This is a genomic window from Streptacidiphilus anmyonensis (assembly GCF_000787855.1).
Lineage (GTDB): Bacteria > Actinomycetota > Actinomycetes > Streptomycetales > Streptomycetaceae > Streptacidiphilus > Streptacidiphilus anmyonensis.
This window is the reverse complement of record NZ_BBPQ01000026.1, coordinates 1-56,729: the sequence shown is the minus strand read 5'-3', so window position 1 is coordinate 56,729 and position 56,729 is coordinate 1. Positions and strand designations below refer to the sequence as shown.

Below are 56,729 nucleotides of genomic sequence, written 5' to 3'. Positions count from 1 at the left end.
AGCGTAGTGGGTTCTATCCGCATGTCCGTGTCCGGGGCGGTGGTGCCGGTGCGGTCTCGCAGGCCGGTGGGGTGCTGCTGGTGGAGACCGCCCGTCGGACCGGCCTCGACACCTCGCTGTCGGCGGCTCTGGAACCGTGGCGCAGGCCGCGGGCGGTGCACGATCCCGGGAAGGTCCTGCTCGACCTGGCACTGGCGGTCGCGTTGGGCGGGGACTGCCTGTCCGACGTCGGGATGCTGCGGGCCGAGCCCGCCGTGTTCGGGCTGGCTTCCACAGGGAAACGATCCTGCATGCACGGCCCCGACCTGGCCCTTCACGGAACTCCGGCCAGACCCGTAACCGCACCGTGAGTTCGAGTGGGCCAGATCTTCGGAGGCTCCCCCGGTCTGCCGACTGTCGTGCAACGGTACTCAGGCCGACCGTAGTGGTCGAAAGCACCTTCCTGGTCGTCAAGTGGCCCGACCGCGAATCCGTCGTGCCGTGGCACCACGGACGGCACGGGGCGGAGATCGACCTCGACACGTTCAGGTCGGTGTCAGCATAGTTGGCGATCACCCGAACGGAAGATCAGCAGGGCCAGCGGCACCCTGGAGCGGCTCAACGCGAAGAGGGGCTACGGTTTCATCGCCCAGGACAGCGGCGGGTCCCGGATGCGCCCGTGCGCTCTTGACGGTCCGCCATGTCCGCGAAACCGTGCAATGACGTAGAAGCGATGAGGGACGGAGCACCCCATGGGACTACGGTTCATCGGGATCGACCCGAGCACGGGCGGTGGCGGTTCGCCCACGGTGTGGGCGGACGAGGAGCGACAGGAGGTCGTGATCCAAGGCTGGAAGCCCGCGCCCGGGATGCTGGCGGAGATCGACGCCACCGAGTGGGTACCCGGGCACGCGACCGGCGTGCCGGCCGGTGAGTCCGTGGTGCGCCTGCCCGCACGGATGGAACCCATCGTGCAGCAGGCGTTCGCGACGCTCACCGACTCGACCGGCCCCGTGTGGCACGAACGCCCCGGCGTGCCGGACTTCGCCGCGCTGCTGCGCAGCGCCGAGCACACGGCGGTGCACCTGGAGCTGCGCGACGCCTACGGCGTCGGTGACGAGGCGGAAGAGTTCGAAGAGTTCCGCCGCACCGGGCACGCCATCGTGGACCCCGAGCACTCGTGGTGGCCCGAGTGGCTGGGCCTGGTCCGCGAGACGATCGGCCGCGGCGTGGTGATGCGTCGGGCCCGCGTCGTCTCTGAACCGGTCACGGACTACATCCGGTGGGAGCACGCCGTCACGCCGCTGAACGTCGCCTCGGGTGAGCAGGTGCGCTGGCTGCCCCGCTCGAAGGCGTCCGGGCTGCTGCTTCCCGCGAACGACCTGTGGCTGATCGACGGCCGCCGCCTGCTGGTCCACTACTGGACCGGTGAGGGCGACTGGGCAGGCCACGCGTACACCGACCACCCGCTCACGGTCGCCCAGTCCGCCGCCGCGTTCGAGCAAGTGTGGGACCGCGCCATTCCGCACGACCAGTACGCCGTCTGACCCGTGTCCGCCCGCACCAGGTAGCCGCCATGCCCGTCTCCCCGTCGTCCAGCGCCCAGGCCGCACGCCAAGCGGTCGCGGTACGCCTGCGCGAGCTGATGCGCGACGCCGGACTCAAAGGGCAGGAGCTGGCCACCCGGTGCGGGTGGCACCCGTCGAAGACCTCCCGCATCCTCAACGCCACCACCCCGCCATCCGAGACCGACATCCGTGCCTGGTGCACCGCGTGCGGAGCCGAGGACCAGGCCCGAGACCTGATCGCCACCGCCCGCGCGGTCGACGGCATGTACCGGGAATGGCGGCGCGTCCACCGCGACGGCATGCGCAAGGCACAGCGCGACTGGAACACCTGGCACGAAGAGGCCGGCCTGTGCCGCATCTACGTGTCCAACGTCGTCCCCGGCGTGCTGCAGACCCCCGGGTACGCAGCCGCCCTCTTGGCGTCCATCACGCGCTTCCAGGGCACCCCGGACGACGTGACCGACGCCGTCGCCGCCCGCGTCGCCCGCTCCCGCCTGCTCTACGACGGCCACCGCTTCGCGTTCCTGCTGGAAGAGACCGTGCTGCGGCACCGACTCGGCTCGGCGCAAGCGATGGCCGATCAACTGCGCCACCTACTCGCCGTCATGCCGCTCGCCTCCGTCTCCCTCGGGATCATCCCGTTCGGGGCCGAGCGCACCGTGTGGCCCCTGGAAGCGTTCTACGCGTTCGACGACCACCACGTAGGCGTGGAGAGCCTGACAGCGGAGATCAACGTCATACAGCCCCGCGAGATCGCCGACTACCTGCACGCCTTCGCCGAGCTGAGCCGCAGCGCCGTCTACGGCGAGGCCGCCCGCACCCTGATCACAGACGCCCTGGCAGCCCTCGACGCGTAGTTCCGTGCAATTGCGTAGAAGAAACTCGCGGCCCGGGTGCACACGCTCCTACCTTCGAGTCATCGCCTAGTGACGCACCGTCAACCGGTGGCGGCGCAAGGGTGATCGGCTGACGACCGGAGCCACCACACCACACGCGCGCCGTTCCCCCGGCTCTGGTCCTGGCCCACGAAGCGCCGCTCGCTCCCGTGTCCCCCGTCGCGGGTGCGAGCGGCCACCACGCCAGCACCGGGAGGACCGACCGATGGCGACACCGCTCCTGATCACCACCGCCCCGGACGGCACCCGAACCGTCCACGTCCCCGACGGGGCACGCCGCCAGCGCCGCGCCCTGGTCCTCGCCCAGCACGCACGCGGCCGCGCCCGACGCCTCGCGGCAGGACTGACCCCATGACCGCGCCGGGCTCATTCGGCCACCACCGGCACCCGCTCCTCGGGCGGACCGTGGAGGACACCGCCACGGGCCGCACGGGCACCCTGCGGGCAGTGATGGACACCCAGCTCATCGGTAACCACGGCACCCGCACCGTGAAGCTCGCGTACGTCCTGCCGCCGGGCGGCGGCGTCGAGTGGACCACCGAGCCCGGCAACATCAAGGCCGCGTCCTAAGCGGCCGGCCTCCACGATCTCCGCCCGGGGATGGACTCACCGCCGGGCGGGACGGTGCCGCCCGCTGGCTTGTTCCCGCACACAGGGGGCGGCACCCGCACTACCTCATGCACCATCAGACCGAGCGGAAGGAGCACCCGATGGTCCTCGCCCACGACGGCGGTGACGACGACAAAACCCCCGGCACCCCGTGGACGCCGCCGCCGGACCCGCCATCCCCGGACGGCTCCACCCCTCCCGGTGACGGAGGCCACCGCAAGTGACGCTCACCCCTGCTGAGCGGCAGGAGGACAGCCCCGGCCACGCGCCGGGGCGGTACCTGCCCGACAACACCGCACCCGAATGGGTCGAGGCCTTCACCGCACTGCCGCGCTCGCTGTTCCTGCCTGAGCTGATCTGGGCGTGGGACATGGACAGTGGCACGAGCGTGGCGATCGACCGCCGCACGGACCCGGACGCCTGGCTCGCCGCCGCCGCGTCGGACATCCCGATCGTCACGCAGTGGGACGACGGCGCTCACGACGGCATCGAGGCCGGGCGGGTATCGACAAGCTCGGCGAGCATGCCGTCCGTCGTCGCCCGCATGGTCGCCGCACTCGACGCCCACCGCGGCCACACGGCGCTGAACCTCGGCGTGGGCACCGGCTGGGACACCGCGCTGCTCGTGCACGAGCTCGGCGACGCCGCGGTGACCGCCCTCGACGTCGACGCCTCCGTGACCACCAAGGCCCGTACCCGCCTGGCAGCCGCCGGATACCACCCCAGCGCCGGTAGCGCAACGGAGCGGCCACCGGGGCCTGGCGCAGGAAGCCCATGTTCGTCACCGGTTCCCCCAGGGATTCAGGCCGTCGTGGTGTAGTCGTAGAAGCCGCGCCCCGTCTTTCGGCCGAGCAGGCCGGCCTCGACCATGCGCAGCAGCAGCGCGGGTGGCGTGTAGAGCGGTTCCTTGAACTCTTCGTACATCGCCTCGGCCGCCGCGCGGACGGTGTCGAGGCCGATGAGGTCCGCCAGCTTGAGCGGGCCCATCGGGTGGGCACACCCGAGCACCATGCCGGCGTCGATATCGTCGGCAGTGGCGAAGCCGGACTCGGCCATCCGCACCGCGGAAAGCAGGTAGGGGATGAGCAGGGCGTTGACGACGAACCCGGCGCGGTCGCGGGCGGGCACGGCGTGCTTGCCGAGCCCGTCGACGACGAAGCGTTCCGCGCGGGCCCGGGTCTCCTGCGAGGTCAGCAGTGAGGGGACCAGTTCCACCAGGGGCAGCACCGGCACCGGGTTGAAGAAGTGGATCCCGATGACCTGCGCCGGGCGGGACGTAGCGGTGCCCAGACGCATGATCGGGATGGACGAGGTGTTCGTGGCGAGGATCGCGTCCGGGTCGGCGACAATCGCGTCGAGCTCGGCCAGCAGGTCCGTCTTGACCTCCTCGATCTCGGCGACGGCCTCGACCACCACCTGACGGTCGGCCATATCGCCGAGATCGGCGGTGAAGCGCAGCCGGGCGAGAGTCGCCGCCGAATCCCCCTCGGCGAGCTTACCTGCACGGACGGCGCGAGCCAGCGAGGCCTCAACGCGCTCCCGACCGCGCCCCACGGCGTCAGCATCGGCTTCGGCAACGAGGACGTCGAACCCGGCACGGGCGCACACCTCCGCAATACCCGCGCCCATTTGCCCGCAGCCCACGACACCGATCCGCTCGATGCCGACGACCCCCTTGCGCTCGGTCGTCATGGACCCATCCTTTCTCGTTCTGCGGACGCGCGTGAGCGCTGCCGCGACCCGCCCTGGATCGACTCCGGGAGGGCGCACTCAGTAGGTGACCAAGGGGGAGCTCCTGGGCGCCGGCCCGCCGTAGGACGGCGCGGAGTCCCCGTTCGTGCTCAACGGAAGGCGTCCTGCCCGGTGAGGGCCTTGCCGATGACGAGCTGGTGCATCTCGACGGTGCCCTCGTAGGTCAGCACGGACTCCAGGTTGTTGGCGTGCCGCATGATCGGGTACTCGTAGCTGATGCCGTTCGCGCCGAGGATCGTCCGGGACGTGCGGGCGATCTCGATGGACTCGCGCACGTTGTTGAGCTTGCCGTAGCTGACCTGCTCCGGACGCAGCGTGCCCGCGTCCATGCGGTTGCCCAGGTGCCAGGCCAGCAGCAGGCCCTTGTTGAGCTCCAGGGACATGTCGGCCAGCTTGGCCTGGGTCAGCTGGAAGCCGCCGATCGGCTTGCCGAACTGCTCGCGGGTGATGGAGTACTCGCGCGCCGTCTCCAGGCAGGAGCGGGCCGCGCCCAACGCCCCCCACACGATGCCGTAGCGGGCCTGGTTCAGGCAGGACAGCGGGCCCTTGAGGCCGCGGACCTCGGGGAAGACCGCGTCGGCGGGCAGCCGCACGTTGTCCAGCACCAGCTCAGCGGTCACCGAGGCGCGCAGCGAGCCCTTGTGCTTGATCTCCGGCGCCGAGAACCCAGGGGTGTCGGTGGGGAGGATGAACCCGCGGATGCCGTCCTCGGTCTGGGCCCAGACCACCGCGACGCCGGCCACGGACCCGTTGGTGATCCACATCTTGCGGCCGTTGAGGACCCAGTCGCCGCCGTCGCGCTTGGCGTTGGTGCGCATGGAGGCCGGGTCGGAGCCGTGGTCGGGCTCGGTCAGGCCGAAGCAGCCGATGATCTCGCCCGCGGCCATCCGCGGCAGCCAGGTCTGCTTGTGCTCCTCGGAGCCCCAGCGGTGGATCGCGTACATCGCCAGCGAGCCCTGGACCGAGACCAGCGAGCGCAGCCCGGAGTCGGCCGCCTCCAGCTCCAGACAGGCCAGGCCGTACTGCACGGCGGTCGCGCCGGCGCAGCCGTAGCCCTCCAGGTGCATGCCCAGCGCGCCGATCGAGCCGAGCTCGCGGGCCAGCTCGCGGACGGTCGGCAGCTCGCCGGACTCGTACCAGTCGGCGATGTGCGGCATCACCTTGTCCGCGCACCAGGCGCGGACGGTGTCGCGGACCGCGAGGTCCTCATCGCTCAGCAGGTCGTCGAAGCCGAGCGGGTCGCGGGGGTCGGGGACGGACATGGGGATTTCCTCGTTCTTCCGCTGGTTGGTCAGACGCGGCCGGCGTCGACGACGATGCACTGGCTGTTGATGTAGTCGGCTTCCGGGGTGCACAGCAGGTACACCGCGCCGGCCGCCTCCTTGGGGGTGCCCGCCCGGCCAAAGGGGATGATCTTGGATGCCATGGCGGCCCGGTCGGGGTTCATGCCGACGCGGATCTCGCGGCCGTCGATCTCCAGGGTGGCGTTGTCGGCGGCGGTGACCTCGGTCATGCGGGTCAGGATGAAGCCGAAGGCGACAGCGTTGACGTTGACCTTGTAGCGGCCCCACTCCTTCGCCAGCGTCCTGGTCAGACCGATCACGCCCGCCTTGGCCGCACCGTAGTTGGACTGCCCGGCGGCACCGTAGAAGCCCGAGGTGGAGGAGATGTTGACGACCTTGCGGTGGTACTCGCTCGGGTTGGCCTTGATGAACGGCTGGGCGGCGCGCAGGATCCGGAACGGTGCCTTGAGGTTGACGTCGAGGATGGTGTCCCACTGCTCGTCGGTCATTTTCTGGATGACGGAGTCCCAGGTGTAGCCGGCGTTGTTGACGATGACGTCCAGTCCGCCGAAGGAGTCGACGGCGGTGGCCACGAAGCGCTCGGCGAAGCCTTCCTCGGTCACCGATCCGGCGCAGACCACGGCGTTGCCGCCGGCGGCCTTGATGTCGGTGGCGGTCTGCTCGGCGGGCTCCGGGTCGAGGTCGTTGACCACGACGGCCGCTCCCTCGGAGGCGAGTTTGAGGGCGATCTCGCGTCCGATGCCGCGGCCGGAGCCGGAGACGATGGCGACCTTGCCGTCCAGGGTTCCCATGATGTGGTGCTTTCCTTTCATACGGACGGGTGTGAGCGCCACAGCGCTACAGGCCCATGTCCTTGGCGATGATGGTCTTCATGACCTCGCTGGTACCGCCGTAGATGCGGTTGACCCGGGTGTCGGCGTAGAGGCGGGCGATGGGGTACTCCAGCATGTAGCCGTAACCACCGTGCAGCTGGAGGCACTTGTCGATGACCCGGCCCGCCGTCTCGGTGCAGAACAGCTTGACCCGCGCGGCGTGGGCGGGCGTGAGTTCCCGTGCGTCGTCGAGCTCGATGGCCTGGTCGGCCAGGGCCTGGGCGGCCGCGACCTCCGTCTCGCACTCGGCGAGCACGAACTTGGTGTTCTGGAAGGAGGCCACCGGCTTGCCGAAGACGGTGCGTTCCTGCACATAGTCAGAGGCGAACCGGATCGCGGCGACGGCCGCCGCCACGGCGTTGACCGCGATGGAGAGCCGCTCCCGGGGCAGGTTCTGGCCGAGGTAGGAAAAGCCCTTGCCGACCTCCCCGAGGACGTTCCCGACCGGCACCCTCACGTCGGTGAAGTGCAGCTCGGAGGTGTCGCGGGCGTGGAGGCCGATCTTCTCCAGTTGCTTGCCGTAGCCGAAGCCCTCGCTGTCGGTGGACACGACCAGCAGGGTCAGCCCGGCGCGACGATCCTCCGGGGTCGCCGCGGAGGTGCGGGCGGCAACCACGCACAGCTCGGAGTTGAGCGCACCGGTGATGAAGGTCTTGGAACCGTTGAGGACGTAGTGGCTGCCGTCCTCGGATAGCCTCGCGATGGTGCGGATGCCGGCCAGGTCGCTGCCAGTGCCCGGCTCGGTCATGGCGATGCACAGCACGGTCTCGCCGCTGGCGACGCCGGGCAACCAGCGGCGCTTCTGCTCCTCGGTGGCCAGCTTCAGCAGGTACGGCAGGACGATGCTGGTCGTGACCGAGTAGTGGCCGAAGGACACCCCGGCGGCGGCAGCGGTCTCCTCGGCGATGATCGCCTGGTACCTGAAGCTGGTCTCCCCCGGGCCGCCGTACTCCTCGGGGATGTCGAAGCCCAGCACGCCGAGCGCGCCGAGCTTGTGGAACAGCTCCCTCGGGGTGCGCCGGGCGGCCTCCCACTCGGTGAAGCAGGGGGTCACCTCCTTGGCGACGAAGTCGCGGATCACGCTGCGGAACGCCTCGTGCTCCTCGTTGTAGATGCTGCGCTTCATGGTCGGCCTCGCCGTCGTGTGTCGCTGGTCCGGGGCGAAGGCAGCCCTTCCCTCGGGGCTGCCTCCGCCGTTGCCCGCTTCCCGGGCGCCTCCCTGCCCGCGTGCGTCCCCACAGTGCGGGTAGGGAGGCTGCTCATGCTGGGCGCTACAGGCCCATGTCCTTGGCGATGATGGTCTTCATGACCTCGCTGGTACCGCCGTAGATGCGGTTGACCCGGATGTCCGCGTAGAGGCGGGCGATCGGGTACTCCAGCATGTAGCCGTAACCGCCGTGCAGCTGGAGGCACTTGTCGATGACCCGGCCGGCCGTCTCGGTGCAGAACAGCTTGATCCGGGCGGCGTCGGCGGGCGTGAGTTCGCCGGCCTCCTCCAGGTCCAGGCCCTTGTCGACCAGGGCCTGGGCGGCCGCGACCTCCGTCTCGCACTCGGCGAGCACGAACTTGGTGTTCTGGAAGGACGCGACCGGCTTGCCGAAGACGTTGCGCTCCTGCACATAGGCCTTGGCGAAGCGGATCGCGGCGGTGGCGGCGGAGGTCGCGCTGACGCCGATCTGGAGCCGCTCGCGCGGGAGGTTCTGCCCGAGGTAGGAGAAGCCCTTGCCTTCCTCGCCGAGCAGGTTCGCGGCCGGCACCTTGACGTCCACGAAGGACAGTTCGTTGGTGTCTGAGGACTTGAGCCCGATCTTCTCCAGCTTGCGGCCGAAGGTGAAGCCGTCGGCGTCGGTGGGGACGACGAGCAGGCTGAGCCCGGCGCGGCGGTCCTCGGCGGTGGGGGCGGAAGTGCGGGCGGCTACGACGCACAGTTCGGAGTTGCGCGCGCCGGTGATGAAGGTCTTGGCGCCGTTGAGGACGTAGTGGGTGCCGTCCTCGGAGAGCTTCGCGGTGGTGCGGATGCCCGCGAGGTCGGAGCCTGTTCCCGGCTCGGTCATGGCGACGCAGAGCATGATGTCGCCGGAGGCGATGCCGGGGAACCAGCGGCGCTTCTGCTCCTGTGTGGCCAGGTTGAGCAGGTAGGGCAGCACGATGCCGGAGCTGACGTTGTAGTGGCCGAGGGCGACGCCCGCCAGGGCGGTCTCCTCGCTGATGATGGCCTGGTACTTGTGGCCGGTGTCGCCGGGGCCGCCGTACTCCTCGGGGATGCCGAAGCCCATCACGCCGAGCTCACCGAGCTTGCGGAACAGGTCGCGCGGGGGCATGCCTGCCGCCTCCCAGTCGGCGAAGTGGGGGGTGACCTCCTTGGCGACGAAGTCGCGGACGACGGCCCGGAAGGCCTCGTGGTCCTCGTTGTAGACGCTGCGCTTCATGACGGTTCTCGCTTCTGTTCCTTGGTTCGTGGTGGGCGCGGTGCGGGTGGCGTTCAGCCGTCGGCGCGGGCGTCCCGCAGCTGGCGCTTCAGGGTCTTTCCGGCGGCCGAGGTCGGCAGGGAGTCGACGAACTCGGCGGTGCGCGGGGCCTTGTATCCGGCGATCAGGGTCTTGGCGTGGGCGCGGAGCTCCTCCGCGGTGGTGGCGTGCCCGGGTCGCAGGACGACGATCGCGTGGACGCGCTCACCCCACTGCGGGTCGGGGACGCCGATGACGGCGCAGGAGGCCACCGCCGGGTGGGCGGCGAGGGCGTTCTCGACCTCGGCGGAGTAGACGTTCTCGCCGCCGCTGATGATCATGTCCTTGAGTCGGTCCACGATGTACAGGTAGCCGTCGTCGTCGACGTAGCCGCCGTCGCCCGTGTGCATCCAGCCGTCGCGCAGGGCCTCGGCGGTCAGTTCGGGTCTGCCCCAATAGCCGAGCATCAGGTGGTCGCCGCGGGTGACCACCTCGCCGACCTGTCCCGGCGCCAGCTCGGCGCCGTCCGGTCCGACGACCGCGATCTCCACGCTCGCGGTCGCCCGTCCGGCCGATCGCAACCGGGGACCGCCCTCGTGGTGTTCCTGGCGGCCGAGGATGGTGAGGACCCCGGTCTCGGTCATGCCGTAGCCCTGGGTGAATTCGGCTTGCGGGAAGGCCTTCATCGCCCGGTGCAGCAGGCTTTCGGGGCTGCCTGCGCCGCCGTAGGTGATGGTGCGCAGGCTGCTGAGGTCGTAGCGTTCCAACTCCGGGTGGTCGCTGATGGCCTGGACCATCACCGGTACCAGGATCGAGGTGGTGATCCGGTGCCGCTGGACGGTTTCCATGAAGGCCTGCGCCGAGAAGACGGGCAGGAAGACCTGTGTGCCGCCCACCACGTTCTGGTTGTGCCAGCTGCAGAAGGCGGCGATGTGAAACAGGGGCGCCGTGATCAGGGTGACGCTCCCGGGGTGGACCGCGTGATTGGTCAGCATCGAGCCGTACATCGATGCCATCAGGCCGCGGTGACTGGACATGACGCCCTTGGGCTGACCGGTCGTGCCGCCGGTGTAAAGGAGGAGCGCGAGGTCGTCTCCGCCGCGCCGGACGTCCGGGGCCGGGGCGAATTCGGCCACCAGTTCCTCGTAGCCGAGCATGCCCTCGGGGGTGGGGCCGTCGCCGCAGTGAATCAGGGTGTGCAGGCCTGGGCAGTGCTCGCGCAGTTCGGGGCCGAGGTGGGCGAAGGTGTCGTCGAGGAGCAGCACCTCGGTGCCCGAGTCGGTGAGGGCGTAGCTGATCTCGGCGGCTGACCAGCGGGTGTTGATCGGATGGGCGACGCCGCCCATCCACCAGCTGGCGAAGAAGAACTCGTGGTAGCGGTCGGAGTTGAGGGCGAGGATCCCGATCCGGGCGCCCTCCTGCGCGCCGAGGCCCATGAAGGACGCCGCGAGGCGGGCCACCCGGTCGGCCACCTCGCGGGTGGTGCGGATCCGCTCGCCGCAGACCGTCATGGGCCGGTCCGGGGACTGCTGAAGGCCCCGGTGCAGGGGCTGGGTGAGATACACGACGTCCTCCGAGTACTGGCACGGCACGTGAGCCAGGGGTGAAGCGCTGTTCATGTGGGCGCCAGCCCCGGCCGGCTGAAGCGGTCCGGACCGGCCGGGGCCAGCGCGAAGGGAGGCCAGGCACCGGGCCGGGCCGTGGGAATTCGTCAGACTGCGGCGCTGACGCTCGGCAGGACGAACTCGGCGGTGCCCAACAGGGCGGCGGTTCCGGTCTGGCGCAGCGCCTGCAGTTCGAGCGTGACGCGCTTGCCGCCGCCGGGCTCGTCGGTGATGTCGGCGATCTTCGCGGAGCAGGTGAGCTCGTCGCCGGGCCACATCTGGTCGACGAAGCGGACCTTGAAGCGGCGGATGTCCTCGACGCCGAGCCAGTCGGTGACGTAGGTGGCGAGCATGCCGGCTTGCAGCATGCCGACCGAGAAGACGCTCGGGAAGCCGACCGACTGCGCGTACACCTCGTCGTGGTGCAGCGGGTGGAAGTCGCCCGAGGCACCCTGGTACTTGACGTAGTCGGTGCGGGTCATCGGCGCGAAGGTGCGCGGCTCGGCCTCCTGGCCGACGGCCAGGGTCAGCGCGGTGATGGTGCTCATGCCTGCTCCTCCTCGGCCTTCGGCGGACGTGCGGTCTCGACGATGGTGCTGTTCTGCTCGGCGACCAGGGTGCCGTTCTCGTCACGGAACTCGGTCACCAGCCTGGCGAACTTCATGACGCCACCGCGCTTGCCCGGCTTCTCGAAGCGCTCGGTGATGCGGGTCTCGCAGGTGAGGGTCTGCCCAGCGCGCGGCAGCGGGCCATGGAAGACGTACTCCTCCTCGCCGTGCAGGATGCGGCTGCGGTCGAAGCCGGTCAGCTTGGTGATGGTCCGCTCCGGGTCCTCCCAGATCAGCCGCGCGCTGGTGAGCATGGTGGGCGGGATCACCGGCTTGGCGCCCAGGTGGGCCCCGTGCTCGGACTTCACCGCGCGGGCGAACTCGCGGATCTTGCTGTAGTCGATCGGGAACTCGTACGCGTGGCTCACTGCGCGCCATCCTGCGGGACGATGCGCTGGCGGGTGATCTCGACCGACTTGGGGAAGTCCTCGGCGCCCATGATCTCGGCGAGCTCGGCCGTGGACCACTGGTGGTCGGCGGAGTTGATCGCGTGCCCGAGCGAGTAGCCGCCGTACAAGCCGACATGGCCGCCGTGCACCGAGAAGACCTGGCCGTTGAACGGGCAGTTCGCGGTGGACAGGTAGGCGACCAGCGGAGAGATGTGCTTGGGGTGGTAGCGGTCGAACGCGTTCTCGTCCACCGGCGCGGCGACCGCGGCGCCGATGCCCGGAGTGGCCTTGACCGGCTCGGTGCGCCCGACGGGGGCGATGGAGTTGGCGCGCACCCCGTAGCGGGCCAGCTCGCGGGAGGCGTTGACGACCTGGATCGCCAGCCCGGCCTTGACCGCCGAGTAGTTCCACTGGCCGATGTTGCCGTGCAGGCCCGAGCCGGAGGAGGTGTTGACGAGCGCGCGGTCGGCGACGACGCCGGCCTTGGACTGCTCGCGCCAGTAGCGGGCGGCCGCCCGGCTGACCGAGAAGGCGCCCTTGAGGTGGACGGCGACGACCAGGTCGAACTGCTCCTCGGTCATGTTGCACAGCATCGCGTCGCGGATGACACCCGCGTTGTTCACGACGACGTGCAGGTCGCCGAAGGACTCGACCGCGGCGGTCACCAGCTGCTCGCCGACCGCGAGGTCCGCAACGCTGCCCTCGACCGCCACGGCCTCGCCGCCGGCCGCCAGGATCTCCTCGACCACGGACTTGGCGTTGTTGACGTCGTTGATGACGACCTTGGCGCCCTCGGCGGCGAAGAGCAGCGCGTGCTCACGGCCGAGTCCGCCGCCGGCGCCGGTGATCACCGCGACGCGGCCATCCAGCTGTCCCATGGGGTTGCTCACTTTCTCTGTGTGGAACGGGGAATCGGTGGGACGCGGCGTCAGGAGAGCTTCTCGTAGAGGGTCACGACGCCCACGCCGCCGAGGCCGAGGTTGTGCTGCAGGGCGAGGTTGACGCCCTCGACCTGCCGGTCCTCGGAGAGGCCGCGCAGCTGCCAGACCAGCTCGGTGCACTGGGCCAGACCGGTGGCGCCCAGCGGGTGCCCCTTGGACATCAGGCCGCCGGAGGGGCCGACGACCACGCGGCCGCCGTAGGTGTTGTCGCCGTCAATGATCATCTTCTCGGCGCCGCCCTCCTCGCACAGGCCGAGGGCCTCGTAGGTGAGGGCCTCGTTGACCGTGAAGCAGTCGTGCAGCTCGACGACCCCGATGTCGCGGGGGTCGACGCCTGAGGCCTCGTAGACCTGCTGGGAGGCGCGGCGGGTCAGGCCGGAGCCGACGACCTCGATCATGCTCTTCGGTTCGAAGCTGGACTCGGTGTCCGAGACGAAGGCCTGGGCCTTGATGGCGACCTCGGGGTTCAGCCCGTGCTTGCGGGCGAACTCCTCCGAGCACAGGATCGCGGCACCCGCCCCGCAGGTGGGCGGGCAGGCCTGGAGGCGGGTGACCGGGCCGAAGATGTGCGGCGAGTCCAGCACCTCCTGCTCGGTGATCGGGGTGCGGAAGACCGAGTAGGGGTTGTTGGCCGCGTGCTTGCGCGACTTGACCGCGATCTTGGCGAAGATCGTCGGGTCCGGACTGTACTTCTCCAGGTACTCGATGCCCGCACCGCCGAACAACTGGGCCGCGCGCGGCAGTGACTCGTCGATGCCGTGCAGCTCGTCCAGCACCGCGTCGAAGCGGGCGGTGGGGCTCGGGCGGTCGCCGATCCAGTGCTTGACCAGGGGACCGGGGCGCATCTGCTCGAAGCCGACGGCGATCGCGCACTCGACGATGCCGGCCTCGACAGCCTGCTTGGCCAGCCACAGCGCGGTGGAGCCGGTGGCGCAGTTGTTGTTGACGTTGACGACCGGGATGCCCGTGATGCCGACGCTGTAGAGCGCGGCCTGCCCACTGGTCGAGTCGCCGTAGACGTAACCGGCGTAGGCCTGCTGGACCAGGTTGTAGGAGACCCCGGCGTCCTGGAGTGCGGCGCGGATCGCGCGCTCACCCATGACGTTGTACGTGTCGCTCTTGCCCGGCTTGGCGAACGGGATCATCCCGACGCCGGCCACAAGGACTCGACGGCCCATCGCTGACCTCCAAGAGGGATTCATGTGAATGGAAATTCAGTTTGTTGGACTCTGCACCTAACGTCAAGCCCTTGCTGTCGTCTGATCTGGAGATGCAGGATTGGGTTCTTCCCATCCCCGCCCCCGGAAGGCGACCCATGCCCAACCCGACGACGCCCGATCCCGCTCTGGCCCCGAAGCCGGCCACCGAGGCGACCCTGGCCGCCCAGCGACGCGCGGCGGCCACCCTCCCCTTCGAGGACCGAAGGGATTTCGACGACGCCGCCCGCGGCTTCCTCGGCACCCTGGAGCCGCCTGTCATCCGACGCGCCGACGGCCACGTGATGATCGACCTGGGCCGCTACGACTTCCTCAAGACCGACGAGGCCCCGCCCACCGTCCACCCGGGCCTGTGGCGCCACGCCAGACTCGCCGCCTACCACGGCCTGTTCGAGGTGGTCGAAGGCGTCTACCAGATCCGCGGCTTCGACCAGGCCAACATGACGGTCGTCGAGGGCGACACCGGCGTCATCGTGATCGATCCGCTGATCTACGCCGAGACCGCCCACGCGGCACTGGAGCTGTACTACCGGCACCGCCCCCGACGCCCCGTGGTCGCCGTCATCTACACCCACAGCCACGGCGACCACTTCGGCGGCGTCAAGGGCGTCGTCGACCAAGCCGACGTGGACGCAGGCCGGGTCACCGTGATCGCCCCGGAGGGATTCCTCAAGGAGGCGGTCTCCGAGAACATCTATGCCGGCAACGCGATGACCCGGCGAGCCCTCTACCAGTACGGCCCGGTCCTGGCCCGCGGCCCGCAGGGCCAGGTCAGCGCCGGACTCACCGCCACCCCGGCCCACGGCGGCAGCTTCACCCTCATCGAGCCCACCGACACCGTCCACACCACCGGCGAGAAGCGCACGGTCGACGGCGTCGAGATGGTCTTCCAGATGGCCAACGGCACCGAGGCGCCGTCCGAGTTCATGATCCACTTCCCGGCGCTGCGCCTGTTCTGCGCCGCCGAGGACGCCGTGCACACGATGCACAACATCTACACCCTGCGCGGCGCGGAGATCCGCGACGCCGCCGGCTGGTGGAAGAAGCTCGACGAGTCGATCGAGCTGTTCGGAGCCGAGACCGACGTGGTCATGGCCCAGCACCACTGGCCGCGTTGGGGCAACGCCGACGTCGTCGCGTTCCTGGAGCAGCAGCGCGACGCCTACAAGTACCTGCACGACCAGTCGCTGCGACTGGCCAACCACGGACACACCCTCGCCGAGCTCGGCGACCTGGTCGAACTGCCGCCGTCCCTGGCCCGCGAGTGGCACGTCCGCGGCTTCTACGGCACCGCCAGCCACAACGCCAAAGGCGTCTACCAGCGTTACCTCGGCTGGTACGACAGCCACCCGGCCCGCCTGGACCCGCTCCCGCCGGAGCGCTCCGCACCCCGCTACGTCGCCGCGATGGGCGGGCCCGACTCCGTGCTGACCACCGCCGGTGAGGCGTTCGCCGCCGGCGAGTACCGGTGGGTCTCCGAACTGCTCACCCATCTGGTCTTCGCGGAGCCGGACAACACCACCGCCCGCCGCCTCCAGGCCGACGCCCTGGAGCAGTTGGGCTACCAGGCCGAGTGCGCCACCTGGCGCAACGAGTACCTGATGGGCGCCTTCGAACTGCGCCACGGGGTCCGGGACCTGGGCGCGGTCAAGCTGGCCACCCCCGACGTCCTGGCGGCGATGACCCTCGAGATGCTGCTGGACTACCTGGGCATCCGCCTGAACGGACCGCGCGCCTGGGACCGCACGGCCGCCTTCAACTGGACCTTCCCGCAACCCGACGGAACACGGCGCACCTTCGCCGTGCGGCTCCGCAACGGCGTCCTCGCCTACACCCCCGACCGGACGCTCGACGACGCCGACGCCTCGGTGCTCTGGGACCGCCGCGCCTTCGAACGGGTCCTGTTCGGAGCCGGCGACCTGACCACCGAGACGGCCGACGGAACCGTCCGCGTCACCGGCGACACCTCCGCCATGGCGGGGCTCTTCGACCTGCTCGACGAGTTCCCGTTCTGGTTCCCCATCGTCACCCCCTGAGACTCCTCCGCCGCCGGCCCTGCGGCAGCGTGGGCACCGGGGCGGCGAATGCCGGGGAGGGGTTCGCTAACCTTGGGCTCGACCGCAGGCGAGGAAGGCAGGCAGATGGCGACGCGCAGGCCGCCCAATCGCAAGGCCCTGATCCGACAGGCGGCAGCCGACCTGTTCGTCGAGCGCGGCTACCACAACGTGTCGATGTCCGACGTCGCCGAGGCCCTGGGCATCGGCCCGTCCGCGCTCTACCACCACTACCGCAACAAGCAGGACCTCCTCCTGCACACCGTCCTGGACGGGCTGGACCAGGTCGACGCCCGGATCAAGGCCGCAGGCACCCTCGACGAAGCGCTGCGCAGCCTGGCCGAGTTCATCGCCGGACGCCCTCGCGGCCTGCTCGCCACCTGGGAGCGCGAGGCCCGCCACCTCGACGGCGCCCAGCGCGGCGTCATCGACACCCGCGAGGCCGAGGTCGTCGCCGACCTGGAGCCACTGCTGCGCGTCGGCCGCACCGATCTGGACGACGCCGACACCGGCCTGGTCGCCGCCGCGGTCCTGGGCGCGCTGGGAGCCCAGACGCGCCACCGGATCAGCCTCTCCCGCCGCAAGGACGAGCAGTTGGCCTACCGCCTGGCCACCGTCGTCGCGACGTGCCCGCTCCCAGAACACGGCGGAGCACGGGCCGCGACGGGCACGCCGGAAGGCGTCGGCCTTCCGGTGCCCGGCCTGCAGCGCCCGCGCCGCGACCAGATCCTCACCGAGGCGATCCGCCTCTTCGACGAGCGCGGCTACCAGTCCGTCACGGTGGCGGACATCGGGAAGGCCGCCGGCATCGTCGCCTCCGGGGTCTACCGGCACTTCCCCGGCAAGACCGACCTCCTGGTCGCCGCGGTCAACCGCGGCGTCGAGCGCATGTACAGCAGCACCGAGGAGGCCCTCAGCCAGGCGCGCGACCCGCGCGACGCCCTGGAGCGGCTGCTGCGCGCCCGCATCACCATCGCCCTCGACCAGGTCCATCTCCTGGGCATCCTGACCAACGAGCGCGACCAGCTGCCCGAGAAGGAGCGCACCGCACTGCGCCGCGTGCAGCGCGACCACCGTGACGTGTGGGTGCAGACACTGGACGCGGTGCGACCCGGCCGTGACACCGCCGAGCTGAAGATGATCGTCCTCGCCGTGCAGGGGATGGTCTATTTCGTGGTCCGCTCCGGCGGCACCGACCGGTGGCCGGACCTGCGCGAACGTCTCGTGGACCTGGGCATGGCCCTGCTGCTGGACGACTGACCGCGCCGGGCCTGGCAAGCCGCCCGGCCGGCGGCAGGGGTCGCTGGGCCCAGCCGCCGACCGGGTATCAGCCGTCCTGCGGCCGCAGTGGCCGCAGGACGGTCTCCTGAGCGACGGACGCGACCAGCGTTCCGTCGCGCGACCAGAGCTCGCCCCGGACGAAACCGCGCCCGTCCGCAGCGGACGGGCTGCGCTGGTCGAAGAGCAGCCACTCGTCGGCCCGGAACGGCCGGTGGAACCAGACCGCATGGTCGAGTGAGGTCATGAACACCTGCGGCGCGGCCGACCTCGCCACGGCGGGCTCCTCGACGTGCAGCGCCGCGGTCGGCGCGAACAGCAGGTCCGACCCGTAGACGAGCAAGGCGGCGTGGAGCAGCGCATCATCCGGCAGCAGTGCGGGCGTTCGCAGCCAGGTCTGCTGACGACAGTCGCCCGGCCGACCAGCGGCACGGACCTGCGCCTGGGGCACGTGCCGCAGATCGAGCACTTCGAACGGCCGGGAGCTGCACACCCGCCGCGCGGCGGCGTTCTCGCGCCAGGCGTCGAGCAGGTTCGGCCGGCCCTCCGGTTCCGGCCCGGACGGCATCTCGCGCTGACGCTCCGGCAGGACCGCGGCCGTGCGTTCAGGCGCCTTGAACGACGCAGTCAACGTGAAGACCTCCGCTCCGGCCTGGCGAGCCGTCACCCGGCGTGCCGAGTATCCGCGACCGTCTCGCACCCGGTCGACCTCGTAGGCGACGGGCTGTTCCAGGTCCACGGGGAGGAGGAAGTAGCTGTGGAGCGAGTGCGGCAGCTGCCCTGCCCGCACGGTCAGTCCGGCCGCCGTCAAGCCTTGCGCCACCACCAGGCCACCGAAGCCGCGCCCCGGCGCGCCGGCGTGGCACCGGCCCTGGAACCGGTCACGGCCGAGAGCCGCCAGGCGCAGCACCTCGACGGCATCCACTCCGGCCGGGTCAGCCGACGCACGTTCCACCGTCACCGGCACGAGAACCTCCATGGGCGATTGAGAGTGAACAAAGAATCAGTAACTGGACATCCTGGAGCCACTATCAGCAGAAGACTAACCGAGTGATGGCCCCAGAGGCCTTGCACAAGGATGTGACTAATGATTCAGTTCTGGTCTGTTGCCCGCCTCCGGAACACCGCCCTCACTCCGAGGAGTCCGCCTTGGCCATGGACCCCACCACACCGTCCGACGCAGCACCGTCCGACACCGCCGGGCCGGCCCGCACCGCCGGACGCGCCTGGCTCGTCGTCGCCCTGCTGTCCTTGCTGATGCTCGCCAACTTCGCCGCAAAGATCGGCGTGGGTCTCGCCGGCGCACCGCTCAAGAAGGACCTCGGGATCGGCGACGCCGGCTTCGGGGTGGTTCAGAGCAGCTTCTTCTGGCTCTTCGCCGTCGGCTCCGTGCTCGGCGGATGGCTCGGCGGGAAGGTCAGCGCCCGATGGCTCCTCGGAGGCATCGCCCTGCTGTGGGCCGTCAGCCTCTCCCCGATGACCGGACAGATCGGCTTCACCGGCGCCGTCGCCTGCCGCGTCCTGCTCGGATTCGCGGAGGGGCCGACCCTCGCCATCGCCCTGCAGGCGGCCCACTCCTGGTTCCCGGCCCAACGTCGCGCCCTGCCGACCGCCGTGGTGCTGCTCGGGGCGGGCGCCGGGCCCCTCGTCGCCTCGCCCGTGCTGACCGCCGTGATCAAGAACCAGTCCTGGCACGCCGGGTTCGGCGTCCTCGCGGTCTTCGGCGGAGCCGTCGCCCTGCTCTGGCTGCTCCTCGGGAGCGAGGGACCGGAGGACACCGGCACCGACACCGCGGCGCCGCAGCCGCGCCCGCTGCCCGACACCGTCCCCCTGCGCCGTCTATTCGCCACCCGCACCATGGCCGGGGCCCTGGCCCTGCTCTTCGTCGCCTACGCCGACGCCGCCACCAAGCTCAGCTGGCTGCCGCTCTACTTCGAGAAGGGCCTCGGCTACGACACCTCCACCACCGGCGTCCTGGTCGCACTGCCCTTCCTCGGCGCCTCGATCGCCCTCGTGACCATCGGGTTCGCCTCCCGCGCGCTGACCCGCCGAGGGCACGGCAGCCGCCTCACCCGAGGCGTCATGCCCAGCGCCGTCGTCCTGGTGGGAGCGCTGCTCACGCTGGTCTACCCCTGGCTGGGACGCGGCCCGCTGTTCGTCACCGTGCTCACGCTCAGCACCTGCTGCATCGGCGGCGGCTACGCCATCGTCTTCGCGGGCCTGTCCGACCTCGTCCCGGCGCGCCGGCGCACCGCCGCCTTCGGGATCGTGGTGGCCGTCTACAGCCTCGGGGCCGTCATCGCCCCGGCGTTCGTCGGGGCACTCGTCGCCGCAGCGCACCCTGCTCTCGCCGGCTACCGCTCGGCGTTCCTGATCATCGGAGCAGCGCTCGTCGTCGGCTCCACCGCCGGCCTCCTGCTCATCGACCCGGAACGCGACGCCGCCCGGCTGGCGACCCGCTCAACTCCGGTGCAGCGGACCGAACCGGTCGTCAGCACCCCTTGACAGGGTCCCGGGACGGGTCCCTCGTCGCATCTCGGTCATCCCTCGCCTTTCGTCACGCCCCGGCAGGCGCCCGGCGCAGCACGCGTGCTGCGCCGGGGGCCGCCACGACCCTCTCCAGGAGGACCACGCCATGTCCGTCATCCCCACCCCCACCGTCGCGACGACGAGGAGCGGAGCGACGCTGCCGCTCATCGCCCTGCCGCAGACCGAGCTGCTGACCATCGACACCACCACCGCGCCTATGCTCAAGCGCGCCTTCGGTGACGGCGCCGACGTCCAACTGCTGCGCCTGGACCCCGAGGCCGGCCGCTGGGTGGTACTGGTGCACATGGCCCCGGGCCGCACAGTACCGGTCCACTACCACACCGGGACCGCCGAGGTCTGGACGATCTCCGGCCGCTGGCACTACGCGGAGTACCCGGATCAGCCCCAGACCGCCGGCTGCTTCCTGTACGAGCCCGGCGGCTCGGTCCACACGCTGCACACCCCGGCCGACAACACCGAGGACACCGTGATGCTGGTCCTGGTGACCGGCGCCAACATCAACTTCACCGAGGACGGCGCGTTCGACTCCGTCATCGACGCCGTCAGCATCCAGTACCTCGCCGAGAAAGCCGCCCACGCGCAGGACATCACACTGCGGTACATCCACGGCGGCAGCGCCGTCACCGTCGGTGAGACGAACGGGGAGCAGTCGTGTGCGCCGTCCTGATGGAACGCGGAGAACTGCGCGCCCTCCGGAACCTGGCCACCCCACCCGAGGCTGCCAAGGCCCTCATCGTTCCCGCCCGTTGAACCCCAAGACATAGCGAAGAGAGACGCCCCGCCCATGAATCCCAACTCCACTCCCCATGACGCCGGCGAGTTCACCGGACGCAACGCCCTCGTCACCGGAGCCGCGTCCGGTATCGGACTGGCCATCGCCCGCCGACTCGCCGCTGGTGGCGCCGCCGTCACCCTCGCCGACTTCAACCAGGAGGGCGCTGCCAAGGCTGCCGCGGAGCTGACCGCCTCCGGCGCCACGGCCATCGCCGTCCGCGTCGACGTCACCGACCCCGCGTCGGTGGAGGAAGCCGTCCGCACCGCCGCCGACCGCCTCGGCGGCCTGCACCTGGCCGTCAACAACGCGGGCATCGGCGGCGTCACCGCCCCCACCGGCCAGTACCCGCTGGAGGAGTGGCGCCGCGTCATCGCCACCAACCTCGACGGCGTCTTCTACTCACTGCGCCACGAGATCCCCGCGATCCTCGCCTCCGGCGGCGGGGCGATCGTCAACATGGCATCGACGTGCGGCACCCACGGCTTCCCAAACACGCCCGCCTACACCGCGGCCAAGCACGGCGTCGTCGGTCTCACGAAGACGGCGGCCCTCGAGTACGCGGCCAAGGGCGTCCGGATCAACGCAGTCGTTCCGGGCTTCATCGACACCCCGCTGCTGGCCGCCTACGACCCGGCGAAGCGCGACCTCCTGGTGGGCCTGCACCCGGCCGGGCGGCTCGGAACCGCCGAGGAAGTCGCCGAGATGGCCGCGTTCCTGCTCTCCGACCGGGCCTCCTTCGTCCACGGCAGTCTCCACCTCGTCGACGGGGCCTACGCCGCCCGCTGAACCGGCTCCTCCCCAGCTCACCGGACCGGCCCTGGGGCAACCCCCTTCGGCATGGGCTTCCACCTGATCCAAACCTCCGAAGGACCCATCGAACACATGACGAACCGCGACAACGACGACTGGCACGACTACCAGTTCGACATCTACCTCAAGGGAATGGCGGGCACCGTCCCACGCCTGCCCACGGATCTGACGCGGCTGGAGGCTCTGGCCGCGCAGCGGCTCGCGCCGGGCCCGGTGGGCTACGTCGCGGGCAACGCCGGCAGCGGCCGGACCGATCGTGCCAACCGCAATGCGTTGGACCGCTGGCAGATCGTGCCGCGGATGCTGCGCGACGTCAGCGAACGGGACATGGGGGTCGAGCTGTTCGGCCGGGCGGTGCCCGCCCCGTTGGCACTGGCCCCCATCGGGGTGCTGTCGATCATGCACCCCGACGCCGAGCCCGCCGCCGCACGGGCCGCCGCACGCCTCGGCCTGCCGTTCACCCTCTCCTCGGCCTCCAGCACCCCCATGGAGGAGGTCGCCGAAGCGATGGGAGCGGGCGCCGAGCGGTGGTTCCAACTGTATTGGCCCACGGACCGCGAGGTCACCCGGAGCTTTCTGGCCCGGGCCAAGGCGTCCGGATACTCGACGCTGGTCGTCACCCTCGACACGTGGCTGCTCGCCTGGCGGCCGACCGACCTCGACCAGGCCTACATCCCGTTCCTGCGTGGCATCGGCACCGCCAACTACTTCAGCGATCCGGCCTTCCGGGCCAGCCTGGCCAAACCGGTCGAGGAGGACCCGCAGGCGGCGGTGCGGCACTGGTCGCGGATGTTCTCCGATCCCAGCAAGACCTGGGACGACCTGCCGTTCCTGCACGAGCACTGGGACGGCCCGATCGTCCTGAAGGGCATCCAGCACGTCGACGACGCACGCCGCGCCGCCGACGCCGGCATGGACGGCATCGTCGTCTCCAACCACGGCGGACGCCAGGTCAACGGGGCCGTCGGCGCGGCCGACACGCTGCCGGCGATCGCCCGCGCCGTCGGCGACCGGCTCACCGTGCTCTTCGACAGCGGCATCCGCACCGGCGACGACGTCCTCAAGGCCCTGGCGCTCGGCGCAAGTGGCGTCCTGCTCGGCCGCCCGTACGCCTACGGCCTCGGTCTGGACGGGCAGGCCGGCGTCACCCACGTGCTGCGCACCCTGCTCGCCGAGTTCGAACTGACCATGGCCCTCTCGGGCTACTCCCGTCCCGCTGAACTCAGCCCCGGCGCGCTCGTCCGCGCCGACAGCTGAGGGCCACGACCCGAAAGGCCCCATGAACGACCGCAAGCATCTGATCGCTGTCGTGCCGCCTCACGCCGGCGGGCGGCGCGCCGCCGCGGCCCTGGCGTCACGCGTCGCCCACTGCGCCGAGGTCACCGCGGTGGAGTCGGTGACGGAGGTTCCCGACGCGCTGGCCCGCGCCCACGTGGTGGTCACCGCCCTCGCGCCGGTCACCGCAGCCGACTTCGCTGCCGCCCCGCGGCTGGAGTTCGTCCAGTGCACCAGTCACGGTTTCGACTACGTGGACCTGGCGGCCGCCCGCGCTCGCGGAGTGACCGTCGCCACCATCGGTTCCAGCGGCGCGGAGCACCACAACGTCGCAGAGCACACCTTCGCGCTGATACTGGCCCTGGCCAAGCAGATCGTCCCCGCTCACAACGCGCTCGCCCGCGCCGAGTGGACCGCGCCTGGCCTGCAACGCTCGCTCACCGAACTACACGGCAAGACTCTGGGCCTGATCGGCTTCGGCGCCATCGGCCAGGAGGTCGCCGTTCGCGCCGCCGCCTTCGGCATGACCGTGCTCTACGACGCCCGCCGCGCCCACCCCCACGCCGAGCAGCGGACCGGCGCACGACGGGTGTCCTTGGACGACTTGCTGCGCAGCTCCGACTACATCTCGCTGCACGTCCCATTGAACGCCGGGACCCGGAACCTCCTCGACGCCGAACGGATCGCGCTGCTCAAGCCCACCGCGTTCGTGGTCAACACCGCCCGCGGGGCAGTCGTTGACCAGGAGGCCCTGGCCGACGCCCTGATCGCGGGCCGGATCGCGGGAGCTGGTCTCGACGTCTTCGACCCCGAACCCCCGACCGCCGCGCTGCGGCTGCTGCGCGCGCCGAACGTCGTCCTCTCCCCCCACCTCGCCGGCGTCACCCGTGAGACTGTGCGTCGTATTGCCGCGGCCGCGCTGGAGAATGTCGCCGCCCACCTCGACGGAACGACGCCCAAGGACATCATCAGCCGCGGCCGCTGACGACGACAGGACACACAGCCGTGCGGCCCCCAGCCATGGGTCCCAGCACATTGGGTCCAGTCCACATTCACTCTCCGCGCATGCCGCGACTCCCAACTCGTCGTCGGCAAACGCGACGTCAGCGGAAGCGAGAATCGCCTTGGCGCACCTCTGACGCAACATACGCGCAACAGCGGCGCTCGTACGCCCCGCTGGGCAGCGCGGCGGAACGGCACAGCCGAATCACGACAAGCCGCTGACCTGCAGCGACGTCCTGGATCAGACTGCCGCAGTCACTCATTGCGCAGCCACGCCCTCGTAGATGTCGCAGATCTACGCGGGAGGGCCCCCAGCCGTGATCGGAAAGGAGCCCTCCTGACGGCACAATATACGGTCTGACCAGCTCTTTTACCTACGGCAGGTTGCGCGCCATGACGATGCGCTGGACCTGGTTGGTGCCCTCGTAGATCTGGGTGGTCTTGGAGGTACAGCCGGGCTGCCTGGGGCTTTACCCCAGAAGCCCGGCTGAACTGCGAAAACTCTCTACACGAGTTCGCACCGCTTGCCATGGCTTTCCGCCCTCCCGCGCAACACTGACGCAACGTCAAGAAGCGGAAATGTGCACCGCCTGCCATCACCTACCAATCCTCGACCGGTTCCCATGTCACAGTCAGTAACCAGCCCGAAGTCGACCAACGCGCCCGGAGCACAGGCCAACTCGTCCGCCTTCCAGGGCGCTGTTCAGGAGCGCAACAGAGGTTCAGCAGGGCCCGGTGCCGGGGCCGCCGAGGTGGAACGATGTCCGGGTGACGCGCCCGGCGTCGTAAAGAGCGGGGCTGGTGGCGGCAACCGTGAGCTGGGGGCGGTCGGTGGCGTCGAGCAGGCGGTAGTCGGCTATCCAGCCGGAGCCGTCGGCGGTGCCGAAACGGCCGTCTCCCATCTGCTCGCAGGTACTGCCGGTGGCGTGGGCCACCTCGCTGAAGGCAGTGATCACCTGGGCGCGGGTGTAGCCGCCGCCCCACAGCGAGCCGGGGAAGTACCCCACCGCGTGCTCGTCGTAGAACACCCACCAGTCGCCCGCGATGTTCCGGATCGAGAACTCGGCGGCCTCGCCGGGTCGCAGTGCCATGCCCGCCTTGGCAGTGCGCGAGACCTGGACGAAGCCGCAGCCGTTGTAGCAGCTCACGGCCCCGTCCACCCAGTGGTAGACGAACAGGTGCGGCAGCAGGTCGCCGTTGAGCCCGAGGTCGACGGTCCAGCCGATCTCGACGGTGGACTTCTGGTCCGCGGACTGCAGGGCCAGCTCCTGCAGCGAGTGTGCGTTGGTGTCGCCGGACGTGAGCGTCGGCGACGCCTGGAGCATTCGGACGGTGGCGCCGGCGGTGTCGGTGCGCTGACGCCCGGCCACGTAGTCGTAGCAGGCGCCGAACCAGCAGATCGGACCGCTGCCGTTGACCAGCGGCGGCAGCCCGGGCGGTGTCGGCGCCGCCACGAAGGTCCGTTCCGCGCGGGCGTGGACGGTCGTGACGGCCATGGCGTGGGCGGTGGGTGCGGCGGCGAGCAGGCTGAGCGCGGTGGCGACGGTGGCGGCGCCGCTGACCAGGGCCTGGTGGATGCGCATGGGGTCCCGTTCCGGTGCAGGAGGAGGTGCAGGAGTGGGGATGACGACGTAAATCGCTATGTAACTCTGATTAAGTGCCAGACTTACATCGCCGCCAAGCTAGTGGCGCCGCCCGGTTCCGGCAAGAGCGCCTGCGGCCGTAGTGTCTGGGGATGTGACGCCAGTGAACGAGCCGACCGATCGGCAGGCCGTCGGCCGCCGGGTGCTGAGACTTCGGACCGAGCGCGGCCTGACCCAGCGTGCCCTGGCGGAGCCGGACTACACCGCCGCCTACATCTCCACTCTGGAGGCCGGCAAGGTACGCCCCTCCGAGGCCGCGCTGCGTTACCTGGCCGACCGGCTCGACGTGCCCTACGAACTGCTGGCCACGGGGCGGCCCCCGCAGTTGGCCGGCGAGCTTGGACTGCGTCTGGCCGAGGCCCGCCAACTGCTCTGCGCGGGCGAGCCCGCTCAGGCGGCAGAGGACTACCGGGAGCTCGCCGCCGAGGCCGAGCGGCACGGCCTGGGCGAGCAGCAGGCGGCGGCCCTGCTGGGGCTTGGTGACTGCGCCCTGGATCTCGGCGAGTTGGACCTGGCCATCGCATCCTTCGAACGCTGCGAGGAACTGCTGCGGGAGGCACCGCTGCCGCAGCGGGTGCCGGCTCTGCGCGGCCGGGCGGTCGCCCACCTGCTTGCCGGCGACCTGCGCTACAGCTGCTACCTGCTCGAGAGCGCGATCGACCAGCTAAACACCGGCGGGCTGGCGGATCCGCACGCTCTGCTGCTGCTCTACTCCGCGGTGATGGGCCCCTACATGGACCTCGGCGCGCACCGCCGCGCCGCCCAGGCCGCCGACCTCGCCCTTGCGCTGGCCCCCAAGGTCGACGACCCCGCGCTGGTCGCCCGGCTGCACCGTGGAGTGGCGCGTACCCTGCTGGCCGAGGGCCGGGCTGCAGAGGCCGAGGCGTCCCTGTCGAAGGCCGAGGAGCTCTACCGGCAGCTGCGGATCGGCATCGAACTCGCCCACTGCCACTGGATGCGCGGCTACCTCCGGGCCCAGGACGGCGACCTGCCCGCCGCCGAGCGGGAACTGCGTCTCGCCCGGGAGCTGCTGGCACGCGATCAGTCCACCCTCTACACCCAGCAGATCGACGTCGAACTGGCCGACGTGCTGCGCCGCGCGGGCCGCCCTGACGAAGCCGCGGCGCTGCTGACCGACCTGACCGAGGAGCTGCACCACGGCCGCGGCGCGGTGCACGCGGGCGCGGCGCACCGGCTCCTCGGCCGGATCGCCGAGCAGCGCGGCGACCCGGCTGCCGCCGAGGACCACTACCGGGCCGCCCTCAACCTGCTGACCGGCGCCGGAGCCGCCACCGATCTGGCCGACCTGTGCCGCCTGCTCGGGGATCTGCTGCGCCGCGCGGGACGCCTGGAGGAAGCACTCGACGCCTACCGCGATGGTCTCCAGCACCAGGCCGCGCCGGGCACCACCACACTCGGCCCCGCCCCGGCCACGCCACCGTTCTGAGACCGCCGGGCCATCAGTACCCGGGCGCGGGGGTGGTCGGCCCGAGGGCGGGCTCGACCCGCAGCTCCAGGGTGATCGGCGCGGCGGTGCCGACAAGGTCGAGGACCAGGACCTCGTTGGCTCCTGCGCGCCACTGCGGTCCGGGGGCGTAGAGAGTGACTTGCGGACCCTGCTCGGTGCGAGGCGGCCGAGGAGGAAGCCGTTGACCCAGACCCCAGGGTTCGGTCGCTTCCCGGGACCGTGACGAAGGCGTCGGCCGGCTCAGGCAGGTCCACCACGGCACGGTGGAAGGCGGGCCCCTCAGTGGTGTCGGCGACAGCACGCGTCGTCGGCAGGACGGTCAGGTCGTCGAGCGGGAGCACCTGGACCTCTTCGGCCTCCAGTGAGCCGCCGTGGTAGATCTCGCGCCAGCCGCCGGGCATCGCGTCCGGTGCGTCCGGCGAGGAGTCGTGGCTGTCGGTCATGGTGCGTCCTCCTCTGTCGACTGGGCAGCCGTTCAGATGAGCCGGGCGTTGTGCGTTGCGGTTTCGATGACGTCGTCGAGGCTGCCGGCGAGGACCTGTCGTGCCGCGCTGAGGGTGAATCCGGCGGCTGGGCCGGCGGGGACGTGGGCGGGGACGGCGAGGGCGTAGGGGTCGACGAGGACGTCCACGACGACCGGGCCGCCCGTGTGTGACAGCGCAGCCGCGAGTCCGTCCGGCACGTCTTCGGGGTCTTCGATGCGGATTCCTTTGGCCCCCATGGCCTCGGCGACGGCGGCGAAGTCGGGGTTGGCGAAGTCTGTCCCGAACGGGACGAGGCCGGCTTCCTGCTGCTCGATCTTGACGAAGTCGAGGCCGCTGTTGTTCAGCACGATGTGCACAACCGGTAGCCTGCGCTGGACTTCCGTGAGGAGGTCGCCGAGCGCGAGCATGGTGAAGCCGCCGTCGCCGCACAGCGCGATCGTCTGCCGGCCGGGGAAGGCGAGCTGGGCGCCGAACGCCCCGGGTGAGGCGGTGGCCATCGACGCCCACGAGAACGATCCGAACAACCGGCGCCGCGGCCCGTAGCGGATGTGCCGGGCAGCCCAGATCACGGCGGTTCCGGTGTCGGCGAAGAACAACGCGTCGTCGTCGGCGAGGTCGCTGAGGACCGCGGCCAGGTACTCGGGCCGGATCGGCTTGATTCGTGGCCCCTTGTCGGTGTAGTGCCGCATACGGCGGTGGAATCGCTCGGTCTCCTCCACGCAGCGGGCGAGGAACCCGTTATCGGGCTTCGGCTCGACCAGGGGCAGCAGCGCCGCCACCGTGGCCTGGACGTCGCCGGCGACGGCCAGGTCCACCGGGACGCGCCGGCCGAGCCGCTCCGGGTGGTGGTCGACCTGGATGACGCGGGCCGTGCCGTGCTGTGGCAGGAAGGGACTGAAGGGGAAGTCGGTGCCGAGCATCAGCAGCACGTCCGCGTGCTGGAGCGCGTGATGACAGCCGCCGTAGCCCAACAGGCCGGTCATCCCGACCGCGTTCGCGTTGTCGTGCTCCAGGATCGGCTTACCCTTGAGTGAGTAGCCGACCGGTGCACTCAGCCTCCCGGCCAGGGCCGTGACTTCGGCGTGCGCCCCGGCGCAGCCCTGGCCGCCGAAGACCGCCACGGTGCCGGCATCGTTGATGATCTGGGCCATGGCGGCGAGGTCGTCCGGCCCGGCGGCCGCACGCAGCGGGCGCGGCAGCCGGATCTCGTAGCGGTCCTTCGGCGCGGGCGCCGCCGCCACGTCGCCGGGCAGGGAGACGACTGCGGGGCCGCCCCGTGTCATCGCTGCCGTCACCGCGGCGGTCACGACGGTACGCAGCTGGCCGGGACTCACCAGCCGCCCCACGTACACCGACGCGGGCGCGAAGAACCGATAGGGGTTCAGCTCCTCAACGGTCTCGCTGTCCATCAGATGGGTTTCTGTGTCGCCGGCCAGGACGATGACGGGAACCTGTTCCTTGAGGGCGTCCAGCATGCCGTTGATCAGGTGCACGACCCCGGGGCCCGCGGTCCCGCACACCGCGACCGGGTGCCCTGTCAGTTTCGCCTCGGCGACCGCGGCGAAAACACCGAACTCCTCGTTGCGCACATGCACGAAGTCGACCTGGCCGTTGCGGCGCATCGCGTCGACCACCGGGTTGAGCGCGTCGCCCACGATGCCGTAGCAGCGCCGTACGCCTGCGCTGACCAGCATCTCCCACAGGCCGTCGGCCACTGTTTTCGACATGACGAGTGTCTCCGTTCTCAGCGGTTTCGGTCGGATCCCGTCAGCGGGGGTCGCCGGTGGTGGCGTCGAGGACTCCGGCGCGTGGGTTCAGGGCCCAATCGAGGGCGAAGTCGGCAACGGCCTCCCAACCGGGCTCGCCGCAGGTGAAGTGGTCGCGACCGTCGAACACCGTGTGGGCGGTGATCGCAGCGGAGTGCTTCGCGTTCTTCTCGTAGTTCTGCCGCTGCACGACGGGCGGCAAGATGTGGTCGCTGCCGCCGGAGACGAACAGCAGGGGTCCCCGTTCGCCGTCGGTGAAGTCGAAGGTCGTGGCCGCGTGCGGGGTGACAGCGGCGAGACCGCCCTGGAACAGGATGCGGGCCGGTGTCGGCACCGCGTAGCGGTCGTATGCCAACCGGGAGGCGTCCTTGTCCAGGGTGTTGGTGAAAGCGTAGTGGAACTGCTTGGGCGTCAACGGGACAGCCCGCCGCGCGTTCGCGGGGTCCTTCAGGACCGGCAGCACGGAACGCAGCTCCGAGATCGGCATCGCGTTCACGCCCTTGACCGCGGCGCCGTCGATCGACACCCCGGCCGCCCCCAGGCCGGCGCCCACCAGCAGTTGGGCGAAGGTCCCGCCGAACGAGTGGCCCATGATGATCGGCGGGGTGTCGAGCTCTCCGATCACGCGGGTGAGGTGGTCCATCACCTCGCGTACACCGACACCGGCGATACCCGAGGCGTCCTCCCGCAGCGCCTTCACCCCGGCCTCCCCCGGCTCGATTCCGGGGTAGCCGGGCGTCAGCACGGTGAAGCCGCGCTCTTCGTAGCGCGCCGCCCAGTGTTCCCAGGCGAGTGGCGTCATCCACAGGCCATGGATCAGTACGATCGTGTCCGGTGTCGTGGGCATGTCTGCAACCCTCCGTCGCAGTAAGGGATTTGGAAGAGCACGAGCCTCTTCGGCTCACGCCCTGTGGCTGCCCAGCGTGGCAGTCGTCGCGTTGTGCCCGGGGCACAGGACCCCGCCCACTTGTTGGGCCTGTGCACAACATCCCTGCCGTGAGCATGGTGGGCATGGGCGAGGTAGGCCTCGCCCCGACCATGGGTATGTGCCGGCATCCGGGCGTACTCGACCAAGGAGGCAGGACAAATGACCACAAGCACCATCGGGGACTTCCTCCTGCGGCGCCTGTGCGAGGCGGGGATCGCGCACCTCTTCGGCGTCCCCGGCGATTTCAACCTCGCTTTCATGCAGCAGATCGAGGACGGGGGCGCGCTCGCCTGGGTCGGCACCTGCAACGAACTGAACGCGTCCTACGCCGCAGACGGCTACGCGCGACTGAACGGCATCGCGGGTCTCGTCGTCACCAACGGGGTCGGCGCGCTGAGCGCGATCAACGGGGTCGCGGGGGCGAACAGCGAGCACGTCCCGGTGGTCGTCGTCTGCGGCTCGCTGCCGCTGAAGGCGGTGGACCAGCGGCTGCTCATGCACCACACCCCGGCCGACGGCAGCCAGAACACGTTCTACCGCGCGTTCGAGCAGGTCACCGCGGCGCAGGCGAGGATCACCCCGCAGAACGCGGTGATCGAGATCGACCGGCTGATCACCACCGCCTGGCAGCTCAAGCGCCCGGTCTACCTCGAACTCCCCTCCGACATCGTCTACCTGGACATCGAGGTTCCGGACGAGCCGCTGCGGTTGGCCCTGCCGGCCAGCGATCCCGAGCGGTTGCGGGCCTGCGCCGACGCCGTCGCCGCCAGGCTGGCCGCGGCCACCGCGCCGGCGGTCGTCATCGATCTCGATGTGGACCGGTTCGGTGTCGCCGGTGAGGTGGCGGAGCTCGCCGGGAAGCTGGCGCTGCCGGTGGCGACCATGGTCACCTCCAAGGCCGTCATCGACGAGACGGCACCCACCTCTGTCGGCCTGTACGCGGGAGCGGGCAGCCTGCCGGTCACCCGCGACTCGGTCGAGAAGAGCGACTGCCTGGTGACACTGGGATACCGGCCGGTCGACCTGACGACCAGTTGCTTCAACGACGCGATCCCCGATTCCGCGATCCGGCTGCACGCCTACTCGGCGGACGTGGACGGCGTGAACTACCAGGCGGTGACGCTCAAGGAACTTCTCCACGCCGTGATCGACGCAGTCGAGCCGGTCACTGACCGGCAGATCACCCGCCCGGTCCCGATGCCGGTCGCAACGAACACCCCACCGACCGCGGGCCGACTCACCCAGGGCGAATACTGGGCAGCCATACAGGAGTTCGTCCGCGCGGGCGACGTGCTGATCGCCGAGGACGGCACCGCCAACGGCGGCGCGTGGGGGCTCAGCCTGCCGCCGGACTGCACGTTCGTCACCCAGGCCGTCTGGGGCTCGATCGGCTACAGCGTCGGCTCCACTCTCGGAACCCTCCTCGCGGCACCGCACCGGCGGCACTTGCTCTTCGTCGGGGACGGCTCGTTCCAGCTCACCGCCCAGGAGGTGTCCACAATGCTGCGGCACGACCTGAAGCCGATCATCCTCCTGGTCAACAACGGCGGTTACACCATCGAACGGACGATCCTCGGCAGGACCGCACGCTACAACGACGTGGCCAACTGGTCCTACGCGCAGTTGCCCCAGGTGTTCCAGCCCGGCACCACCGCCCGGTCGTGCACCGTCTCGACGCTCGAAGAGCTCAAGGAGGCTCTCGCCGCACCGCACGACTCCCTGGTCTTCATCGAGGCGGTCATGGACCGGTTCGACACCCCCGACCTGCTCATCGGCGCCGGGCACGGATCCGCCGACCTGGACTACGGGCCGCGCGGCCCCCAACTCCGCCCCGGCGCGCAGATCTGAGGTGGCGTCAGGTGAGCGAGCCGGCCAGGATTCCGTTGCCCGGCCCGCTCACCCGGAACGACCGGTTGCGCCCACGCCGACCGCCTCCGTCCAGACGACGGCCAGTCGGGCCAGCTCACGATGCGCGTGGTGATCGAGGTCGAGACCGGACAGCTTCTCGATCCGACTGATGCGGTACAGCAGGGTGTTGCGGTGGACCGGGAGCGCCGCCGCGGTCGCCGACCGGTCGAATCCGTGTACGGCGAGGCAGGCCAGGGTCTGCGCCAGGGTCCCGGTGGGGTCCTCGGTGTTCAGCCGCCCCAGAACCCGCTGCGTGATGGTCTCCGCCAACTGCGGAGAGTTGGCGAGCATGATCTCCGTCACAAAGTCGTCGGGGCGGATGCGTCCTCGGCGCCCCGCTCTCGACGCGAGAGTGACCAGATCGTGCAGGTTGCCGACCGCGTCAGCGATCCCTTCCGACGCGGTCGTCGGCGCGGTGGCGAGGATCAAGGCACTGTCGGCCAGGGGGACCGTCCAGTCGAATCCCGGCCCGGTCAGACCGGCAACGCGATACCCCTGCGCGCAGGCGAGCGCGCCCTCGGCCCGCAGGCGGGCCGCCAGGCCGGCGTGTGCGGCGGCCGAACCGCCCTCGATCGCCACGACGAACGGGCAGTGCGGGCCCTCGAGAACGAAGCCCAGCCGCGCCGCCCGGTCGAGATCCTCAAGGGTCGTCGCCGACCGGGCGCAGAGGCTGGCGAACAGCATCGTCGCACGGGCGTTGTCGCCGGCCGACGGAAGGTCTCGTTGGTCAGCGAAGGCCCGAGCGACCGTGGTCAGCGCGACGTCCAGGAAGGCCCACGGCACGTCCAGCTGGGGCACGAGCAGGAACCACTCCTCGGCCGGACTGGACTCGAGGAGAGTACCCCGCACCGACCGCGCAACCGCGCAACAGGCACGGAACACGTCCTCGGCGGTCAGACCGCACCCGGCCGCCACGCGCGCCGCCTCGTACAGTTCCGACAGCGCGCCCGTGGCGGGCTCCTGCCCGCTGACCAACCAGTTCCTGATCAGCTCGGCGCTGCGGCGGACGATGTCCTCCCTCACGTCGGGCCGGCAGCCCTGGCCGCCGATCCGGCCTACGGGAGTGTCGCTCAGCTCACCTGCCAGCCGACGTACCATCAGCTCACTGTCGAGCTCGCACATGACGCCGCGCAGCCGGGCGACCGCCGCAGGCCCGTGACCGACCCGGGGCATGGCGTACATGGGTGTGACCTTCCAGAGAAATCGGTGCGGACCGGAGGCAGAGCGCCGCTACACCAGGTCCGGCGGCGGGAGCAGGAAGTTCCATGCGCTCAGCACCCCGCTGAGGAACGCCACCAGCGAGGCGGGCACCAGCGGGTAGAGGCCGGCGGGCCTGCCGGCCGCCAGGACGGCCCCGCTGCCCACGAACAGCAGCATGACGACCACGCTGGTGTCCCGGCGGTCGAACAGGCCGGTCACCCGGTTGCCGGCGGCGGCCGGCCCGCGTCTGCGCCGCCCGATGGCCAGTAGGCTCAGGCCCCCGCACACGCCGGCCGCCATGAGTTCGACGCCCAGGACCCGGTCGGGCTGGCGGGGTGTCAGCAGAAGCGTCGCCATGACCAGCGGGGCAACGAACAGCACGAGGGTCTGCCCCGCGATCGCCCGCAGGTCTGCGTGTCTGGCTATCCGCCCCGCGTTCAGGGACACCGCGACGAACAACAGTCCGGTGAGGGCCGCGCTGGCGCCTCCGGTCATCACGGCGAAGTTTTCCCAGCTACCAGGAACGGCCATGACCTGCACTCCCCCATCGGCAACCGGACCACGTCCTTCGGGATCCTCGTCGCCATTGAACGCCCGCCCCTGTTGTGCGAGGGCACGAAGACTTGGCGGGATTTTGGGAGTTCGCCCACCGGCGGCGCCCATAGCGTCGCGGCATGAACAAGAGCCTCATCGCCCGCCTGGGCGGTTCCTGGTCCTGGCATCTGCTCTACGGGCTGGTCTCGATTGTCACGGGCCTCATCGCCGTGGCGTGGCCCAGCCCCACCCTCGTCGTGCTCGCCGTGGTCTTCGGCGCTCAACTGATCGCAGCCGGAGTCTTCCGACTCGTCGGATCGGCAAGCCTGGGAGAGACCGGCACAGCCCGCACCCTCACCGCGGTCCTCGGCGTCGTGAGCCTGCTACTCGGGCTGTACGCGATCCGGCACATTCTGATCACGCTGCTCGCATTGGGACTACTGCTCGGCGTCTACTGGATCGTGGACGGCTTCACCGCTGTGTTCGCGGCTCTCGACCACCCAGGTCTGCCCGGGCGAGGCTGGAACGTCTTCATCGGGCTGCTCGGCGTCTTCGCCGGCCTGACGCTGCTGGCCTGGCCAGGGCTTTCGTTGCTGACGCTGTCCTTCTTGGCCGGGCTGTGGCTGATCATGCTCGGCGCTATGCAACTCGGCCTGGCACGCGGTATCCGGAGCATCGCCCGACCAGCCTAGATGCACCCGGAGGACGGCCCCGGCCGACGGAGTCGTGCCGTCACCAGACCGACCGTACGTCCGCGGCGACGGTCTCCCAGGTGACCGCGAGCAGCACGAGCGTGCGGTCCCGCTGGTCCTTGAGTGACAGACCGGTGAGCTTCTCGATCCGGGCCACCCGGTACAGGAGCGTGTTGCGGTGCACCGGCAGCGCGGTCGCAGTCTTCGTGCTGTCGAAGCCGTGGACAGCGAGACTTCGCAGGGTGTCTGCGAGATCCGCGGCTCCGGTCGCCTCCAAGGGACCGAAAACCCGCCGGACGATCCGGTCGGAGGCTTCCGGTGCATCGGCCAGCAGTAGTTCGGGCAGGTAGTCGTCGGCGCGGACCCGGCCCCGGCGCCCGGACCGGGCCGCGATCGCGACCAGCGCGCGCAGGCCGTCGGCCGCCGCGCTGAGCCGGTCGCGGGCGAGCGGCGGGTCCAGCGCGAGGATCAGCCGGGGGTCCTCAAGAAACGTCGCCCAGCGGAACCCGGCCGGTGTCAGACCCATCACCCGGACCCCTTCGGTGAAGGCGAGCGCCCCGGCCGTGCGCAGCCGCGACGCCAGATCGGCCTGGCCGGAAACGCCCGCCCCGGCCAACAGGGCGGCGAAGGGCCGGTACGGTCCGACAAGCTCGAACCCGAGCCGCGCGGCACGGTCCCGATCCTCGATCGTGACCGGCAACCGCGCGCACAAGCGGTCGAAAAGGGCGCGGGCGCGCCGGTCACCGGCCGTCGAAGGCGCGTCCTGCTGGTCTGCGTAGGCCTGTGCGAACACGTCCACGACCAGATCGAGGTAATCCTCCAGACAGGACCAGACCGTGTCCCACTCCGCGACGAGCACCGCCCGGTCCTCGTCACTCGCCAGGTCGAGCAGCGCCTCCCAGAACATGCGCGCGCCGCGCCGGTAGACAAGGATGCTGTCCTCGATGGGTTGGCCGGCGGCGGCCCGAGCCCGCAGGAACTCGTGCAGTTCCGACAGGAGATAGTCGTCCGGCGGGATCCCGTTGACCAACCAGCGCAGAGCGAGGTCGACGTTCCAGCGCACCACAGCCGTTCGGTCCACCGACCATTCGAAGTCGGTATAGGCCGGCAGCCGGCCGAACCCTGCTTCCATCCGGCGCACCACGACGCCGACATCGAAGCGCTCCAGAACACGCCGCAGTTCGCCGCCTGCCCTTCCCGGGCCGGACGGGGGAAGCACGCTCACGGGCCGATATTAGACCAAGCTCGAACAGAGCGACTTCCTGGCGCCATTCGCAAGGATTCTCGATGGTGAGGGTCGAGGGTCCGCCCGGTCGCCGGGGCCGCGCCGGAAGGCTCACGGCACGTGAGGCTTCGTACGCCTCCCCAGGCGCAGCGGCCCCATGCAGTTTCCCGAGCCCGGGGGAGAACAGGACCGATCGGCTCTCACTCTCCGTATATGGCCCGACTCTCGGCTTTCAGCAAACGAACCCGACGGCAACCCCCTCACCGGAGGCTCGAATCGGTCTGGGACATCTCTCACGCAACATACACGCAACAACCGTGCTCACGGGCACCGTGATGCCTCGGGCCGGAGCGGGGCAACCGGGCCGCTCAATGCCGCTGACCTGCGATGACGGCAAGGGCCGTGCCATCACACTGTCCAGCCGCCCTGCCTTGCCCTCGTAGATCTCGCACATCTACGCGGGCAGGCGCCCTTCCGGGGCCGGAAGGGCGCCTGTTCCGATGGCGCAATCAGGTCATTGACCTGCGCTTTTGACCCTACGGCAGGTTGCGCGCCATGACGATCCGCTGGACCTGGTTGGTGCCCTCGTAGATCTGGGTGGTCTTGGAGGTACAGCCGGGCAACCTGCGACTTTGCCCCAGGCGGCCCGGCTGACCTGCGAAGGCTCTCTTCACGAGTTCGCGCCGTTTGCCATGGCTTTCAGCTCTCCCGCGCAACACTGACGCAACGTCAGGAAGCGGTGATGCGCAATGCTTGCCATCGTCCACCACCCCTCGAGCAGTTCGCTTGTCACAGTTAGTAACAACCTTGCACTCGCCCAGCGTGCCCGGCGCTCATCCGGCTCCGCACCCGGGCTCCGGCTGTCGACTCATCCACGGGGGAGCTGTCGGATACAGAACCCGGCGCTCAGGCTTCCGGGATGGGACGGACGAACGCCTACAGCGTGAGGTTCTCGGGCTCGGGGCCCTTGCGAACGCCTGTGTCCAGAGCGTCGAGCGCGGAGCGGGCGGACAGGTCCAGTGCCTGACGCGGTCGGGCAGCGGACCAGGTGATGGAGCGACTCTTGTCCGGCGCGGCCGCGGACGAAGTGGACAGAACTGACAGACTTCCACCCACGCGGCCGAATACTCACTTCATGGTGGATCGACGGCCACTGAGCAGAGAAGCGAGTACCGCGTTGTCCACACTTATCCACAAGTCGTGTACAACGATCTTCCCAAGGTCGGACATGGTCGGCCCTGGCTACCGGCCGCTCCCTCTCGGCTGGTCGGCCCTCGCCTGATCAGCGTCTTCCCGACATGCGTTCTGCCGAGACGGACCAGTCGGGCGAACACGGTCGTCAAAGCCGACCTGTCCGCCAGGGCGATGCGGGTACCCGCACAGCGAAAGGACGAGACCCGGGTACGGGAGAGAGCCGCCTGGCTCACTCCCCGCACTCATAGGGTGTGGTCCGGCGTCGGCAATGGCTGCGGCGAGCCGCCGCCCTGATGCTGCCTGCGCCAGACTGACCGAGCCGTGGCGGCTTCAAGGAGTAGGCTGAGGCCAGCCGATCGCTGCCGAGTTCGACGACCTCTTCGGGCGGATCCTGGAGATCGTCGGGACCCGATCCCCGCTGGGGTCTGGGCGCCCGCGACCGAGATGCATGAGACCGGATACGCCTCACTCGTCGAGGCCCGAGCTGCCCTGGACCAAAGCCGACGACACCGACGTCGAGGTCAGCGCACGGGAGGGCACGTCACCGCGCCTGGAACTGGCGCCCAAACCTCCTTGGACAGGAGGATACTTCGCCATGCCTGGCATCTATGCCCTCATCGATCCCGACGGACGGCTGCACTTCCGTGACGGCGATACTCGCACGATGCTCAAGGACCCCGACGCCGCGCAGACGGGACCCGTCGCCTTCACCATTCTGCGCGCCCAGGGCAGAGCCCAAGGGTTGTGCGGTTACACGGGGGATGACTCCCTCCCCTCCGGCCAGCAATCCAACCCGCTCGGCCAGGCGCTCCTGGCCGCCTTCGGCAGCCCCGAACCGCCGATCCACGGCACCCTGGCCATCTGCGGCACCCACGCCGTACCCGGTGACACCATGGCCGGCCTGTGTGGACTCAGCGACCCCCAGCAGCGACTCATCCGCTCCGTCCACGCCCGAGTGCGCCAAGAAACAGAGGAAGCAGGCCACCGGCCATGACGACGCTGAAGGCCGAGTACGGAGTCGCGACCGCCGTACTGTGGCACATCGTTGGCGACGCCAACGGCGCCACACTGTGCCACAGACTGTTGTCGTCCATCGCAGAGGTCCGCCCGATTACCGATGCTGACTGCGAGGACATCGAAGCCAGTCAACTGTGTCCGCGCTGCCGTACCGCCCTGGAGCGGGCCCCAAGAGAGACCGATGACCAAAGCTAGGTCCTTGTCTCACGTGGTGGCCGAGCTCGTGACCTGGTGGAGAGGGTCATCACAGGAGTGCCATTCGACGAAGCAACTTGGCCACCTCCCGGACCGTGCGATGGCGGCGCGCTGTAGGCGCGCGTGTCGGCGGCGGCCCAATTTCAAGCGACGCCGAGGCCTGGGAGCAGCGGGCTCGCCCATGGTGATCGGGCGAACAGCCACGACGCCGAGCCGCTGCAACCCCCTGCCTGGGGCTCGGCGGCACACAGGGACGACGGCCATCGGCTCCTCTCGTGCCGTTGAGGGAGGCATCGGCGTGGCCGGAGAACCGGCGCGCCACTGCGTTGAGGTCATGACCGGCGAGGCAAGAATGGGGTATGGCATCTGGCCCGAACCCGGTTGCTCCGCCCCCGCCGACGCCGGTCCAGGCCTCTGAACGCGGCGAGCACTGGTGGCCGGTGGCGCTGGCGATTCTGGTCGCCACGGCTCTGCACGTGGCACTGCCCGCACAGTACCGAGTGAACCCCGTCTGGGTCCTCCCGGCCGTCATGTTCGCCCTGCTGGCCGCGCTGATCATCGGAGATCCCGGCCGCATCGATCGCCGGAAGCCGTGGCTGCGGATCACAACCAGCGTCGCCGTCGCCGCCTTGACGGTCGCGAATCTGTTCGCCGGCGTCCGCTTGGTGGCCGACATCCTGACCAACAACAAGTTGTTCGCCAACAACGCCGGCGCGCTGCTGGCCACCGGCGGAGTGGTCTGGGCCACGAATGTGATCGCCTTCGGTCTGTGGTTCTGGGATCTGGATCGCGGTGGTGCCGCCGCTCGCGCGCACCAGCCCTATACGAATCCGGCCCTGATCTTCCCGGAGATGCTGCACACGGACTACGTGCCCACCACCTGGGTGCCGATCTTCGCCGACTACCTCGTGCTGGCCTTCTGGACCGCCACTGCCTTCAGCCCCACCGACATCTCCGCGATCAAGCGCTGGGCCAAGCTGATGATGATGACGGAAGCGGTTGCCTCTCTCGGAATCGGCGCGCTGGTGATCGCCCGCGCCGTCAACCTCCTGCAGTAGCAGCAGGCGACCTGCGGGACCGCTCAGCGGTCAGCTCTCACCCGTCACCAAGAAGTCCGGGAACTCCCACGCTCCTTCAAGGCCTACGCCGACAGCGCCGTCGAAACCAGTGATCCGACCACGTCCAGGGGCTTCATCACGTTGTCCGACACCCCGTAGGTGCTGTCCGAGAAGCTCACCCACACGCGGGCACGGTCGTCTGCCCACACCTGTGCTCGAAGCGGCAGCTCCAGAGCGAGCAGCCGCGAGGCCACCATCGCCGACATCCCGACACGGGGGCTGCCGAAGATCAGCAATTGGGTGTCGGCCATCCGCACACCGACTCTACGCGCCGCGGCAGCGTGATCCATGACCGCAAACAGCGATAGCCACTCACCTCGATCTGGCGTTCCAGCCGCAGCGCCGTCGTCCGCACCGAGAAGGGGCTGGGCACGCTGATCACGCCAGGGCTGGCGAGCCCGGCGAGAACCGCCGCATCTGGCACAGCCTCGATCTCCTCTTGGCAGCCACGGTCTCGGGATTTACCACAGTACCACCGGCGTGGACACCGCTGAAGTCGACACGCGACACGTCCGCGGGCCGGGTCACCGAAGGGTCGCGTGTGGTTACGACGTGCCGATGAGGCCCGGTCCGCGTTGGCGGTGTCAGCTTGACGGCAAAGCGGGAGGAGAGCATCCACCTGGAGTACGCCCTATCCGCTGCTCGCTGTTACGACGGCTGGCGGTTCGTCGACCGCCTCGGGTGCGCCCAGGAACTCCACAACGGCGACGGCTCCCAGGACGGCCACGGCCAGGCAGAAGACGACCCAGCCGGTGGGGTAGGTCCAGAAGCCCAGGATGACCGCCGCCACCGCGAGGACGGCTGTCAGCACCCAACGCTTGTAGCGGTGCACCCACGGTCCCACCGTGCCACGGCCGAAGCCGGAGCGGTCACGAAGTCGCCCGATCCACTCACGGCACTTGCTGCGAACCAGCACCGCGTACCGACCGCCACCGGAGGCGTACGCGCCAAGCGCCACGACCAAGCTGAGGATGCCAACCGCCCTGATCGTGTGGCGCAGGTAGAAGGCAGTCTGATCGAAGATCGCTGAGGCGGCCGCCTCGGAGGAGTCGGCCGACAGATGGTCGAGAAAGAGGTGGCGGGCGACCGCGAGGCCGATGCCCAGGATCAGCATGCCCGCCGCGCCGCCCAGCGCCACGGCCACCAACGCTCGCCGGCTCCGTACGGCGAGAAGGACTCCGCCCGCCGCGATCAGCACGGTGAGGATGGGAAGCCAATTCCCAACAGCATTCAAAAGATGGTAACCCGTCTGGATCTTGGAGACTTCGCTGGAGGTGAAAAGCGTGAACGAGGAGTTCACCGTCAGGGATGTGCGACGCCACGCCCAGGCCGCCGAGCTCGCGATCCGCCATGCCATGCCTCAAGGCCACTGGAGCGCAACCCCGTTGCGGCTCCTTGCCGCGAACCTACGAGCACTCTGGCCTGGCTGGGCTCCGCCTGCGCTCACTGGGACTCCTGGGGGCGAGCCGGGTCAGAGGATCCCCGCTTTGCAGCGCGGCGAGTCGCCCTTGCGCCGCTGACGAGGGCACGGCGCCAAGGAGCGACACCCTCGATCTCGATCTCCAACGAGAAGCTGAGGAAGGTGCGGATCAGCACGATGACGCCCAGCACACCAACGTTCTCCAAGGTGGGTGCCACCGCTACCGTCCGAATGAGGTCGGCTGCGACGAGGACCTCCAGCCCCAACAGAATCGTCCCCCCGAAGCACTCCCGCAGCGCCTCGTAGCTGCGGGCGGCTACCCCGGAGCGGCGCCAGGTCTGCACCGCGACAACGAGCGAGAGAACAAAACCGCCGACCAGGACCGCGGCACCGACAGCCTCGAAGGCTTTGGCTGTGTCGTCCATGGCCTCGGTGAACGTCACGGGTGCCTCCGGAGGCGGGTAGGGCACACGACGGGCCGGATGTGCTCCTGGACGACTGGCGCTTCAGAGAGCCTCGCCATGTGGCGCGGCCTCCTCGTGCCGTCCGTGTACTGGCATGATGCCAGGTTCCCACCTGTCCGCCGGTCGGGCTCGCCGTGACCGCCGGCAAAGTGCGGAGGTTCGGACCTCGCCACCGCCATCGGTCCAATGCTGCCCGACTGTGCCCGGAGCCCTTGCGGGAGGTCACCGCCTTCAAAGACCGCTGAACTGACGGCCGGCTGCGACGCCCTGACCATTCCCGTTCCTCGTCCTGGCGGGAGGGTTTCCTGCTCGGTGACTCCGACTGAGACCCGGCGACGGTCCGCTTCCTCGCTCCGCCGCAGCCCGCGGAGCTCAGCTACTGAGCTTCGACGCGTGATGTCGTCGGGCCTGACGAAGCATGATCGTCGCGGTTATGCCGTCTGTATGAGGCGCCGGCGACGGCGGTTCCCGGCCGCCAGTGACGCGATCAGGCCGCGCGATCGGGCCGGGGGCGCGGTTCGTGCGGTTCGTGCGGTTCGTGCGGTTCGGGGAGCGGCGTCGTGGCAGCAGGGGTTCCCTGAGGCGGGGGCGGTGCGAGCCTGGCGGAGGCCACATACGCCACGACGACTGCCACAATCACCAGCGGCATGACCGCCAGGCCGTCCGACGCGAGCAGCAGGGTGGCCAGCAGGACGGACGTCAGCGGCAGCCTGAGCATTACGACGGACATCGCGCCGATGCCCAGGGCGACGCCGTCGACGAGCGGCAGGCCCGGCAGGTGCGACAGTGCGATGCCACCGGCCGCCCCGATGAACAGGGCCGGGAACGTCGGACCACCGCGGAAGCAGCTCAACGACACTCCGTAGGCGAGCCCTTTGCAGACGATGAGCAGCAGCAGTGCTCCGACGGTATAGCCGGCGCTGTTGGCGATGAGCGGGCCGAGTGCGGACTGCCCCGAGAACAGCACCTCGGAGGAGCTCTTGCCGGTGGCTGCGGCGAACGCGATCGCCAGACCCGCGACCGTTAGGCCGACCGCTGCGGTGACCGGCACGATCCACCGCTCGGAATAGGGCCGCAGGATCAGGGCGAGCCACCGGATTCCGGAGCCGACCGGGACGGCCGTGATCCCGATCGCCACGGCCCACAGGAATTCGGCGCCGGTGGGCGCACCGACGTGCGGCAGATCGGGAATCGCCAGCGAGAACGTGCCCAGGCCGGTCCAGGCGTCCAGGCCGACGAACATGAGGGAGCCGACGCCTGCGGCCAGCAGCCCTGGTACCAGCACGAGTTGCATCATGGCGCCGCCCAGGCCCGAGGCTTCCATCAACAGGAAGGCACCGGTCAGGGGCGAGCCAAGGAGGGTGCTGATCGCGGCGAAGCTGCCTGCGGCGGCCAGCACGGACTGGACCCTGGGCGGCGCGTCCCGCTTGACGAGGCGCACCGCGAGAGCGCCGAGCCCCGCGCCGATGGCGATCAGAGGCCCTTCGGGCCCAAGCACCACACCCAGGCTCAAGGTGGTGAAGGCCGCGAGTACGATGCCGGGGAGGTCGGTCCCGGATGGCGGGCCCTCGCCCGCCTTGAACCCGTCGGCCGGTGAACGCCCGCCCGTGCCAGGCAGGCACCGGATGGTGAGCGCGACCAGCACGCCGGCCAGCAGCAGCGGCGGAACGGGCCACCACAGGGGTTCGCCGTGGAAGCCCAGGGCCTTCGGCAGGCTGGTGAAGATCCACCCCTGCAGTTCGCTGACCAGGGCAAGAAAGAAGTAGGCCCCTGCCGAGATGGGAACGCCGATGATCGCGGCAAGCACCAACAGCGCTGCATAGCTCTTTGACCGCAGCAACGCAAGAGGATCGGACGGTGTCGTCACCAACGCCCTCCCTAACCTGAGACTTGACAGCATGATGTGGGAAGCAGGCGGGATGAACGTACGGCCGGCGCCGCCGGGGCTTCCCGAACCGGGCTTGGTAGACCTGCCTGACGCCGAGACGCCCATGGCCACCACCATCGTCGGTGCTGCGAGGATGTCTCCATACGGGAGATCCTGTGTGCAGGATGTGGGTGTGCGGCCGCTGCGACGCCGCAGCTCCGACCGAAAGCACCCGTATGCCCGAGCGGGCCGATAGCTCGGACTGAACCGGTCGCGCTGGCCGGCGACGACGCCGAGTATGCCCCCCGACAATGAGGAGCACCGGATAGCCCTTGATCTGTTCGCGGTTCTTGAGCCGGTCGATCCCGTCGAGGCAGTCCCGGATCATGAAGGCGTGGCTGGGTGAACTCCCCATCCAGAGCCTCGACGAGGCCGGGATCTTGTTGCGCGCTCTGCCGCACCCCGCGGCCCACTGCCACAGGACCGAGATCCTCGTCCGCGGGGCGACAACCTGCTGCCTGCGCTGGGCATCGGTCAGTGAGCTTGCGCCTCGGATGCGAGTTCGGGCGGCGGATCGACATCGGTCCGCCGGCCTTCGCGTTCATACTTTTTGTCTGTGTTGGGGCCGGGCTGTGGAACTGAGGGCAATCTCGGGAAGGGCTCGACGATCACCCTGACAATCTCTCCCGAGGGCTCAGTCATGCCCGGGTTCCGCGCCCGCAGTACTGCTGGTGCTCGTCGTGCGCTCTGCAATGAGCATACGGTTCACAGATCGTGGCGGACCGCGCTGCCGGGACCAACGCCGGACACCGACAGCCGTACGGCCCCGACATGAGGGCCTGATGGCCCCTGATCGACTCGGGGCCGCGGTGCCATGGTTGGTGGAAGAACAGTCCCATCATCAGTCGGGGCATCTTCCGGCCCCACCGCCACCGGCTCGAGCCCCGCACCCCGCACCGTTCGCTACGTGGGACGCGTCGCCCATGGCCACGTTCCATGGGATTTCCCGATCGCTGAAGCGGCGAACCGGTGTAAGCCGAGGCCACGGCGGAGACCAGAGGGTCCCTACTGGTCGCGGAAGTCCGTTGGATCTTGCCTGAGGAGGCCGACATGGCTACCCATGTCAGTGAGAGTTCGACGCGCGCTGAGACGTACCGGAAGCCGTTCGCGGCTGGCTGGACCCTCTTTGCCGCGTGCCTCATGATCTTCGGCGGCGCGATGGCGGTTCTGCAGGGAATCGGCGCGATCGTCAACAACACCCGCTACGTGGTCACCGGCAGCTACGTCTTCAGCTTCAACGTCACCGGCTGGGGCTGGCTGCACCTGTGTCTGGGCCTTCTGATCTTCCTCGCTGGCTGTGCACTCTTTACCGGGGCTGTCTGGGCTCGGGTGATCGGTGTCATCGCCGCTGGCCTCGGCATGATCGCCAACTTCCTGTGGCTGCCCTACTACCCGTTCTGGGCCATCGTGCTCATCGCCATTGACGGCTTCGTGATCTGGGCCCTGACGGCCGGTACACACAGACAGGCGGTGGAAGGGTAAAGCCGAGCTGAGCTACGTGCACAGCTCGACCGCGAGTGGCAGAAGGGCGGCCCGGACGTGATGTGTCATCAAGCGTTGAGCCTCAGAGTCCAGCGCCGGGCCGCTCAACTCCAGGGCCGTGCCTATGCCACCGGACCCGTGAGAGTGCGAACATACTGCGCGTGACGGCGGGGTGCGGCGCGAGGTGCCGATCCCGCTGACGCCGCGAAAGCGGTCTCCTTCCTCCACCATCTGATGCCGGCGCTGAGCAGTGGACAGTGATCTGCGCTTCAGCGTTGCGGTGTCTTGCCAGCCGCTAGCAGAACGCGGCGGCCGCCCGACGGGAGTGGTCATGACGGCGACAAAAATTACCGTGACTGACAGAAAGTTTGGTGCGCGGGCGTTCCCCCCGAGCGTCGCGGTGCCGACAGCGACGGAGCGGTTGAGCCGTGCGGACCGGGTGGCGCTGGGGAAGGACGTCCGGGAAGCGACGCCGTTGCAGGCGCATGGAGAGTTCCAGCCGGGCGCGTCGCGGGATCCGGTCGGGCTGCTGCTGGGCCAGGCGGAGTCGCGGGTGCCTGAGCTGGTGCCGATCCGGCACGGGCGGATGCTGGTGTCGCCGTTCACGTACTACCGGGGGGCGGCCCTGCCGATGGCGGCGGATCTGGCAGTCACGCCCACCTCGGGACTGTGGGTCCAGCTGTGCGGAGACGCGCATCTGTCCAACTTCGGCGCGTTCGCCTCGCCCGAGCGGCAACTTGTCTTCGACGTCAACGATTTCGACGAGACGCTGCCCGGGCCGTTCGAGTGGGATGTCAAGCGGCTGGCCGCGAGCCTGGCGGTGGCGGGGCGGGACAACGACTTCTCCGACAAGGACCGCCGCAAGATCGTCCTGGCGGCGGCCGGGGGCTACCGCAAGGCGATGCACGACTTCGCGCTGCAGCCCCTGCTGGACGTCTGGTACGCGCATCTGGACATCGAGGAGGCCGTCGGGGAGTTCCGGTCCCAGATCAAGGCGAAGCGGTTCCAGCAGGCGGAGGGGCTGCTGGCCAAGGCCCACACCCACGACAGCACCCAGGCGCTGGGCAAGCTCACCACCGTCGTCGACGGCCGGCGGCGGATCCTCAGCGATCCTCCCACGATCGTCCCGGTCGAGGAGGTGTTCAGCGACGTGCAGGCCGACGCGCTCTACGAGCTGATCGGCACCGTGCTGGGCAAGTACCGGCGCACGCTGCAGTCCGATCGGCGGCACCTGCTCAATCAGTTCACGTTGATTCAGATGGCCCGCAAGGTCGTCGGGGTCGGCAGCGTCGGCACCCGGGCCTGGATCGCGTTGCTGGACGCCGGGGACGGCGTCGAGCCGCTGTTCCTCCAGGCAAAGGAGGCCCAGCCTTCCGTCCTGGTGGACTACGCCGGGCGCAGCCGGTACAAGAATCAGGGCGAGCGGGTCGTCGCCGGGCAGCACCTCATGCAGGCCGAGAGCGACATCTTCCTCGGCTGGACCCACGCCACGGGGGCAGACGGAGTGGACCGCGACTTCTACGTGCGCCAATTGCGCGACTGGAAGTTCTCCGCTCCCATCGAGATGATGCGCCCCTCGGGCATGCTGCTGTACGCCCAGCTGTGTGGTTGGACCCTGGCCCGAGCCCACGCCCGCTCCGGTGACCGCATCGCCCTGGCCGCCTACCTCGGCAGTTCGAAACGGTTCGACCACGCCATCGCGGACTTCGCCGAAACCTACGCCGACCAGAACGAAGACGACTTCACCGCCCTCCAGACTGCCGTGAAAGAGGGCAGAGCCGAAGCCACCACCGACATCTGAGGGTTCGGTCCTCCGGTTTCGGCCAGTGCGGGCACAAGGGTCACAAGGAAGCCGCGACGAGCGTCCGAACGACATCCCTGAGGCCGCGAGCGAGCCCGAGCATGTGCTGTGCCCGCCTGGGACGCGCAGCACTCAGCGAGGGCCTGTCTTCTCTGCCTGGCCGGGCCAGGCAGGACCCGCGCAGGTCGCGTTCAACCGATCGGGTTGCCCCGGCGGGCCAATCCGCTTGCCAGAACGTAGTGTCTCGCTCAGCGGACGGTCGGAAGCGAGCAATCCCTGCCACGAAAGCGAGCGCGTCATGCCCGTGTCTTCCCCATCGGATGCCTCGGCGTCCCCCTCCCGCGTTCACGGTGGGATGCGATTCGCTGCGGTACTTCTGCTGGTCGTCGGCGTTCTGGCTGTCCTTCAGGGCATCTCGGCGGTCGCCGGGGACTCGGTTTATGCGACTGTCGGGAAGTATGCCTTCAAGTTCAACCTCACGGCGTGGGGTTGGATCCACCTGGCCCTCGGGGTCCTCTCGGTGACAGCCGGATGGGGGGTACTCAAAGACGCCACCTGGGGTCGGACGCTCGGGATTTGGCTGGCCAGCGTGAGCATCGTCGCGAGCTTCCTCTTCCTGGTCTACCTACCAGTGTGGAGCTTGGTGATCATCGCAATCGACGTCTTCATCGTGTGGGCGCTCGTCAGCTATGCGGGCAGCCCAGAAAGCATGGCCTGACCGGCCACACACTGATTCGGCATGACCGTGCTGGGCGCTATGGCCGCTCGGGGCCGCCCTCCCCTCGTCGCCGCAGGCCGACCTGTACGGCCTCGAGAATGATCCGCACCGCCACCCCCAGGAGCAAGAGGTTGCCGAGCATCTGGATCGTCGTCACGAACCTGGCCGGCTCGGAACGGGGAACGATGTCGCCGAAGCCGACCGAGCTGAACACGGTGACGGTGAAGTAGAGCGAGTCGAAGCGGGACAGGTGCTGGGAGAACGCCGCGGGCCGGTAGGCCGCCATCACGACGTACGCCGCCGAGAAGAGCAGCAGGTACAGGGGGACGGCGAGCGCGAACGCCTCGATGGCCTGCAAGCGCGGGTAGGGCGAGCGTGCGATGGCACGGGTTTGGAAGCCGATCAGAACGCCTACTGCCAGAAGGCCGGCCGCGAGCAGAAGCACGGTCTTCACGGAGACGCGCTCCCCGATGGGGAGCGTGAAGTACAGCAGCACGAGGCAGCTCGACGTCAACGCGGGACGCAGGAGGGCGCGGGCCACGATCCTGCGCCGCTCCGCCTTGGTGAGACTTTCGTACTGCGACTCGGTCACGGGCGGCCGCCGTTAGGACTCGGTGACGCGAACACGTTGGTCAGCGTAGACCAGCCGACGTCTCAGCCCTGGGCGTTGAGCGGTGCTCTGCGTGTCCACGCGGTCACCTGGCTCTCTGAACCCGAGCGCGGACTTCGCCGGGACCTCTGCAGACCGGAATCATGAGGACTTCGTTGCCCTCCAGGTCACTGTGAAGGGCTGACAGGTCGGCGATGCTGGCCCTGCCCCCGGTCGCCCCACCGAACTGGAAGCGGAAGAACCCGCACGAGGTGTCGAACCCGGTGGGCGGGCCCTCATTTCCGTGTCCGCTTACGGGTAGGGTCAGCGCCGGTCCCGGCGGTCTTCACGGCGGTCTTCACGGTCGTCCCGCCGATCCTCGCGCCGGTCACTGCGGCGACCGACCCCGTGGGCAACGACAGCTGCAGTGCCCGCGACGGCCGCTGTGCGAACAACGGGGCCACCGATGACCCCACGTCGTCCTCTACGCATGGGTCCGATGGGCATCTCATACTCCCTGTTCGTCGGCTTCGATCGAGGCCAGGATGGCCTGGATCGGAATGCGCCCGTTGGCGATGAGCTGGCCTCCCGAGCGGCGTGCGGCGGAGGCGAAGGGCCCCGCCCATAGGTTCTCCCAGACCAGCACCCCGGCTGTCGTACCCGGTTCCATGGCGGCGGCCAGGTCGATGACGTCCTCTTCGGTGAGCAGACCGGCCAGCTGGGCTTCTGCGGCAACCAGTTCGCCGACGTTGTCGAGGTCATCGACCTCCAGTACGTCCAGCTCGCCGTCTGCCCCCTTCGTCAGGATGACCAGGTCCAGGATCCGGATGGTCCCTGAGGTGACCAGCTTGTCGAGCTCTGCAGCCATCTCGCCGGTGAAGTGCGAGGTAGCCGGCGGGAACTCGACAACGAGGTAGTCCACCGGCCCCAGCTCCTCGGTGTCAGGGGTGGTGATGCCATGTCCGTACTCCGTTCTCTTGATGAACATTCGCTCGAAGTAATGCGCCTTGCTGGCGGCCGGTAGGTGTGGGACCTCAAGTTCAGACATGCCTGCGCGTGCGGTCCGACTCAGAGCGCCTACTGGTTGTGGATGTCGGCAGCGATGAGCGCGACGGTGTCCCAAGACGTGTGGAACGCCAGTCAGAGCACGCCGGCGATCACGGCCGATCCTGTGAGAACTCTGTGCCGCTAACGGCCAGGACGATGCCCAGAGCCTGGTCCACCCGGCTACGAAGGGCCTCCGAGATCTGGCCTGGTGTCGTGTCCGCATGCCTCCCACCGGGGTGCCAAACGCATCGGCCCTGTAGGAGGCGGATCGCCTCGCGGGTCGGAGGGAGCCCCTCGTCGGACCCCAAGAGCCAGCCTTGCACGGTGACCAGGGGCTTGCATCCTGGCCGAAGCCCCAGCCTGGAGGCGGGTCAGATGCCGTCGGTTTCGAACGTGGAATGTCGGCGTGGGCTTATATGTTCCCGAATGACCGAGAGCAGCGAAGCGCAGGAAGCGTGTCTTCTCCTGGTACACGAGACCATCGCCTATCCAGCGGCGGCGTCCGCGCGGACGACTTGGCAGGACTTGACCGAGATGCCGAGCCGGGTGAAGTGAGAAGTCTGGGACGGATCCTGGCGGTTGTGTCCGCCACAAGGCCCGGCCCGTCGACCGCCGTCGGGCGGCCGCGCTTCGACAGTGTTTCCGGCCTGTCGGCACTGGTTGCAATTCCACACTCACGTCACCAGTTATCACTGCGTCCGCATGAGCACCAGCAACGGCTCCGCCGATCCTCGCACCATCTGGCGGACGGAATGGTCTGGGCAAACAATGAAAAGGTCAGCCTCATCGTCGGCCATGACATCTCGATGCCACGCACCTGTCCTGCCCGAAGGCGGGTAGGACACCGAGCCGGACAGGTGCCGCTCGCCTTGGTAGGCCAGGCTTCGCAAAGTCTCGAACTGGACACCTGCGGTCCGCTCCGCACGATCCCCCTGACGATTTCGCCCTGACGGGCGATCACCAGGGCGGGGTGCGATGCAGCGCAAGGCTTACTGGCTACCGCCATGACAACCACCCGGTGCGAGCGAAGCCGGCCGGCCATAGAGCACGCCGATCACCGCCCTTCCGCTGAGCCCCGCTGCGCTTGAATCCAGCTCCTGCTCATCAACAATTTGTGGAGCACCTGACGCGTACCGGCGTTCTTGCACCGAAGGAAACGACTGGCCGTTACGTCAAAGGAGGTAGACCATGTGCCGATGGCTCGCCTACAGGGGCTCGCCCATCCGGCTGACGGATGTTCTCTACACACCGGTCCACTCGCTCATCGATCAGAGTCTGCATTCCAAGCTCGGAGCCGAGACGGCCAACGGCGACGGCTTCGGAATCGGCTGGTACGACGGCACGGACACCCCGGGTGTGTTCCGCGGCACGGAGCCGGCCTGGAACGACGCCAACCTGCGCGAGTTGTCGGCGCACACCACCTCACCACTGTTCTTCGCGCACATCCGCGCGGCCATCGGATCGTCTGTCCAGCAGACCAACTGCCACCCGTTCCGCCACCAGCGGTGGCTGTGGATGCACAACGGCTTCATCGACGGGCTCAGCGATATCAAACGCGATCTCGCCTTCGAGATCGACCCCGCGCTCTACGTGAACATCACCGGCACGACGGACACCGAGCTGATGTTCTACCTGGCGCTCACCTTCGGGCTCGAAGACAACCCTCCAGGCGCTGTCGCGCGCATGATCGGGTTTGTCGAGGAGCGCGGACGGGCGCACGGGCACCAGTTCCCCTTCCAGGGGACGATCGCGACCAGCGACGGTGATTCTTTGTGGGCGTTCCGGTACTCGAGCGAGGGCCGGAGTCGATCGCTCTACTTCAACCGGAGCGTCCCGCAGCTCAGGGAGATGTATCCCGATCGGCCTGTCCTGCGTGAGAAGGCGGCCGACGATGCGCGCCTGGTGGTCTCCGAGCCGGTCGGAGATCTGCCCGGCGCCTGGATCGAGGTTCCGGAGGCCCACTACGGGGTGGTCAGCAAGGGGCGCGAGGAGCTGCTGCCCTTCGCCCCCCAGAGCCCCGTTTGATGCCCGAAAGCCGTGCGTCAGCCCGGGGGGCCGCATACCGGCAGCCGCTCCCGGCTGCGGGACAGCTCCTGCGGCCTCGGTCGTGTGGGGTGGGCGGTGGCACGGGGACCGGTCCCCAGGACGCGCGGACCGCCGCCTCGGCGGGGCCGACCCGGCGGGCACGGTGGTGATGGCGCACCAGTCACTGCCCACGCTACGCGCACCGGACTGCGTGACGACCCATCACCATAGGTACCCCTTCTTGGTCCCGGGTCCGGTCGTGCGCTCCGGCCCGAGCCAACGCACGGAGAGGCGGCCGGGACGACCCCGGCCTACGGTGGACGTGTGGACGGCGAGATCACTGCGCAGGACCTCAAGAACGTGCTGCGGGCGCTGGCCGAGCTGTTCGAGGAACTGCGGCGCTTCCCCACCGACCGGGACGTCGTGCAGCGCACCGGCATGCCGGTGGACGACGTGGGGCGAACACTGAGGACCCTGGCCGAGAACGAGATGATCACCGAGCGGAGCGAGGGCGGCCACCGCGTGGTGACCCGGGTCACCACGGTCGGCGCCGTCTTCGCGAGTGAGACCTGAGGCGGGACGCGGCCCTGGCGGACACGCCGGTGTCCAGACAGTCGCAGGCCGGGCCGCATGGCGGTGGCGACGTTGCCGTGCGGTCGGCGTGACCGTCCCCGACGAGCTGATACCGCCCAGCGTCAGACCCTGTCGGCCGCGACGGAACGCTTGACGCGGTGTGATCCGCGTTGGTGCAGCAGACCGACCGCGCCGGCGAGCAGGGAGACCACGGAGCACACCTGGAGCGGCAGCGTCCCGGCCTGCTCTGGGGGAACCGGTCTTCGGCAGTGTCCTTGACTCGACCGAGCACGGCGCACTGACCGCTCGCAGCGCGTCTCGGCCGCGTTCGCGGTGGTGGGGCCCGTTCGGCCCATCGATCCGGCCAACCCGGCCCTACGGAAACGGCCGGGACAGTCGCAGCATGGGAGCTGCAACGAGGATCCGCCGGTCCTTGGGGAAGGATTTCGCCCATGCTGCGCACTGCCAAGGCTTGCGGCGCCGCCCGGGCGCTGGTGAGCGCTCCGGGAGGGCCGTCATGACGCGGCAGGTGACGCCGCCACCCCCCGGGGACAAGCCCCCACCGACGGCGCCCCCGCCGCCGCCGGGCTGGCGCAACTGGCTGTGGCCGATCGCCATGCTGCTGACGCTGGTGGTGTGGCTGGCCGTGCCCTCGCTGCACCCCGGCAGCCAGCCGGCCAAGGTGACGCTCTCCTACTCGCAGTTCCTCACCGACGTGGACGCCCATCAGGTCAAGGACGTCACTTTGGCCACCAACGGGTCCGCCAACGGCACGCTCACCGACGGCCACAAGTACGTCACGACCGTGCCGGTCCAGCTGGCGGGCCCGGCCCTGCTGGACCGGCTGCAAGCCGGGCACGTGACCATCGACGCCAAGACGTCGTCGTCGAGCGCCTCGGTGGGATCCCAGGTGCTGACCTGGCTCCTGCTGCTCGCTCCGTTCCTGCTGATCGTCTGGTTCTGGCGGCGGATCTCGCGCGGGGCGGGCACGGCGATGCAGGGCGCGCTCGGGGTCGGCAAGTCGAAAATGAAAGTCTTCGACACCGAGCGGCCTGCCACGAGGTTCGCCGACGTCGCCGGCTACGAGGGCGCGAAGGCCGAGATCGCGGAGGTCGTGGACTTCCTGCGGCACCCGGAGCGCTACCGCCGCGCGGGTGCGACCGGGCCCCGGGGCGTGCTCATGGTCGGGCCGCCCGGGACCGGAAAGACGCTGCTGGCCCGCGCCGTCGCCGGCGAGGCGGAGGTGCCGTTCCTGATGGTGGCGGGCTCCAGTTTCGTGGAGATGTTCGTCGGCGTCGGCGCCGCCCGGGTGCGCGACCTGTTCGCCGAGGCACGCAAGCGCGCGCCCGCCATCGTCTTCGTCGACGAGATCGACGCCCTCGGCGGCCGCCGCGCCGGCAGCGGGTCCCCCGTCGCCAACGACGAACGAGAGCAGACCCTCAACCAACTGCTCTCCGAGATGGACGGCTTCGACCCGGCCGAGGGCATCGTGGTGCTCGCCGCCACCAACCGGCCCGAGGTGCTGGACCCGGCGCTGCTGCGGCCCGGCCGGTTCGACCGGCAGGTCGTGATCCCGCTGCCCACCCTCGCCGAGCGGGCCGCCATCCTCGCCGTCCACTGCCAGGGCAAGCGCCTCGCACCCGAAGTGGACCTGCAGGTGGTGGCCCGCGGCACCCCCGGCTTCTCGGGCGCGGACCTCGCCAACCTGGCCAACGAAGCCGCCATCGCCGCCGTCCGCGGCAACCGGGACACCATCACCGCCGACGACTTCGAGACCGCCCGCGACCGCATCCTGCTCGGCCGCCGCGAGGGCTCCAACGTGCTGCTCCCCTCCGAGAAGCACGCCGTCGCCGTGCACGAGTCCGGACACGCCCTGGTCGCCGCCCTGCTCCCGCACACCGATCCCGTCGCCAAGGTCACCATCCTCCCGGCCGGCCAGGCCCTCGGCGCCACCGAGCAACTGCCACTGGTGGAACGGCACCTGTACGGCGAGGACTACCTGACCGAGACGCTGGCCGTCCGGCTCGGCGGCCGGGCGGCCGAACTGGTCGAGCTCGGCCAGGGCTCGACCGGCGCCGCCAACGACCTCGCCCAGGCCACCGAGCTGGCCACCAAGATGGTGCGCGAGTTCGGGCTCTCGCCCGCACTCGGACCCGTCGGCTACCCGCAGGGCGGCTCGGTCTTCCTCGGCGGAGGCGCCCCGCTTTCCAGCCGCCCCTACGCCGAGGCCACCCAGGCGGTCGTCGACACGGAGGTGGCGCGCCTGGTCGGCGAGGCCGAACAGGCGGCGACGAAGCTCATCAGCGAGCACCGCGCCCAGCTGGGCAGCCTGGTCGACCTGCTGCTGTCGCGGGAGACCGTCGACGGCGCCGCGGTCTACGAGCTGCTGGGAATCCCGGCACCCGGCGAACCGGGACGCGGCACGCTGGTGGCCCCACACCGGGGCGAACTCCGTCATGCGTCAAGTGGACAGCCGGTCCGGCAAGGAGCCGTGCGGCCGACTCGTATCGACGGTTCGCCGACCGTGCAGGGGCAGGACAGGCCGAAGTCCGTCTGACCGCGAATGTCGGTGACGGGCTTCACTGGCGTTAACGGTCTGAATCGGGGTCTGGCCCAGGTTGTGTGACCGGTGACGCTCGGTGACGAATTCTGGGCGTTCGTGGGGTCTGGAGATCGTCCGAAACTGGCCCGTCGGGTCACCTGGGCGGCTGACATTCGGCGGCTGTGTCGCAATCGTGGTCGTGGCTCGGTGAGTTGCTGTTCCCGTCGCTGCCGCAGGTGGAGGTCGTCGGTGTCGAAGTGTCCGGTCCGGTGGCGCGGATCGAGGCCCGCGTGGTCGTCTCGGGTGCGGTCTGCCCGGACTGCGGGACGTTGTCGGAGCGAGTGCACGGCTCCTACCTGCGCTATCCGTCGGACCTGCCCAGCTGCGGGCGGCCCGTGACCGTTGCCTTGCGGGTGCGCCGCTTCGCTTGCCGGGCCCCGGTGTGCCGGCGGCGGACGTTCGTCGAGCAGGTCGAGGGGCTGACGCGCCGGCACGGGCAAGTTACCGAGCGGCAGCGTGTGTCGGTGTCCGGGCTGGGTCTGGCGCTGGCCGGGCGGGCCGGCGCCCGGATGGCCACCCTGCTGGGCATCCGGGCAAGTCGCAGCACGCTGCTGCGGCGGGTGATGGAACTTCCCGACCCCGCCGTCGGCGCCCCGGTGGCGGTCGGGGTCGACGATTTCGCGCTGCGCAAGGGCCATACCTACGGGACGGTGATCACGAACGCGGTCACCCACGAGGTCCTGGACCTGCTGCCCGAGCGCGACGCGGGCACGCTCGCCCCGTGGCTCGCCAGGCACCCGCAGATCGAGGTGATCGCTCGGGACCGCGCCAGCGCCTACGCGGAGGCGGCGGACCGCGCGGCGCCGCAGGCCCAGCAGGTGGCTGACCGGTACCACTTGTGGGCGAACCTGGTCCGCGCGGTGGAGCGCGTTGTGACCGACCACCGTGCCTGCCTGCGCGTTCCCGAGTCCGGACCGGAGCCCGAACCCCAGTGGGAGATCCAGTTGCCCGCCGACGCTGGCAACGCCGATGCCGGCGAACCGGCGGACCCGGGCGGGCGAGTGGCCGAGCGGCGGCGCGCCAACCACGCCCTCGCTCACGAGCTCCTGGACGGCGGCATGAGCCAGCGCGCCGTCGCGAAGCACCTGGGCTGGAGCCGCAACACCGTGCGCCGCTACGCGGGGGCCGCGAAGTGGCAGGACCTGATGAAGGGCCCGCCAGCACCGCGCACCGTCAAGCTCGACCCCTACAAGCCCTACACGCTGCGGCGCTGGGAAGAGACCGCGGGCAGGATCAGCGGCATGGCACTGCTCGGCGAGATCACGGTCCGGGGCTACCGGGGCGGATACACCCAGCTCGCCGCATGGAAGCAGCGGGAACTGCTCCCGGACGGCCCACCGCCACCGCGGCCGCCCACGGTCCGCGAGGCGACCGACTGGCTCACCCGTCATCCCGACGGACTTACCGGCGACGATGCCGTGCGGCGCAAGGCCCTGCTGGCCCACTGCCCCGAACTGGACACCACCGCCCACCTGGTCACCACGTTCGCCGAGATGCTCACCCTGCTCGACGGGGACCGTCTGCCCGAGTGGATCGCCGAGGCCAAAGCCGCTGGCCTGCCCGGGATCAGCACCTTCGCGAACGGCCTGAACAGCGATTACGCCGCCGTCCACGCCGGACTGACCACGCACTGGAACTCCGGCCACGTCGAGGGCGCCGTGAACAGGATCAAGATGCTGAAACGACAAATGTTCGGACGTGCCGGCTTCCCGCTCCTGCGCAAGCGAGTACTTCTGGCCTGACTCGGAGCAGAACTACTTGACGAGTCGGAACCCGGGCAGCTCGGCCCACGACCTGAGGAACGTGGCGGAGCCGTACGCGGTCGGCCAGCGGTCGAACGACGTCGCCAACACCCCTGGAAGGCCAGGCACAACAGAGAACTGGTCTTCCCTGAGCTCCGCCATAGCGACCCCGCCGACAAGATCCATGATTGCCGCGGTCAGCGCTGCCGTCGCAACGTGGTCGACCGGCCGGTTGCACATCGCGGACACACCGATCGCGTGCGTGGGAGTGAAGCCGATGAGCGGCAGCAGGTCCTCGTCAGCGTGCTCCGCCTCAAAGATCTCCTCGTCACCGACCCCGGGACCCATGACAGTGATGAGGAACGGCCTGCGTCCGTCATGCCCGCCCGTGTCCGTGACGCCCAACCTCTCTGCGTGGATGGAGGCGGAGAAGTCCCCTGGTCGTCTCTCCGACAGCGAGAACGACACCCTGGTCAGGAACGCACGAAGCTCACTGAGCTCCCGATCGGGCACAGGTTTGGACAACTCGATCGTCAACACCGGACCAGCCACGCGGTGAGCCTATTCGGCGGCGGGCGCCCAACCAACCGATTACGCAGAGCGACAACGTCACACAACCTGGGCCAGACCCCTGAATCGGCCCCACTTTTCCGGTCACCGCCGGTCGGCTCATGGCAACGGCGACACCAGCGGGAAACCGGTACACCGCCAGCGAACTGGTCGACCCCCAGTCCACCCACCGCTGGGGTACACATCGCTGGGACTCGACCGCCTCCCGCGACTGGCACGCCGAAGAAGCCCTGGCTTCGCGCGAAGCTAGATCTTCGCTGCGTCGTCGGCCTTTCCTGCCGACCCGTCACGACGTGCCATCCGCGCATCGCCTCAGGCCTGCTTCATCTCTCCGCCAGAGGGGTGGAGAACCGCCTCGGATGCCAATCGCGCCTACCGTCAGGACACGCCTCAGCTTGTCGAAGCCAAGCGACCCGGAGCACGAAGGGAGCCCCGTCATGGCATCCGTCATCAACACACCCGCTGA

General features: G+C 69.6%; 51 protein-coding genes and 1 pseudogene (1 of these 52 running past the window's edge). 27 read left to right on the top strand and 25 right to left on the bottom strand.

The window, feature by feature from the left end; translation table 11 throughout:
* From TR50_RS22285 to TR50_RS22265, 7 genes and pseudogenes are all read left to right on the top strand, one after another.
* A pseudogene (locus TR50_RS22285) lies at positions 1-263 on the top strand (transposase) (its annotated part extends 7 nt beyond the left edge of the window); the annotation flags it as partial.
* Positions 264-731: 468 nt separating this feature from the next.
* Positions 732-1,526 (top strand): DUF6879 family protein, encoded by a 795-nt coding sequence (locus TR50_RS22280; RefSeq protein ID WP_236654530.1) that lies wholly within the window; start codon positions 732-734, stop codon positions 1,524-1,526.
* 29 nt (positions 1,527-1,555) lie between these two features.
* On the top strand, positions 1,556-2,404 hold the full coding sequence (locus TR50_RS22275) for a helix-turn-helix domain-containing protein (RefSeq protein ID WP_042424500.1): 849 nt from the start codon (positions 1,556-1,558) through the stop codon (positions 2,402-2,404).
* Between the two features lie 244 nt (positions 2,405-2,648).
* On the top strand, positions 2,649-2,798 hold the full coding sequence (locus TR50_RS46865; protein ID WP_160311152.1) for a hypothetical protein: 150 nt from the start codon (positions 2,649-2,651) through the stop codon (positions 2,796-2,798).
* Positions 2,795-3,013 (top strand): hypothetical protein, encoded by a 219-nt coding sequence (locus TR50_RS22270; protein WP_042424497.1) that lies wholly within the window; start codon positions 2,795-2,797, stop codon positions 3,011-3,013. Before TR50_RS46865 ends, TR50_RS22270 begins: the two co-directional genes overlap by 4 nt.
* 140 nt (positions 3,014-3,153) lie before the next feature.
* Positions 3,154-3,276, top strand: a complete 123-nt coding sequence (locus TR50_RS49770) for a hypothetical protein (protein ID WP_269084806.1) — start codon at positions 3,154-3,156, stop codon at positions 3,274-3,276.
* Complete coding sequence (locus TR50_RS22265) at positions 3,273-3,872, top strand: protein-L-isoaspartate O-methyltransferase family protein (RefSeq protein ID WP_052441207.1); 600 nt, start codon at positions 3,273-3,275, stop codon at positions 3,870-3,872. Before TR50_RS49770 ends, TR50_RS22265 begins: the two co-directional genes overlap by 4 nt.
* On the opposite strand, the gene TR50_RS22260 is transcribed toward TR50_RS22265, so the two are convergent.
* The 10 genes from TR50_RS22260 to TR50_RS22215 form a co-directional block, all read right to left on the bottom strand.
* Positions 3,854-4,744, bottom strand: a complete 891-nt coding sequence (locus TR50_RS22260; protein WP_042424494.1) for a 3-hydroxybutyryl-CoA dehydrogenase — start codon at positions 4,742-4,744, stop codon at positions 3,854-3,856. The genes TR50_RS22265 and TR50_RS22260 overlap by 19 nt on opposite strands.
* A gap of 149 nt (positions 4,745-4,893) precedes the next feature.
* Positions 4,894-6,066: an acyl-CoA dehydrogenase family protein gene (locus TR50_RS22255; protein WP_042424491.1), complete on the bottom strand. Its 1,173-nt coding sequence runs from the start codon at positions 6,064-6,066 to the stop codon at positions 4,894-4,896.
* Between the two features lie 29 nt (positions 6,067-6,095).
* A complete protein-coding gene (locus tag TR50_RS22250; protein WP_042424488.1) occupies positions 6,096-6,899 on the bottom strand; it encodes an SDR family NAD(P)-dependent oxidoreductase in 804 nt (267 codons plus the stop codon).
* A 46-nt stretch (positions 6,900-6,945) separates the two neighbouring features.
* Positions 6,946-8,106, bottom strand: coding sequence for an acyl-CoA dehydrogenase family protein (locus TR50_RS22245; protein WP_042424485.1), 1,161 nt, complete (start codon positions 8,104-8,106; stop codon positions 6,946-6,948).
* A gap of 145 nt (positions 8,107-8,251) precedes the next feature.
* Positions 8,252-9,409: an acyl-CoA dehydrogenase family protein gene (locus tag TR50_RS22240; RefSeq protein WP_042424482.1), complete on the bottom strand. Its 1,158-nt coding sequence runs from the start codon at positions 9,407-9,409 to the stop codon at positions 8,252-8,254.
* A 53-nt stretch (positions 9,410-9,462) separates the two neighbouring features.
* Entirely contained in the window at positions 9,463-10,992 is a 1,530-nt protein-coding gene (locus TR50_RS22235; RefSeq protein ID WP_042424621.1) for a long-chain-fatty-acid--CoA ligase, read from the bottom strand.
* 146 nt (positions 10,993-11,138) lie between these two features.
* Positions 11,139-11,579, bottom strand: coding sequence for a MaoC/PaaZ C-terminal domain-containing protein (locus TR50_RS22230; RefSeq protein ID WP_042424479.1), 441 nt, complete (start codon positions 11,577-11,579; stop codon positions 11,139-11,141).
* Positions 11,576-12,007, bottom strand: coding sequence for an FAS1-like dehydratase domain-containing protein (locus TR50_RS22225; RefSeq protein ID WP_042424476.1), 432 nt, complete (start codon positions 12,005-12,007; stop codon positions 11,576-11,578). The genes TR50_RS22230 and TR50_RS22225 overlap by 4 nt, the downstream gene beginning before the upstream one ends.
* On the bottom strand, positions 12,004-12,906 hold the full coding sequence (locus TR50_RS22220) for an SDR family NAD(P)-dependent oxidoreductase (RefSeq protein ID WP_042424473.1): 903 nt from the start codon (positions 12,904-12,906) through the stop codon (positions 12,004-12,006). Before TR50_RS22220 ends, TR50_RS22225 begins: the two co-directional genes overlap by 4 nt.
* Positions 12,907-12,956: 50 nt before the next feature.
* Positions 12,957-14,147, bottom strand: a complete 1,191-nt coding sequence (locus tag TR50_RS22215) for a lipid-transfer protein (protein ID WP_042424470.1) — start codon at positions 14,145-14,147, stop codon at positions 12,957-12,959.
* A gap of 137 nt (positions 14,148-14,284) precedes the next feature.
* On the opposite strand from TR50_RS22215, the gene TR50_RS22210 reads away from it, so the two are divergent.
* Both TR50_RS22210 and TR50_RS22205 read left to right on the top strand, forming a co-directional pair.
* Entirely contained in the window at positions 14,285-16,222 is a 1,938-nt protein-coding gene (locus TR50_RS22210) for an alkyl/aryl-sulfatase (protein ID WP_052441206.1), read from the top strand.
* Positions 16,223-16,327: 105 nt separating this feature from the next.
* Entirely contained in the window at positions 16,328-17,500 is a 1,173-nt protein-coding gene (locus TR50_RS22205) for a TetR/AcrR family transcriptional regulator (protein WP_052441205.1), read from the top strand.
* 67 nt (positions 17,501-17,567) lie between these two features.
* On the opposite strand, the gene TR50_RS22200 is transcribed toward TR50_RS22205, so the two are convergent.
* Positions 17,568-18,497: an acyl-CoA thioesterase gene (locus tag TR50_RS22200; protein ID WP_084700733.1), complete on the bottom strand. Its 930-nt coding sequence runs from the start codon at positions 18,495-18,497 to the stop codon at positions 17,568-17,570.
* Between the two features lie 176 nt (positions 18,498-18,673).
* Between TR50_RS22200 and TR50_RS22195 the strand changes: the two genes are divergently transcribed.
* The 5 genes from TR50_RS22195 to TR50_RS22175 all read left to right on the top strand — a co-directional run bounded on the left by TR50_RS22195 (position 18,674) and on the right by TR50_RS22175 (position 23,913).
* A complete protein-coding gene (locus TR50_RS22195; RefSeq protein WP_042424464.1) occupies positions 18,674-20,023 on the top strand; it encodes an MFS transporter in 1,350 nt (449 codons plus the stop codon).
* Between the two features lie 130 nt (positions 20,024-20,153).
* Positions 20,154-20,735: a 2,4'-dihydroxyacetophenone dioxygenase family protein gene (locus TR50_RS22190; protein WP_042424462.1), complete on the top strand. Its 582-nt coding sequence runs from the start codon at positions 20,154-20,156 to the stop codon at positions 20,733-20,735.
* A gap of 117 nt (positions 20,736-20,852) precedes the next feature.
* The gene (locus TR50_RS22185; RefSeq protein WP_042424459.1) at positions 20,853-21,629 is read left to right on the top strand and encodes an SDR family NAD(P)-dependent oxidoreductase; all 777 of its coding nucleotides are present in this window, start codon (positions 20,853-20,855) and stop codon (positions 21,627-21,629) included.
* Positions 21,630-21,725: 96 nt separating this feature from the next.
* Entirely contained in the window at positions 21,726-22,910 is a 1,185-nt protein-coding gene (locus TR50_RS22180; RefSeq protein WP_042424613.1) for a lactate 2-monooxygenase, read from the top strand.
* Positions 22,911-22,932: 22 nt separating this feature from the next.
* Positions 22,933-23,913, top strand: coding sequence for a 2-hydroxyacid dehydrogenase (locus tag TR50_RS22175; RefSeq protein WP_042424456.1), 981 nt, complete (start codon positions 22,933-22,935; stop codon positions 23,911-23,913).
* A gap of 739 nt (positions 23,914-24,652) precedes the next feature.
* On the opposite strand, the gene TR50_RS22170 is transcribed toward TR50_RS22175, so the two are convergent.
* Positions 24,653-25,513: a neprosin family prolyl endopeptidase gene (locus TR50_RS22170; protein ID WP_042424453.1), complete on the bottom strand. Its 861-nt coding sequence runs from the start codon at positions 25,511-25,513 to the stop codon at positions 24,653-24,655.
* Between the two features lie 163 nt (positions 25,514-25,676).
* Between TR50_RS22170 and TR50_RS22165 the strand changes: the two genes are divergently transcribed.
* The gene (locus TR50_RS22165) at positions 25,677-27,020 is read left to right on the top strand and encodes a tetratricopeptide repeat protein (RefSeq protein ID WP_042424450.1); all 1,344 of its coding nucleotides are present in this window, start codon (positions 25,677-25,679) and stop codon (positions 27,018-27,020) included.
* 496 nt (positions 27,021-27,516) lie between these two features.
* On the opposite strand, the gene TR50_RS22160 is transcribed toward TR50_RS22165, so the two are convergent.
* A complete protein-coding gene (locus tag TR50_RS22160; RefSeq protein WP_042424448.1) occupies positions 27,517-29,253 on the bottom strand; it encodes a thiamine pyrophosphate-dependent enzyme in 1,737 nt (578 codons plus the stop codon).
* Between the two features lie 40 nt (positions 29,254-29,293).
* Positions 29,294-30,139 carry an alpha/beta hydrolase gene (locus TR50_RS22155; protein ID WP_042424446.1) on the bottom strand — a complete coding sequence of 282 codons (846 nt, stop codon included), beginning with the start codon at positions 30,137-30,139 and terminating at the stop codon, positions 29,294-29,296.
* A 240-nt stretch (positions 30,140-30,379) separates the two neighbouring features.
* Here TR50_RS22155 and TR50_RS22150 point away from each other — a divergent pair, with 240 nt between their 5' ends.
* A complete protein-coding gene (locus tag TR50_RS22150; RefSeq protein ID WP_042424442.1) occupies positions 30,380-32,068 on the top strand; it encodes an alpha-keto acid decarboxylase family protein in 1,689 nt (562 codons plus the stop codon).
* Between the two features lie 48 nt (positions 32,069-32,116).
* On the opposite strand, the gene TR50_RS22145 is transcribed toward TR50_RS22150, so the two are convergent.
* Together TR50_RS22145 and TR50_RS22140 are read right to left on the bottom strand one after the other, a co-directional pair.
* Complete coding sequence (locus TR50_RS22145; protein WP_042424434.1) at positions 32,117-33,310, bottom strand: PucR family transcriptional regulator; 1,194 nt, start codon at positions 33,308-33,310, stop codon at positions 32,117-32,119.
* A 48-nt stretch (positions 33,311-33,358) separates the two neighbouring features.
* Positions 33,359-33,859 carry a hypothetical protein gene (locus TR50_RS22140; RefSeq protein ID WP_042424610.1) on the bottom strand — a complete coding sequence of 167 codons (501 nt, stop codon included), beginning with the start codon at positions 33,857-33,859 and terminating at the stop codon, positions 33,359-33,361.
* A gap of 143 nt (positions 33,860-34,002) precedes the next feature.
* On the opposite strand from TR50_RS22140, the gene TR50_RS22135 reads away from it, so the two are divergent.
* The gene (locus tag TR50_RS22135) at positions 34,003-34,554 is read left to right on the top strand and encodes an HdeD family acid-resistance protein (protein WP_042424431.1); all 552 of its coding nucleotides are present in this window, start codon (positions 34,003-34,005) and stop codon (positions 34,552-34,554) included.
* A gap of 40 nt (positions 34,555-34,594) precedes the next feature.
* Here the strand turns inward: TR50_RS22135 and TR50_RS22130 are convergent, their stop codons facing one another.
* Positions 34,595-35,779 carry a PucR family transcriptional regulator gene (locus TR50_RS22130; protein WP_042424424.1) on the bottom strand — a complete coding sequence of 395 codons (1,185 nt, stop codon included), beginning with the start codon at positions 35,777-35,779 and terminating at the stop codon, positions 34,595-34,597.
* Between the two features lie 536 nt (positions 35,780-36,315).
* Positions 36,316-36,453 (bottom strand): hypothetical protein, encoded by a 138-nt coding sequence (locus TR50_RS46860; protein ID WP_160311151.1) that lies wholly within the window; start codon positions 36,451-36,453, stop codon positions 36,316-36,318.
* A gap of 1,115 nt (positions 36,454-37,568) precedes the next feature.
* Between TR50_RS46860 and TR50_RS22125 the strand changes: the two genes are divergently transcribed.
* The 3 genes from TR50_RS22125 (at position 37,569) to TR50_RS22115 (ending at position 39,243) form a co-directional block, all read left to right on the top strand.
* On the top strand, positions 37,569-37,967 hold the full coding sequence (locus TR50_RS22125) for a hypothetical protein (protein WP_042424421.1): 399 nt from the start codon (positions 37,569-37,571) through the stop codon (positions 37,965-37,967).
* Positions 37,964-38,185 carry a hypothetical protein gene (locus tag TR50_RS22120; protein WP_042424418.1) on the top strand — a complete coding sequence of 74 codons (222 nt, stop codon included), beginning with the start codon at positions 37,964-37,966 and terminating at the stop codon, positions 38,183-38,185. Before TR50_RS22125 ends, TR50_RS22120 begins: the two co-directional genes overlap by 4 nt.
* Positions 38,186-38,544: 359 nt before the next feature.
* Entirely contained in the window at positions 38,545-39,243 is a 699-nt protein-coding gene (locus TR50_RS22115) for a hypothetical protein (RefSeq protein ID WP_152648556.1), read from the top strand.
* A gap of 83 nt (positions 39,244-39,326) precedes the next feature.
* Here TR50_RS22115 and TR50_RS22110 read toward each other — a convergent pair whose 3' ends face one another.
* From TR50_RS22110 to TR50_RS22095, 4 genes are all read right to left on the bottom strand, one after another.
* Positions 39,327-39,605, bottom strand: coding sequence for a DUF302 domain-containing protein (locus TR50_RS22110; protein WP_500803126.1), 279 nt, complete (start codon positions 39,603-39,605; stop codon positions 39,327-39,329).
* 329 nt (positions 39,606-39,934) lie between these two features.
* Positions 39,935-40,660: a hypothetical protein gene (locus TR50_RS22105; RefSeq protein ID WP_152648555.1), complete on the bottom strand. Its 726-nt coding sequence runs from the start codon at positions 40,658-40,660 to the stop codon at positions 39,935-39,937.
* A gap of 86 nt (positions 40,661-40,746) precedes the next feature.
* Complete coding sequence (locus tag TR50_RS22100; RefSeq protein ID WP_152648554.1) at positions 40,747-41,166, bottom strand: DUF1622 domain-containing protein; 420 nt, start codon at positions 41,164-41,166, stop codon at positions 40,747-40,749.
* A gap of 508 nt (positions 41,167-41,674) precedes the next feature.
* Positions 41,675-43,054, bottom strand: coding sequence for a chloride channel protein (locus tag TR50_RS22095; protein ID WP_236654529.1), 1,380 nt, complete (start codon positions 43,052-43,054; stop codon positions 41,675-41,677).
* Between the two features lie 1,110 nt (positions 43,055-44,164).
* Here TR50_RS22095 and TR50_RS22090 point away from each other — a divergent pair.
* The 3 genes from TR50_RS22090 (at position 44,165) to TR50_RS22080 (ending at position 47,115) form a co-directional block, all read left to right on the top strand.
* On the top strand, positions 44,165-44,596 hold the full coding sequence (locus TR50_RS22090; RefSeq protein WP_042424412.1) for a DUF7144 family membrane protein: 432 nt from the start codon (positions 44,165-44,167) through the stop codon (positions 44,594-44,596).
* 331 nt (positions 44,597-44,927) lie between these two features.
* Positions 44,928-46,397 carry a DUF2252 domain-containing protein gene (locus tag TR50_RS22085; RefSeq protein WP_084700729.1) on the top strand — a complete coding sequence of 490 codons (1,470 nt, stop codon included), beginning with the start codon at positions 44,928-44,930 and terminating at the stop codon, positions 46,395-46,397.
* A 355-nt stretch (positions 46,398-46,752) separates the two neighbouring features.
* Positions 46,753-47,115, top strand: coding sequence for a DUF7144 family membrane protein (locus TR50_RS22080; RefSeq protein WP_152648553.1), 363 nt, complete (start codon positions 46,753-46,755; stop codon positions 47,113-47,115).
* Between the two features lie 37 nt (positions 47,116-47,152).
* Here TR50_RS22080 and TR50_RS22075 read toward each other — a convergent pair whose 3' ends face one another.
* Both TR50_RS22075 and TR50_RS22070 read right to left on the bottom strand, forming a co-directional pair.
* Positions 47,153-47,707 carry a potassium channel family protein gene (locus tag TR50_RS22075; protein WP_042424403.1) on the bottom strand — a complete coding sequence of 185 codons (555 nt, stop codon included), beginning with the start codon at positions 47,705-47,707 and terminating at the stop codon, positions 47,153-47,155.
* A gap of 505 nt (positions 47,708-48,212) precedes the next feature.
* Complete coding sequence (locus tag TR50_RS22070; RefSeq protein WP_042424400.1) at positions 48,213-48,692, bottom strand: DUF6325 family protein; 480 nt, start codon at positions 48,690-48,692, stop codon at positions 48,213-48,215.
* Positions 48,693-49,939: 1,247 nt separating this feature from the next.
* Here TR50_RS22070 and TR50_RS22065 point away from each other — a divergent pair.
* The 4 genes from TR50_RS22065 (at position 49,940) to TR50_RS22050 (ending at position 55,693) form a co-directional block, all read left to right on the top strand.
* Positions 49,940-50,776, top strand: coding sequence for a class II glutamine amidotransferase (locus tag TR50_RS22065; RefSeq protein ID WP_042424396.1), 837 nt, complete (start codon positions 49,940-49,942; stop codon positions 50,774-50,776).
* Between the two features lie 324 nt (positions 50,777-51,100).
* Positions 51,101-51,349 (top strand): helix-turn-helix domain-containing protein, encoded by a 249-nt coding sequence (locus TR50_RS22060; protein ID WP_042424393.1) that lies wholly within the window; start codon positions 51,101-51,103, stop codon positions 51,347-51,349.
* Positions 51,350-51,866: 517 nt separating this feature from the next.
* On the top strand, positions 51,867-53,906 hold the full coding sequence (ftsH, locus tag TR50_RS22055) for an ATP-dependent zinc metalloprotease FtsH (protein ID WP_084700727.1): 2,040 nt from the start codon (positions 51,867-51,869) through the stop codon (positions 53,904-53,906).
* Positions 53,907-54,073: 167 nt separating this feature from the next.
* The gene (locus TR50_RS22050; protein ID WP_042424390.1) at positions 54,074-55,693 is read left to right on the top strand and encodes an ISL3 family transposase; all 1,620 of its coding nucleotides are present in this window, start codon (positions 54,074-54,076) and stop codon (positions 55,691-55,693) included.
* Between the two features lie 12 nt (positions 55,694-55,705).
* Here TR50_RS22050 and TR50_RS22045 read toward each other — a convergent pair whose 3' ends face one another.
* Complete coding sequence (locus tag TR50_RS22045) at positions 55,706-56,245, bottom strand: DUF6368 family protein (RefSeq protein WP_152648552.1); 540 nt, start codon at positions 56,243-56,245, stop codon at positions 55,706-55,708.
* Positions 56,246-56,729 lie beyond the last annotated feature (484 nt).

Excerpts from the sequence above, each read along its gene's own strand:
- TR50_RS22280 (WP_236654530.1), top strand. The coding sequence starts at position 732 with ATGGGACTACGGTTCATCGGGATCGACCCGAGCACGGGCGGTGGCGGT.
- TR50_RS22275 (WP_042424500.1), top strand. The coding sequence starts at position 1,556 with ATGCCCGTCTCCCCGTCGTCCAGCGCCCAGGCCGCACGCCAAGCGGTC.
- TR50_RS46865 (WP_160311152.1), top strand. The coding sequence starts at position 2,649 with ATGGCGACACCGCTCCTGATCACCACCGCCCCGGACGGCACCCGAACC.
- TR50_RS22270 (WP_042424497.1), top strand. The coding sequence starts at position 2,795 with ATGACCGCGCCGGGCTCATTCGGCCACCACCGGCACCCGCTCCTCGGG.
- TR50_RS49770 (WP_269084806.1), top strand. The coding sequence starts at position 3,154 with ATGGTCCTCGCCCACGACGGCGGTGACGACGACAAAACCCCCGGCACC.
- TR50_RS22260 (WP_042424494.1), bottom strand. The coding sequence starts at position 4,744 with ATGACGACCGAGCGCAAGGGGGTCGTCGGCATCGAGCGGATCGGTGTC.
- TR50_RS22255 (WP_042424491.1), bottom strand. The coding sequence starts at position 6,066 with ATGTCCGTCCCCGACCCCCGCGACCCGCTCGGCTTCGACGACCTGCTG.
- TR50_RS22250 (WP_042424488.1), bottom strand. The coding sequence starts at position 6,899 with ATGGGAACCCTGGACGGCAAGGTCGCCATCGTCTCCGGCTCCGGCCGC.
- TR50_RS22245 (WP_042424485.1), bottom strand. The coding sequence starts at position 8,106 with ATGAAGCGCAGCATCTACAACGAGGAGCACGAGGCGTTCCGCAGCGTG.
- TR50_RS22240 (WP_042424482.1), bottom strand. The coding sequence starts at position 9,409 with ATGAAGCGCAGCGTCTACAACGAGGACCACGAGGCCTTCCGGGCCGTC.
- TR50_RS22230 (WP_042424479.1), bottom strand. The coding sequence starts at position 11,579 with ATGAGCACCATCACCGCGCTGACCCTGGCCGTCGGCCAGGAGGCCGAG.
- TR50_RS22220 (WP_042424473.1), bottom strand. The coding sequence starts at position 12,906 with ATGGGACAGCTGGATGGCCGCGTCGCGGTGATCACCGGCGCCGGCGGC.
- TR50_RS22215 (WP_042424470.1), bottom strand. The coding sequence starts at position 14,147 with ATGGGCCGTCGAGTCCTTGTGGCCGGCGTCGGGATGATCCCGTTCGCC.
- TR50_RS22210 (WP_052441206.1), top strand. The coding sequence starts at position 14,285 with ATGCCCAACCCGACGACGCCCGATCCCGCTCTGGCCCCGAAGCCGGCC.
- TR50_RS22205 (WP_052441205.1), top strand. The coding sequence starts at position 16,328 with ATGGCGACGCGCAGGCCGCCCAATCGCAAGGCCCTGATCCGACAGGCG.
- TR50_RS22200 (WP_084700733.1), bottom strand. The coding sequence starts at position 18,497 with ATGGAGGTTCTCGTGCCGGTGACGGTGGAACGTGCGTCGGCTGACCCG.
- TR50_RS22195 (WP_042424464.1), top strand. The coding sequence starts at position 18,674 with ATGGACCCCACCACACCGTCCGACGCAGCACCGTCCGACACCGCCGGG.
- TR50_RS22190 (WP_042424462.1), top strand. The coding sequence starts at position 20,154 with ATGTCCGTCATCCCCACCCCCACCGTCGCGACGACGAGGAGCGGAGCG.
- TR50_RS22185 (WP_042424459.1), top strand. The coding sequence starts at position 20,853 with ATGAATCCCAACTCCACTCCCCATGACGCCGGCGAGTTCACCGGACGC.
- TR50_RS22180 (WP_042424613.1), top strand. The coding sequence starts at position 21,726 with ATGACGAACCGCGACAACGACGACTGGCACGACTACCAGTTCGACATC.
- TR50_RS22175 (WP_042424456.1), top strand. The coding sequence starts at position 22,933 with ATGAACGACCGCAAGCATCTGATCGCTGTCGTGCCGCCTCACGCCGGC.
- TR50_RS22170 (WP_042424453.1), bottom strand. The coding sequence starts at position 25,513 with ATGCGCATCCACCAGGCCCTGGTCAGCGGCGCCGCCACCGTCGCCACC.
- TR50_RS22160 (WP_042424448.1), bottom strand. The coding sequence starts at position 29,253 with ATGTCGAAAACAGTGGCCGACGGCCTGTGGGAGATGCTGGTCAGCGCA.
- TR50_RS22155 (WP_042424446.1), bottom strand. The coding sequence starts at position 30,139 with ATGCCCACGACACCGGACACGATCGTACTGATCCATGGCCTGTGGATG.
- TR50_RS22150 (WP_042424442.1), top strand. The coding sequence starts at position 30,380 with ATGACCACAAGCACCATCGGGGACTTCCTCCTGCGGCGCCTGTGCGAG.
- TR50_RS22145 (WP_042424434.1), bottom strand. The coding sequence starts at position 33,310 with ATGTACGCCATGCCCCGGGTCGGTCACGGGCCTGCGGCGGTCGCCCGG.
- TR50_RS22140 (WP_042424610.1), bottom strand. The coding sequence starts at position 33,859 with ATGGCCGTTCCTGGTAGCTGGGAAAACTTCGCCGTGATGACCGGAGGC.
- TR50_RS22135 (WP_042424431.1), top strand. The coding sequence starts at position 34,003 with ATGAACAAGAGCCTCATCGCCCGCCTGGGCGGTTCCTGGTCCTGGCAT.
- TR50_RS22125 (WP_042424421.1), top strand. The coding sequence starts at position 37,569 with ATGCCTGGCATCTATGCCCTCATCGATCCCGACGGACGGCTGCACTTC.
- TR50_RS22120 (WP_042424418.1), top strand. The coding sequence starts at position 37,964 with ATGACGACGCTGAAGGCCGAGTACGGAGTCGCGACCGCCGTACTGTGG.
- TR50_RS22115 (WP_152648556.1), top strand. The coding sequence starts at position 38,545 with ATGGCATCTGGCCCGAACCCGGTTGCTCCGCCCCCGCCGACGCCGGTC.
- TR50_RS22105 (WP_152648555.1), bottom strand. The coding sequence starts at position 40,660 with ATGGCATGGCGGATCGCGAGCTCGGCGGCCTGGGCGTGGCGTCGCACA.
- TR50_RS22090 (WP_042424412.1), top strand. The coding sequence starts at position 44,165 with ATGGCTACCCATGTCAGTGAGAGTTCGACGCGCGCTGAGACGTACCGG.
- TR50_RS22085 (WP_084700729.1), top strand. The coding sequence starts at position 44,928 with ATGACGGCGACAAAAATTACCGTGACTGACAGAAAGTTTGGTGCGCGG.
- TR50_RS22080 (WP_152648553.1), top strand. The coding sequence starts at position 46,753 with ATGCGATTCGCTGCGGTACTTCTGCTGGTCGTCGGCGTTCTGGCTGTC.
- TR50_RS22070 (WP_042424400.1), bottom strand. The coding sequence starts at position 48,692 with ATGTTCATCAAGAGAACGGAGTACGGACATGGCATCACCACCCCTGAC.
- TR50_RS22065 (WP_042424396.1), top strand. The coding sequence starts at position 49,940 with ATGTGCCGATGGCTCGCCTACAGGGGCTCGCCCATCCGGCTGACGGAT.
- ftsH (WP_084700727.1), top strand. The coding sequence starts at position 51,867 with ATGACGCGGCAGGTGACGCCGCCACCCCCCGGGGACAAGCCCCCACCG.